This window comes from Paraburkholderia xenovorans, assembly GCF_046030735.1.
GTDB classification, from domain to species: Bacteria; Pseudomonadota; Gammaproteobacteria; order Burkholderiales; family Burkholderiaceae; genus Paraburkholderia; species Paraburkholderia xenovorans_A.
Genome location: NZ_JAQQBV010000036.1, coordinates 1 through 57,462, shown reverse-complemented (window position 1 = coordinate 57,462; position 57,462 = coordinate 1). Strand labels below are relative to the sequence as shown.

At 62.3% G+C, this 57,462-nt stretch carries 53 protein-coding genes (1 of these 53 only partly in view); 33 read left to right on the top strand and 20 right to left on the bottom strand.

Features of this window, described 5'->3' with window-relative positions:
* The 9 genes from PQQ51_RS27880 to lra1 all read left to right on the top strand — a co-directional run.
* Positions 1-1,284 carry the 3' portion of a sugar ABC transporter ATP-binding protein gene (locus tag PQQ51_RS27880; protein ID WP_408500352.1) on the top strand. The gene continues 285 nt to the left of window position 1, outside the view, so the window shows 1,284 of its 1,569 coding nt (coding positions 286-1,569); its start codon lies beyond the left edge, outside the window; it ends in the stop codon at positions 1,282-1,284.
* Complete coding sequence (locus tag PQQ51_RS27875; RefSeq protein WP_408500350.1) at positions 1,277-2,290, top strand: ABC transporter permease; 1,014 nt, start codon at positions 1,277-1,279, stop codon at positions 2,288-2,290. The genes PQQ51_RS27880 and PQQ51_RS27875 overlap by 8 nt, the downstream gene beginning before the upstream one ends.
* Positions 2,287-3,318, top strand: a complete 1,032-nt coding sequence (locus PQQ51_RS27870; RefSeq protein ID WP_408500348.1) for an ABC transporter permease — start codon at positions 2,287-2,289, stop codon at positions 3,316-3,318. The genes PQQ51_RS27875 and PQQ51_RS27870 overlap by 4 nt, the downstream gene beginning before the upstream one ends.
* Complete coding sequence (locus PQQ51_RS27865; protein ID WP_408500347.1) at positions 3,315-4,190, top strand: sugar phosphate isomerase/epimerase family protein; 876 nt, start codon at positions 3,315-3,317, stop codon at positions 4,188-4,190. The genes PQQ51_RS27870 and PQQ51_RS27865 overlap by 4 nt, the downstream gene beginning before the upstream one ends.
* A 143-nt stretch (positions 4,191-4,333) precedes the next feature.
* On the top strand, positions 4,334-4,954 hold the full coding sequence (locus tag PQQ51_RS27860) for a nucleoside/nucleotide kinase family protein (protein ID WP_408500385.1): 621 nt from the start codon (positions 4,334-4,336) through the stop codon (positions 4,952-4,954).
* A 3-nt stretch (positions 4,955-4,957) separates the two neighbouring features.
* A complete protein-coding gene (locus PQQ51_RS27855) occupies positions 4,958-6,001 on the top strand; it encodes a hypothetical protein (RefSeq protein ID WP_408500346.1) in 1,044 nt (347 codons plus the stop codon).
* 186 nt (positions 6,002-6,187) lie between these two features.
* On the top strand, positions 6,188-6,940 hold the full coding sequence (locus PQQ51_RS27850; protein ID WP_408500344.1) for an SDR family NAD(P)-dependent oxidoreductase: 753 nt from the start codon (positions 6,188-6,190) through the stop codon (positions 6,938-6,940).
* Positions 6,941-7,121: 181 nt separating this feature from the next.
* The gene (gene rhmD, locus PQQ51_RS27845; protein ID WP_408500342.1) at positions 7,122-8,300 is read left to right on the top strand and encodes an L-rhamnonate dehydratase; all 1,179 of its coding nucleotides are present in this window, start codon (positions 7,122-7,124) and stop codon (positions 8,298-8,300) included.
* A 41-nt stretch (positions 8,301-8,341) separates the two neighbouring features.
* On the top strand, positions 8,342-9,124 hold the full coding sequence (gene lra1, locus PQQ51_RS27840) for an L-rhamnose 1-dehydrogenase Lra1 (RefSeq protein WP_408500340.1): 783 nt from the start codon (positions 8,342-8,344) through the stop codon (positions 9,122-9,124).
* Positions 9,125-9,152: 28 nt separating this feature from the next.
* On the opposite strand, the gene PQQ51_RS27835 is transcribed toward lra1, so the two are convergent.
* On the bottom strand, positions 9,153-10,145 hold the full coding sequence (locus PQQ51_RS27835; protein WP_408500339.1) for a LysR family transcriptional regulator: 993 nt from the start codon (positions 10,143-10,145) through the stop codon (positions 9,153-9,155).
* Positions 10,146-10,295: 150 nt separating this feature from the next.
* Here PQQ51_RS27835 and rhaM point away from each other — a divergent pair, with 150 nt between their 5' ends.
* The 6 genes from rhaM to rhaS all read left to right on the top strand — a co-directional run bounded on the left by rhaM (position 10,296) and on the right by rhaS (position 16,276).
* Positions 10,296-10,619, top strand: a complete 324-nt coding sequence (gene rhaM / locus PQQ51_RS27830) for an L-rhamnose mutarotase (protein ID WP_408500338.1) — start codon at positions 10,296-10,298, stop codon at positions 10,617-10,619.
* 26 nt (positions 10,620-10,645) lie between these two features.
* Positions 10,646-11,539: an amidohydrolase family protein gene (locus tag PQQ51_RS27825; RefSeq protein WP_408500337.1), complete on the top strand. Its 894-nt coding sequence runs from the start codon at positions 10,646-10,648 to the stop codon at positions 11,537-11,539.
* Positions 11,540-11,578: 39 nt separating this feature from the next.
* A complete protein-coding gene (locus PQQ51_RS27820; protein ID WP_408500336.1) occupies positions 11,579-13,108 on the top strand; it encodes a sugar ABC transporter ATP-binding protein in 1,530 nt (509 codons plus the stop codon).
* Complete coding sequence (locus PQQ51_RS27815) at positions 13,105-14,169, top strand: ABC transporter permease (protein ID WP_408500335.1); 1,065 nt, start codon at positions 13,105-13,107, stop codon at positions 14,167-14,169. Before PQQ51_RS27820 ends, PQQ51_RS27815 begins: the two co-directional genes overlap by 4 nt.
* Positions 14,162-15,190, top strand: a complete 1,029-nt coding sequence (locus PQQ51_RS27810) for an ABC transporter permease (RefSeq protein ID WP_408500334.1) — start codon at positions 14,162-14,164, stop codon at positions 15,188-15,190. The genes PQQ51_RS27815 and PQQ51_RS27810 overlap by 8 nt, the downstream gene beginning before the upstream one ends.
* 78 nt (positions 15,191-15,268) lie before the next feature.
* Positions 15,269-16,276 carry a rhamnose ABC transporter substrate-binding protein gene (gene rhaS / locus PQQ51_RS27805; RefSeq protein ID WP_408500332.1) on the top strand — a complete coding sequence of 336 codons (1,008 nt, stop codon included), beginning with the start codon at positions 15,269-15,271 and terminating at the stop codon, positions 16,274-16,276.
* A gap of 142 nt (positions 16,277-16,418) precedes the next feature.
* Here the strand turns inward: rhaS and PQQ51_RS27800 are convergent, their stop codons facing one another.
* The 4 genes from PQQ51_RS27800 to PQQ51_RS27785 form a co-directional block, all read right to left on the bottom strand.
* Complete coding sequence (locus PQQ51_RS27800) at positions 16,419-17,480, bottom strand: porin (protein ID WP_408500384.1); 1,062 nt, start codon at positions 17,478-17,480, stop codon at positions 16,419-16,421.
* 110 nt (positions 17,481-17,590) lie between these two features.
* Positions 17,591-18,658 (bottom strand): ABC transporter ATP-binding protein, encoded by a 1,068-nt coding sequence (locus PQQ51_RS27795; protein WP_408500330.1) that lies wholly within the window; start codon positions 18,656-18,658, stop codon positions 17,591-17,593.
* A complete protein-coding gene (locus tag PQQ51_RS27790) occupies positions 18,651-20,420 on the bottom strand; it encodes an ABC transporter permease (protein WP_408500328.1) in 1,770 nt (589 codons plus the stop codon). Before PQQ51_RS27790 ends, PQQ51_RS27795 begins: the two co-directional genes overlap by 8 nt.
* A gap of 133 nt (positions 20,421-20,553) precedes the next feature.
* Positions 20,554-21,642 (bottom strand): ABC transporter substrate-binding protein, encoded by a 1,089-nt coding sequence (locus tag PQQ51_RS27785; protein ID WP_408500326.1) that lies wholly within the window; start codon positions 21,640-21,642, stop codon positions 20,554-20,556.
* A 139-nt stretch (positions 21,643-21,781) separates the two neighbouring features.
* Between PQQ51_RS27785 and PQQ51_RS27780 the strand changes: the two genes are divergently transcribed.
* Together PQQ51_RS27780 and PQQ51_RS27775 are read left to right on the top strand one after the other, a co-directional pair.
* A complete protein-coding gene (locus PQQ51_RS27780) occupies positions 21,782-22,453 on the top strand; it encodes a response regulator (protein ID WP_408500324.1) in 672 nt (223 codons plus the stop codon).
* A complete protein-coding gene (locus PQQ51_RS27775) occupies positions 22,450-23,865 on the top strand; it encodes a sensor histidine kinase (protein WP_408500322.1) in 1,416 nt (471 codons plus the stop codon). The genes PQQ51_RS27780 and PQQ51_RS27775 overlap by 4 nt, the downstream gene beginning before the upstream one ends.
* 24 nt (positions 23,866-23,889) lie before the next feature.
* Here the strand turns inward: PQQ51_RS27775 and PQQ51_RS27770 are convergent, their stop codons facing one another.
* The 5 genes from PQQ51_RS27770 to PQQ51_RS27750 all read right to left on the bottom strand — a co-directional run bounded on the left by PQQ51_RS27770 (position 23,890) and on the right by PQQ51_RS27750 (position 31,283).
* On the bottom strand, positions 23,890-25,047 hold the full coding sequence (locus tag PQQ51_RS27770) for a CmpA/NrtA family ABC transporter substrate-binding protein (RefSeq protein ID WP_408500321.1): 1,158 nt from the start codon (positions 25,045-25,047) through the stop codon (positions 23,890-23,892).
* Positions 25,048-25,057: 10 nt separating this feature from the next.
* The gene (locus tag PQQ51_RS27765; protein WP_408500320.1) at positions 25,058-25,639 is read right to left on the bottom strand and encodes an ANTAR domain-containing response regulator; all 582 of its coding nucleotides are present in this window, start codon (positions 25,637-25,639) and stop codon (positions 25,058-25,060) included.
* 167 nt (positions 25,640-25,806) lie between these two features.
* Positions 25,807-27,534 carry a tetratricopeptide repeat protein gene (locus tag PQQ51_RS27760; RefSeq protein WP_408500319.1) on the bottom strand — a complete coding sequence of 576 codons (1,728 nt, stop codon included), beginning with the start codon at positions 27,532-27,534 and terminating at the stop codon, positions 25,807-25,809.
* 65 nt (positions 27,535-27,599) lie between these two features.
* Positions 27,600-29,756 (bottom strand): S8 family serine peptidase, encoded by a 2,157-nt coding sequence (locus tag PQQ51_RS27755; RefSeq protein ID WP_408500318.1) that lies wholly within the window; start codon positions 29,754-29,756, stop codon positions 27,600-27,602.
* Positions 29,757-29,990: 234 nt separating this feature from the next.
* Complete coding sequence (locus PQQ51_RS27750; protein WP_408500317.1) at positions 29,991-31,283, bottom strand: cyanate transporter; 1,293 nt, start codon at positions 31,281-31,283, stop codon at positions 29,991-29,993.
* A gap of 225 nt (positions 31,284-31,508) precedes the next feature.
* Between PQQ51_RS27750 and PQQ51_RS27745 the strand changes: the two genes are divergently transcribed.
* Positions 31,509-32,261, top strand: a complete 753-nt coding sequence (locus tag PQQ51_RS27745; protein ID WP_408500315.1) for a GntR family transcriptional regulator — start codon at positions 31,509-31,511, stop codon at positions 32,259-32,261.
* Between the two features lie 277 nt (positions 32,262-32,538).
* Here PQQ51_RS27745 and infA read toward each other — a convergent pair whose 3' ends face one another.
* The 3 genes from infA to PQQ51_RS27730 form a co-directional block, all read right to left on the bottom strand.
* On the bottom strand, positions 32,539-32,811 hold the full coding sequence (gene infA / locus PQQ51_RS27740) for a translation initiation factor IF-1 (protein WP_012427521.1): 273 nt from the start codon (positions 32,809-32,811) through the stop codon (positions 32,539-32,541).
* 155 nt (positions 32,812-32,966) lie between these two features.
* The gene (locus PQQ51_RS27735; RefSeq protein ID WP_408500313.1) at positions 32,967-33,248 is read right to left on the bottom strand and encodes a hypothetical protein; all 282 of its coding nucleotides are present in this window, start codon (positions 33,246-33,248) and stop codon (positions 32,967-32,969) included.
* Between the two features lie 537 nt (positions 33,249-33,785).
* Positions 33,786-34,004 carry a hypothetical protein gene (locus PQQ51_RS27730; RefSeq protein WP_408500311.1) on the bottom strand — a complete coding sequence of 73 codons (219 nt, stop codon included), beginning with the start codon at positions 34,002-34,004 and terminating at the stop codon, positions 33,786-33,788.
* A 417-nt stretch (positions 34,005-34,421) separates the two neighbouring features.
* Here PQQ51_RS27730 and PQQ51_RS27725 point away from each other — a divergent pair, with 417 nt between their 5' ends.
* Genes PQQ51_RS27725 through PQQ51_RS27715 form a run of 3 tightly spaced genes read left to right on the top strand, consistent with a single transcriptional unit; the run spans position 34,422 to position 35,551 of the window.
* A complete protein-coding gene (locus PQQ51_RS27725) occupies positions 34,422-35,066 on the top strand; it encodes a helix-turn-helix transcriptional regulator (protein ID WP_408500309.1) in 645 nt (214 codons plus the stop codon).
* Between the two features lie 59 nt (positions 35,067-35,125).
* Complete coding sequence (locus PQQ51_RS27720; protein ID WP_408500307.1) at positions 35,126-35,320, top strand: DUF1653 domain-containing protein; 195 nt, start codon at positions 35,126-35,128, stop codon at positions 35,318-35,320.
* A 36-nt stretch (positions 35,321-35,356) separates the two neighbouring features.
* A complete protein-coding gene (locus PQQ51_RS27715) occupies positions 35,357-35,551 on the top strand; it encodes a YqaE/Pmp3 family membrane protein (RefSeq protein ID WP_408500306.1) in 195 nt (64 codons plus the stop codon).
* Between the two features lie 86 nt (positions 35,552-35,637).
* Here PQQ51_RS27715 and PQQ51_RS27710 read toward each other — a convergent pair whose 3' ends face one another.
* Positions 35,638-35,946, bottom strand: coding sequence for a 2Fe-2S iron-sulfur cluster-binding protein (locus tag PQQ51_RS27710; RefSeq protein WP_408500305.1), 309 nt, complete (start codon positions 35,944-35,946; stop codon positions 35,638-35,640).
* Between the two features lie 104 nt (positions 35,947-36,050).
* Positions 36,051-38,057, bottom strand: a complete 2,007-nt coding sequence (locus PQQ51_RS27705; protein ID WP_408500304.1) for a sigma-54-dependent Fis family transcriptional regulator — start codon at positions 38,055-38,057, stop codon at positions 36,051-36,053.
* Between the two features lie 368 nt (positions 38,058-38,425).
* On the opposite strand from PQQ51_RS27705, the gene PQQ51_RS27700 reads away from it, so the two are divergent.
* Entirely contained in the window at positions 38,426-38,716 is a 291-nt protein-coding gene (locus tag PQQ51_RS27700) for a DUF1488 family protein (RefSeq protein ID WP_408500382.1), read from the top strand.
* A gap of 56 nt (positions 38,717-38,772) precedes the next feature.
* Here the strand turns inward: PQQ51_RS27700 and PQQ51_RS27695 are convergent, their stop codons facing one another.
* From PQQ51_RS27695 to PQQ51_RS27675, 5 genes are all read right to left on the bottom strand, one after another.
* The gene (locus PQQ51_RS27695) at positions 38,773-40,074 is read right to left on the bottom strand and encodes an NCS2 family permease (RefSeq protein ID WP_408500303.1); all 1,302 of its coding nucleotides are present in this window, start codon (positions 40,072-40,074) and stop codon (positions 38,773-38,775) included.
* 341 nt (positions 40,075-40,415) lie between these two features.
* Positions 40,416-40,685: a DUF4148 domain-containing protein gene (locus PQQ51_RS27690; RefSeq protein ID WP_408500301.1), complete on the bottom strand. Its 270-nt coding sequence runs from the start codon at positions 40,683-40,685 to the stop codon at positions 40,416-40,418.
* Positions 40,686-40,804: 119 nt separating this feature from the next.
* Positions 40,805-41,578 carry a slipin family protein gene (locus PQQ51_RS27685; protein WP_408500300.1) on the bottom strand — a complete coding sequence of 258 codons (774 nt, stop codon included), beginning with the start codon at positions 41,576-41,578 and terminating at the stop codon, positions 40,805-40,807.
* Positions 41,575-43,161, bottom strand: a complete 1,587-nt coding sequence (locus tag PQQ51_RS27680) for an NfeD family protein (RefSeq protein ID WP_408500299.1) — start codon at positions 43,159-43,161, stop codon at positions 41,575-41,577. Before PQQ51_RS27680 ends, PQQ51_RS27685 begins: the two co-directional genes overlap by 4 nt.
* A gap of 102 nt (positions 43,162-43,263) precedes the next feature.
* Complete coding sequence (locus PQQ51_RS27675) at positions 43,264-44,301, bottom strand: AraC family transcriptional regulator (RefSeq protein ID WP_408500298.1); 1,038 nt, start codon at positions 44,299-44,301, stop codon at positions 43,264-43,266.
* A 329-nt stretch (positions 44,302-44,630) separates the two neighbouring features.
* Here PQQ51_RS27675 and PQQ51_RS27670 point away from each other — a divergent pair, with 329 nt between their 5' ends.
* From PQQ51_RS27670 to PQQ51_RS27620, 11 genes are all read left to right on the top strand, one after another.
* Complete coding sequence (locus tag PQQ51_RS27670; protein WP_408500297.1) at positions 44,631-45,764, top strand: acyl-CoA dehydrogenase; 1,134 nt, start codon at positions 44,631-44,633, stop codon at positions 45,762-45,764.
* 126 nt (positions 45,765-45,890) lie between these two features.
* A complete protein-coding gene (locus PQQ51_RS27665; protein ID WP_408500296.1) occupies positions 45,891-47,582 on the top strand; it encodes an AMP-binding protein in 1,692 nt (563 codons plus the stop codon).
* Between the two features lie 70 nt (positions 47,583-47,652).
* A complete protein-coding gene (locus PQQ51_RS27660; RefSeq protein WP_408500295.1) occupies positions 47,653-49,155 on the top strand; it encodes a CoA-acylating methylmalonate-semialdehyde dehydrogenase in 1,503 nt (500 codons plus the stop codon).
* A gap of 29 nt (positions 49,156-49,184) precedes the next feature.
* Positions 49,185-50,105: a 3-hydroxyisobutyrate dehydrogenase gene (mmsB, locus tag PQQ51_RS27655; protein WP_408500294.1), complete on the top strand. Its 921-nt coding sequence runs from the start codon at positions 49,185-49,187 to the stop codon at positions 50,103-50,105.
* Positions 50,105-50,923, top strand: a complete 819-nt coding sequence (locus tag PQQ51_RS27650; RefSeq protein WP_408500293.1) for an enoyl-CoA hydratase — start codon at positions 50,105-50,107, stop codon at positions 50,921-50,923. Before mmsB ends, PQQ51_RS27650 begins: the two co-directional genes overlap by 1 nt.
* The gene (locus PQQ51_RS27645) at positions 50,920-52,068 is read left to right on the top strand and encodes an enoyl-CoA hydratase/isomerase family protein (RefSeq protein WP_408500291.1); all 1,149 of its coding nucleotides are present in this window, start codon (positions 50,920-50,922) and stop codon (positions 52,066-52,068) included. The genes PQQ51_RS27650 and PQQ51_RS27645 overlap by 4 nt, the downstream gene beginning before the upstream one ends.
* 124 nt (positions 52,069-52,192) lie before the next feature.
* On the top strand, positions 52,193-52,480 hold the full coding sequence (locus tag PQQ51_RS27640; RefSeq protein ID WP_408500289.1) for a hypothetical protein: 288 nt from the start codon (positions 52,193-52,195) through the stop codon (positions 52,478-52,480).
* Between the two features lie 114 nt (positions 52,481-52,594).
* Positions 52,595-52,837: a CsbD family protein gene (locus PQQ51_RS27635; RefSeq protein WP_408500287.1), complete on the top strand. Its 243-nt coding sequence runs from the start codon at positions 52,595-52,597 to the stop codon at positions 52,835-52,837.
* 137 nt (positions 52,838-52,974) lie between these two features.
* A complete protein-coding gene (locus PQQ51_RS27630) occupies positions 52,975-54,054 on the top strand; it encodes an AI-2E family transporter (protein ID WP_408500285.1) in 1,080 nt (359 codons plus the stop codon).
* 507 nt (positions 54,055-54,561) lie between these two features.
* Positions 54,562-56,061, top strand: a complete 1,500-nt coding sequence (locus tag PQQ51_RS27625; RefSeq protein WP_408500283.1) for an O-linked N-acetylglucosamine transferase family protein — start codon at positions 54,562-54,564, stop codon at positions 56,059-56,061.
* A 330-nt stretch (positions 56,062-56,391) separates the two neighbouring features.
* On the top strand, positions 56,392-57,462 hold a 1,071-nt coding region (locus tag PQQ51_RS27620; protein WP_408500281.1), incomplete at its 3' end, for an ESPR-type extended signal peptide-containing protein.

Below are 57,462 nucleotides of genomic sequence, written 5' to 3'. Positions count from 1 at the left end.
ATCGAAGGTCTCGATCCGGCCCGAGCCCGCGACCTCGGCATCCAGGTCATCTGGCAGGATCTCGCGCTTTTTCCTGAAATGACCGTCGCGGAGAACATCGCTTTCGAGCAGAACCTGGGGGCGCGTCCGCGCATCGTCAGCTACGCGAAGATGAAGGAAGCCGCACGCCGGATTCTCGAGCGGCTCGGCGTGTCGATCGATCTGAGCCGTTCTGTTCGCTCGCTGTCCATCGCGCAGCGCCAGGTCGTGGCAATCGCGAGAGCGCTGGTGCGCGATGCCCGGCTGGTCTTTATGGACGAGCCGACCGCGTCGCTCAGTCATGCCGAAACGGAAGCGCTGTTGACCATCGTCCGGCGGCTTTCGGCGGATGGTATTGCCGTGGTGTTCGTCAGTCACCGGCTTGCTGAAGTGTTGAACGTCTGCACCCGTGTGACCGTTTTCCGCGATGGGCAGTATGTGGGCACCTTTCCCACTGAAGGGATGACGCAAACCCGTCTCACGGAATTGATGACGGGCCGCACGTTCGACTATGAAGTACGCACCACCGATCTGACGAAAGCGCCAGTCGTGCTGGAAGTGCAGGGCTTGTCGCGAAGCCGCCAGTACCATGATGTGTCGTTCGACGTGCGGCGCGGCGAAATACTCGGCGTCACAGGACGCCTCGGCGCCGGACGTACGGAAGTTGCGTTGTCGCTATTCGGAATGACGCGGCCCGATGCGGGCTCGATCCGGCTCGACGGAAAAGCGCTGTCGCTGCGTACGAATCGCGACGCGATCCGCGCCGGCATCGCGTACGTATCGGAAGACCGGCTCCAGCTCGGACTCGTCCAGCCGCAATCGATCGGAGACAACACAGTCGCGGCCGTGTTGGATCACCTTCTGGACGGCACGCACCTGATCGCCGCGAGAAAGCGCAATGCGCTGATTCACGACTGGATTCAACAACTGGCCGTGAAGATCGGCAAACCGGACGACGCGGTCTCGACACTGTCCGGCGGCAACCAGCAGCGGATCGTGCTCGCGAAGTGGCTGGCAACGAACCCGAAGCTGCTGATCCTGGATTCGCCCACCGTGGGCGTCGATGTGGGTGCCCGTGCCGGCATCTTCGCGATCATTCACAAGCTTGCCGCCGAGGGCATGGCCATCTTGCTGATATCGGACGAAATTCCGGAAGTCTATTTCAACGCCGACCGGATTCTGCATATGCGCGACGGCCGCATGGTTAAAGAGTACGTGCCGGGAACCACAACGATGGAACAGATCGAGCGAGACGTCCATGCCTGATTTTCGCAAACTCGGAATCGGTTCGATCGAGGCGTTGCTGATTCTCGTCATCGCCATCATGGTGATCGGCCTCAGCCTTTCGACCTCGACCTTTCTCACGCTGCCCAACCTGTTCGATCTGCTCAACCAGAGCTCCGTCAACATCATCTTCGCGGTGGGATTGCTGGTCGTGCTGATTGCCGGCGGCATCGATATCTCGTTCGCTGTTGGTGCGTCAGTGGTCCAGTACCTCACCGCGTTGACCGTGATGCGGCTCGGCGGCGGCAACTGGGCGCTCGGTTTCATCGTGTCCGCATTGTTCGGATTCCTGCTGGGTTCCATCAACGCGACGATCATCTACCGATTCCGTATCGTTTCGATCGTGGTGACGATCGCCACGTTCAACGTGTTCTTCGGCGGCCTGATGTTTCTCACGGGCGGCGTGTCGATCTACGATCTGCCGGACTGGTGGACCGACCGGGTCTCGATCGTCAATTTCAGCACCGCGAGCGGCAATGCGAATCTCGCTTTGCCCGTGGCTGTGATGGTGGTCATGGTTGTCGCGACGTGGTTTTTGCTACGACGCACGACAACCGGCCGGCAGCTCTATGCGATGGGCGACAACCCCGAAGCGGCGCGACGCGTCGGGGTCGACATCGGGGCGATGCATTACATCGCGTTCGGCTGGCTCGGGATGATGGCCGGGATTGCCGGACTCATGCAGGCTCATTACGTGCAGGAAGTCGTGCCGAACGCGTTTTACGGGCGCGAACTGGATGTGCTCGCCGCGGTGGTGCTCGGCGGAGCGAGACTGGGCGGCGGACGCGGCACGATTCTCGGCGCGATCCTCGGCATCCTCCTGACCGCGATCACCGCGAACGGCCTGAACCTGCTCGGCATCTCGCCGTACGCGTTCAAGATGATTATCGGCGCCATCATCCTCGTCGCCATTACGTTGTCGAGCGGTGGGTTCGCCAAACTCGTCGGCACGCGATTCACGTCACGCAGCGTAAAGGCCTCGTCATGAAAACGTCCTCATCACCCCGCACGGCCGCGTCGTTCATCGCGCCGGATGTTGCCGGCCTGCTCGGATTTCTCGTGCTGGTCATCGCCGTGCTGAGCTTCGCGTCCGACCAGTTCTTCTCGGCGAGTACATTCGTGTCGGTCGCTTTCCAGTTGCCGGAACTCGGGTTCTTTACGCTGGCCATGCTGATGCCGCTGATTTCCGGCGGCTTCAATCTCTCGGTGACGTTCACCGCGAACATGTCGGGTCTGGCGATGGCGTGGGTGCTTCGTCATTACGGCGGGGCGGATGCCGGCGCGTTGGCCGTGATCCTCGGCATTGCAGCCGCATTGGCCACCGGTGCCGCGGCCGGATGGGTGATGGGTGCCGTGATTGCCCGGACCGGGGCAAGCCCGATCCTCGTGTCTTTGTCGATGATGATCTTCTTGCGCGGACTCGGGGAGTTCCTCACGCGTGGCGGCGACATCTCCGGGTTCCCGCCGTTCGTGCGCGAAATGGGCAACGGCGTTTTTCTCGGCATACCGATTCCGCTCCTGATCTTTCTCGGTTGCGCGTTGCTGTGGCACGTTGTCATGACGCGTTCGCGCCTCGGTTTCGCCACGCGGATGATCGGCTCGAATCTTGAAGCCACGCGGTACTCCGGCATCGCGACGACACGCGCCGTCACGCGGATTTACATGCTGTCGGGGCTGATGTGCGGCGTCGCCGGCGTGGTGATGGCGGCCCAGTTCAATTCGGTTCGCGTGGGACACGGCGAGGCATTCCTGCTGATCTCGGTACTGGCGTGCTTTCTCGGCCGCGTCGATCCGTTCGGCGGTTTTGGTCGCGTGGTGCCCGTCGTGATTGCACTCGTGATTCTGCAAGTCATTGCTTCCGGCCTCAATCTGCTCGGCGCCAACCAGCATCTGGCGACTGCGTTGTGGGGCGTCTTCCTGCTTGCTGTGATGCTGTTCCGCTGGGCATGGGCGAACGGCATGTCGAAAACTTTGGTCCGCAGGCGCGTGACCGCATCTAAAGGAGTGACACAATGAACAAACTTGGCGTACACGCACTGGTCTGGGCTGGCGACCTGACACCCGAATCGACGCGCAAGGTTTTGAGCCAGACCAAAGCGGCCGGTTTCGATCTGGCCGAGCTGTCCCTGCATGGTCCGAAGATCATGGATCTGGCTTATACGCGCGATTTGTTGCAGGAACTCGAACTGGACATCGGTTGCTCGCGTGGTCTTACGTTCGATGCGGACGTGTCCAGCGACGACGCAGCGACAGTTGCCCGCGGCGTATCGTTGCTCGAAGAAGGTATCAGTATCACGGCGGAGCTGGGCGGCAGTTACTTCGGCGGCATTCTGTATGGTGCGATGGGGAAATACAACGCGCCTGTTACGCCGCAAGGCCGCCGTAACGCGGTCGACTCGCTCAAGCGCATTGCCGACTTCGCGTTGAAAAAGAACGTGACGCTAGGGCTTGAAGTCGTCAATCGCTACGAGAGCAATCTGCTGAATACCGCATCGCAAGCACTTGCGATGATCGACGAAGTGGGCGCGCCCAATGTGGTCGTTCACCTCGATACGTATCACATGAACATTGAGGAATCCGATTTTATGCAGCCGGTTCTTCAATGTGGTGATCGTCTCGGTTACGTTCATATTGGCGAAAGCAATCGCGGATATCTCGGCTCCGGAACCATCGACTTCGCGCAGTTCTTCCATGCACTCGCGATGATCGACTACAAGGGCATCGTGACGTTTGAGAGTTTCTCGTCGACGGTCGTCAACGAGCAATTGTCCAATGCGCTGGCAATCTGGCGCAACCTGTGGGACGACGGGATGGATCTCGCGACGCATGCGCGCGGGTTTATCGCGGGCGGCATCAACGCTGCCGCTAAAGCCAGGGCGCACCACTGAACAACGTTTGTCGTATGGAGTCGGGTGGCGTCGCCTCGAATGTGTCGTGATTCCCCGGCACGTGTTGTCGATTCCGGCTTCGGCGAGCGAGTGAGATGCGCTCGTCGAATGCCGATTTACCTCGAAGGCTTGGGCTTATGTCGATGATCGAAGACCGTTATCTCAGTCGCTTGCGCCATTTGATTGAGGATGGCCGGCGCTGTATTCTCGGCCTGGTTGGCGCTCCGGGCGCAGGCAAATCAACGCTCGCGCAAACCATTCACGAGGCTTTCCCCGGACGGACAGTCGTTGTGCCGATGGACGGGTTTCATCTTGCGAATGTCGAACTCGCCCGTCTTGGTCGCGCGTCCCGCAAAGGTGCGGAAGATACCTTCGACAGCGCGGGTTATGTTGCGCTTCTGAAGCGTTTGCGTGAGCAGCGTCCCGACGAAACGATCTACGCCCCCACGTTCCGGCGGGAAATTGAAGAGCCTGTTGCCGGCGCCATTCCGGTGGCGCCGGATATGCCGCTCGTCATCACCGAGGGGAATTACCTGCTTTTAGATCACGGTCATTGGAAAACCGCGCGACCGTTGCTCGACGAAGTCTGGTACGTCAATGTCGACCCTGCGCTGCGACGGCAGCGTCTCGTTTCCCGGCATATCAGTTTCGGCCGGGACCAGGCCGCGGCGGAACAGTGGGTTGAACAGACCGACGAGGTGAACGCGCGGCTGGTCGATGCAACCAGCGCGCGTGCCGATATTCAATTCCAATGGTCGGAGTAACGAATGTCAAACGCTGATCTTGTGGGAAGCGAGTGGGTTTCTGTTTCGACGTGGGATGACTGCACGATGGAATCGATCGAGCGTTGGACATTGCGATGGCCACACGGTGAGGCGGAAGTTCAGGCGCTCGGCGGCATGCTCGCGCCGGTGCGATTCGAACTGGGCGGCGGACGCAGCATCTCCCCGCTGCAAGTCGCTCCGTGGGAAGACGATCCGCATTTGCCTGGGATCATGCGTGCATTGCGCGGCGAATGGCCCTGCCTGCCGTTTGGAATGGTCGAAGCTCCTTTGTGCCTGCCGCCTGATTTCCGTTTGCGCGACGCGGACGATAGCTGGGTCCACGGGTATGGTGCGAACCATATGTGGGAGTGGGTGGAGCAAAGCGAGCACATGCTCAAGCTTCAGATCGAGTATCCACCCGGCAGCGAGATTGAACGGCTCGAGCGCACCATCTCGGTTCAGCCTGACGCGCCTGCGTTGATCGTCTCACTCACCGTTCATGCACGTCGCGATACGATTCTGCCGTTCGCTCTTCATCCGACGTTTGCCGTTCCGAGTGGTGGCGTTGAAATCCTCGCCTGTGCGTTCGACGCCATTCACAGCTATCCCGTTGCGCAAGAGGCGGGCGTTTCGCGAATTCTGCCGAATCGCACTATCTCGTCTCTGAAGGAAATTCCGGCCACGTACGGGATGATGGATGCAACCTGTCTGCCATTGCCCAGAGCGACCGAAGAGTTGGTGCAAATCGCGGGATGCAAGCCGCCGTTTGTGTTGCGTTATCCGGAACAGCAGGCCGATGTGTTTCTTGATTGGGATGCCGAAGACCTTCCGGATGCGTTGCTTTGGATCAGTAATGGCGGGCGTACTCACGAACCCTGGTCGGGTCGGCATTTTGCTGTTGGCGTCGAGCCGACCCATAGTTTTTTTGACCTTGGGCGGGTGGTGATTCCACCTGCGGATCATCCGCTTGCTGATCGGGCTGGGTTGGTTTTTAGGGTGGGTAGGCCGAGGACTATTACTTACCGTCTTTCTGCTCGGGAGGTTTGACGGCTGGACAGTGGGGTAGCGGGGCAGCGGGGCAGCATAGCCCCCGATCCACTTTTGTTATCACCCCCTCCAATACTCGGATTGTTAGCGCATCGCCTCGCTCGTATATTGGCTGAACCCAAAGCGGTACAGCGGACATACAACAACTGAAAGGCACGCAGCGACGCGTGTCACAGGAGCACAGCGATGAACAGAATCGATCTGGAGGGGCGCGTCGTCGCCATTACCGGCGGTGCGCGCGGTATCGGCTACGCGGTCGCGCAGCGGGCGTTGAGCTCAGGCGCTTCGGTCGCGCTCTGGGACATCGATGCCGAGCGGCTAGCCCGCAGCGAGCGCGAACTCAGCGAACTCGGCAAGGTCTCGGCGGTCACGGTCGAACTGACGCAGGAAGCGTCGGTCGAACACGCGGTGCAGCAAACGGTCGTCGCTCATGGCGCGATCGACGTGTTGATCAACTGCGCGGGCATCACCGGCGGCAACGGTACAACCTGGGAGCTGGAACCCGAAGTATGGCGCCGCGTGATCGACGTCAATCTGATCGGGCCGTATCTCACCTGCCGCGCGGTCGTACCGCAGATGCTCAAGCAGGGCTACGGCCGGATCGTGAATATCTCGTCGGTGGCCGGCAAGGAAGGCAACCCGAACGCGTCGCACTACAGCGCGTCCAAAGCGGGCCTCATCGGCCTCACTAAATCCCTCGGCAAGGAACTCGCGACGAAGAACATCCTCGTCAACGCAGTGACGCCCGCCGCGGCCAAAACCGAAATCTTCGACTCGATGTCGCAGCAGCACATCGACTACATGCTTTCGAAAATCCCGATGAATCGTTTCCTGCTTCCTGAAGAAGCCGCGTCGCTGATCCTGTGGCTTTCATCGGAAGACTGCGCGTTCAGCACGGGCGCGGTGTTCGATCTGTCCGGTGGCCGCGCGACCTACTGAGCGATACGCTCGCAATACGGGTTTGTCGAACGCGGCATTCGCATTCAGTGCGGGCGTGTTTTTCGTCGGCTATGCATTGTTCGAAGTACCGATCAATCTGTTGCTGCACCGCGCCCGCCAGGGGCCCCGTGCTCCCTGCATGTCAGATGCACCCACGACGCACCAACAACGGAGTCCCTTCATGTCCATGCCCACCATCCGGCACGTGCGTGCCTTCATCGTTCGCGGCGGCGGCGCGGATTATCACGACCAACCCGGTGGACACTGGATCGACGATCATATTGCCACGCCGATGGCGCGCTATCCCGAGTATCGCCAAAGCCGCCAGTCGTTCGGGATCAACGTGCTCGGCACCCTGGTGGTCGAGATCGAGGCGAGCGACGGCACCGTCGGCTTCGCGGTCACTACGGGCGGCGAGATCGGCGCGTTCATCGTCGAAAAACATCTCGCGCGTTTTCTCGAAGGACAACTCGTCACCGATATCGAGAAGATGTGGGATCAGATGTACTTCTCGACGTTGTATTACGGCCGCAAGGGTGTAGTGCTCAATACGATCTCGGGCGTCGATCTCGCCCTGTGGGATCTGCTCGCGAAGGTTCGTAAAGAACCGGTGTACCAGCTATTGGGCGGACCGGTGCGCGACGAACTCGTGTTCTACGCGACGGGCGCGCGTCCGGACCTCGCGAAGGAAATGGGTTTCATCGGCGGCAAGCTGCCGTTGCAGCATGGTCCCGCAGAAGGCGAAGCGGGCCTCAAGCAGAATCTGGACAAGCTCGCCGATATGCGCAGCCGCGTCGGCGACGACTTCTGGCTGGTGTACGACTGCTGGATGAGTCTCGATGTCCCGTACGCCACACGGCTCGCACAAGCGGCGCACGAGTATGGGCTGAAATGGATCGAAGAATGTCTGCCGCCTGACGACTACTGGGGTTACGCCGAACTGCGCCGCAACGTGCCGCGCGGCATGATGGTGTCGACCGGCGAACACGAAGCGACACGTTGGGGCTTTCGCATGCTGCTGGAGATGCAGTGCTGCGATCTGATCCAGCCGGACGTCGGCTGGTGCGGCGGCATCACGGAGTTGATCAAGATTTCGGCGCTGGCGGATGCGCACAATGTGATGGTGGTGCCGCACGGGTCATCGGTGTATAGCTATCACTTCGTCGTCACGCGGCACAACTCGCCATTCGCCGAGTTTCTGATGATGGCGCCGAAAGCGGACGAAGTCGTGCCGATGTTCACGCCGCTGCTGCTCGATGAACCCGTGCCGGTGAACGGCCGCATGAAAGTGCCGGATACGCCGGGTTTCGGCGTGCAACTGAATCCGGAGTGCAAGCTGGAACGGCCGTACCCACGTTGACAATCTGAATCGCTGAAACCTGACGCTACGAGGAGAATGACGTGCTGCTCAAGGACAAGGTCGTGATCGTCACAGGCGGTTCGCGTGGCATCGGTCGCGCGATAGCCGTTGCATGCGCCGCCGAAGGCGCGAATGTGGCGATCAACTACTGGGGCGATAACGACGCATCATACGGGCGCCGTTCCGCCGTCGAAGAAGTGGTCGGCGAAATCGAGGCTTTGGGGCGGCGCGTGATCGCGATCGAGGGCAACGTCGCCGCGCGCGAAACCGGTCAGGAACTCGTGCGCCGCACGGTCGAAGCGTTCGGCAAGGTCGACGTGCTGGCGAGCAACGCGGGAATCTGTCCGTTCCATGCGTTTCTCGACATGCCGCCGGAAGTGTTGGAATCGACGGTGGCAGTGAATCTGAACGGCGCGTTCTATGTGACGCAAGCCGCCGCGCAACAGATGAAAACGCAGGGCACGGGCGGCGCGATCGTCGCGACCAGTTCGATCAGCGCGCTGGTGGGCGGCGGCATGCAGACGCATTACACGCCGACCAAAGCGGGCGTGCATTCGCTGATGCAATCGTGCGCGGTCGCGTTGGGTCCGTATGGGATTCGCTGCAATTCCGTGATGCCCGGCACGATCGCAACGGACCTGAACGCCGAAGATCTCGCGGATGAAGCGAAGAAAGCCTACTTCGAAAAGCGCATCCCGCTTGGCAGATTAGGGCGCCCGGAAGACGTCGCCGATTGCGTGACGTTTCTCGCGTCCGACCGTGCGCGCTATGTGACCGGCGCGGCGTTGCTGGTGGACGGCGGTCTGTTCGTCAATTTGCAATAACACGCTGCAATAACACGCGATGCCGACTTCAATCCACCGGTGCGGACGCGGGTTCGGGTGTCGCAGCCAGCGTATCGTCGCGTGCGAGCTTGCGCGAGAAGCCGCGCAACAGTTCGATGAAACGCAGCGCGGGTTCGGCGAGCGGTTCTTCCTTGCGCGTCAGAATGCCGAAGCCCGCGAGGCTCTTGCCGATTTCGAGCGGCAACGCGACCAGCAGCTTGCCGCGCACATGATCGCGCACGACCGATTCGGGCAGCATCGCCACTGCGTCGTAGTTTTCGAGCAATTGCAGCGTCGCGAAGATCGACGCGCATTCGGTCAGATTCACCGGCGTGGCAAGTCCCGCGCGCGCGAGTTCTTCTTCGAACAGCACGCGCGCCGGGCTGGTGACCGGTTGCGCGACCCAGGGCCAGTCGATCAGTTCGCGCAGCGTGATGTGTGCGCGCTGCGCGAGCGGATGCACCGAGCGCACCACCAGCAGCAACGTCTCGCGAGCGAGCGGTTCGAAGCTGAAATCGTTGTGTTGCAGCGGACTGGTCAGGCGGCCGAGCGCGAGATCGACTTCGCGGCGGTGCAGCAGTTGCACGACCTGGTCGCTGGTTTCGCCGAGTATGCGCACGTTGAGCAACGGGCTTTCGGTTTTCAGCGTGGCCACTGCCATCGCGAGCAGATCGGGTGCGGCGCCCATGATCGCGCCGACGGTCAGCTGTCCGTGTCCGCCACGGCGTTTGACGTCGAGGTCTTCGGCAAAGCGGGTGAGTTCGGCGAGTGCGCGCCGCGCGTAAGCCAGTGTGACCACGCCGAGCGGCGTGGGCGTCATCCCGCGCGCGTTGCGCTCGAACAGCAGGAAGCCGAACGCTTCTTCGATATCGCCGAGCATGCGGCTCGCGCTCGGCTGCGCGACGTTGACCGCTTCGGCGGCCTGATGGAGATTGCGCGTGTCGTCGAGCGCGACGAGCAACGCGAGGTGTTTGAACTTGAGCCGATTGACGAGGGCGATGGCGGCTGAGTGTTGGCTCATGGGTCCAGTGCAATCCGGTGCGATTCGGTTTGTGGATCGCCCAATCCCAACAACGGATTGAGTTGCTATCGACGCAGGAATTATAGTCGCTACAGACGCGAGGCCGGCCATGCCGGGAAAAGCGTCCGAAAACGACGGGAGACAGGCGCAATGGAAACAATCGCTTTCCGCATGGTGCTCAACCCCGGCATGCGCGAGGAGTACGAACGACGCCACGCGCACATCTGGCCCGAGCTGGTTGATGCGTTGCACAACGCCGGTGTGCGCGACTATCGGATCTTCTTCGACGCGGATTCGAATTACCTCTTCGCGATTCTGACTCGCAGCACGAATCATCGGATGAACGAGTTACCGGAACTCGACGTCATGCGCAAATGGTGGGATTACATGGCCGACATCATGCAAACGGCGCCTGACCATACGCCGTTGCAACAGCCGCTCGAACCGGTCTTTCATCTGAATTCACTGAGCTGAGTTTCACCGGACGGAGGCAAGCCGCTATGCAGGTTGTCGATTCGCATATCCATCTGTGGGACCTGAACACGCACCGTTATCCGTGGCTGGAGAATCCGGGCGTGTCGTTCGTGGGCGACGCGCGCGAATTGAAGCACGACTACCTGCTCGACGATCTGCTACGCGAGGCGGGCGACATCGAGGTGGTCAAGCTGGTGCATGTGGAGGCGAATCACGATCCGGCGGATCCGGTCGAAGAAACGCGCTGGCTGCAATCGATCGCGGATCGTCCCGAGTCGCGCGGCATGCCGAATGCGATTGTCGCGGCAGTAGATCTGTCTGCGCCGAATGCGCCGGCGTTGCTCGAAGCGCATGCGGCATTCGTGAATACGCGCGGCATCCGCCAGATCCTGAACGTGCACGACGACAAACTATTCGATTACGTGGGCCGTCATTTCATGCGCGAGCCGCAATGGCGTGAGCATTTTGCGTTGTTGCGCCGCTATGACATGTCGTTCGATCTGCAACTATATCCATCGCAGATGGAGGAGGCCGCCGCGTTGGCGCGCGCGCATGACGACACGCTGTTGATCGTGAACCATGCGGGCATGTTCGTCGACCGCCATAGCGTGGCCGGTTATCGCGCATGGCGTGACGGCATGCGTCTGCTCGCGGCCTGCAGCAACGTGGCGGTGAAGATCAGCGGGCTCGCGATGTTCGACCATCGGTGGACGGTGGAAAGCCTGCGGCCCTATGTGCTCGAAACGATCGACACGTTCGGTGTGGAGCGCGCGATGTTCGCATCGAATTTTCCGGTCGATCGCCTGTTCGGTTCGTATACGGATTGGTGGCGCGCGTATGCGTCGATTGTCGAAGGTGCGAGCGATGCCGAGCGGCATGCGCTGTTTCGCGGTAACGCCGAGCGCCTGTATCGGATCTGAGCACGCCGGCTCGAAAGCAAATAAGAAGGAGACAACGTAGTGCAGCCACCGACATCCGCCGCGCCGAGACTCGAACTGCGGCACGCGAGCAAATCATTCGGCCGGGTCCGTGCGCTTTCCGACGGCGATCTCGCGCTATGGCCAGGCGAGGTCCATGCGCTGCTCGGAGAAAACGGCGCGGGCAAATCGACGCTCGTGAAAATACTCGCCGGTGTGCATCAGCCGGATAGCGGCGAACTGTTGGTGGACGGCGTGGCGCGCCGTTTCGCGACACCCGCCGAAGCGCGCGACGCCGGCCTCGCGGTGATCTATCAGGAACCGACGCTGTTCTTCGATCTGTCGATAGCCGAGAACATTTTCATGGGACGGCAGCCGGTGGATCGCATCGGCCGCATTCAATATGACGCGATGCGCCGCGAGGTGGATGGCCTGCTCGCGTCGCTGGGTGTGGACTTGCGCGCGGATCAACTGGTGCGCGGTTTGTCGATTGCCGATCAGCAGGTGATCGAAATCGCGAAGGCGTTGTCGTTGAACGCTAACGTGCTGATCATGGACGAACCCACTGCGGCGTTGTCGCTGCCTGAGGTGGAGCGGCTCTTTGCAATCGTGCGCAAACTGCGCGAGCGCGACGTGGCGATTCTGTTCATCACGCACCGGCTCGATGAAGTCTTCACGCTCACGCAACGCGTGACGATCATGCGTGACGGCGCGAAAGTGTTCGACGGACTCACCGCCGATCTCAGCACCGAGGCAATCGTCGCGAAGATGGTCGGCCGCGATCTGGAAACGTTCTATCCGAAGGCGGATCGCCCGCCTGGCGAAGTGCGTCTGTCGGTACGCGATCTGACGCGAGTCGGCGTTTTCAAAGGTATTTCGTTCGACGTCCGCGCCGGTGAGATCGTTGCGTTGGCGGGACTGGTCGGCGCGGGGCGCAGCGAAGTTGCGCGGGCAATCTTCGGTATCGATCCGCTCGACTCCGGCGAAATCTGGATCGCCGGCAAGCGCCTCGCTGCGGGCCGGCCCGCAGCGGCGGTGCGCGCGGGTCTCGCGCTGGTGCCGGAAGACCGGCGGCAACAGGGGCTGGCGCTCGAACTGAGCATTGCCCGCAATGCGTCGATGACGGTGCTCGGCCGGCTCGTCAGGCACGGGCTGATCTCCACGCGCAGCGAGACGCAACTGGCGAATCATTGGGGCACGCGTTTGCGTCTGAAAGCGGGTGACCCGAATGCGCCGGTCGGCACGCTGTCGGGCGGCAATCAGCAAAAGGTCGTACTCGGCAAATGGCTCGCTACCGGCCCGAAAGTGCTGATCATCGACGAACCCACGCGCGGTATCGACGTCGGCGCCAAAGCCGAGGTGTATGGCGCGCTTGCCGAACTGGTCAGCGAAGGCATGGCCGTGCTGATGATTTCGAGCGAGCTGCCCGAAGTACTGGGCATGGCCGACCGCATTCTGGTGATGCACGAGGGACGTATCAGCGCGGATATAGCGCGCGCGGATGCCGACGAAGAGCGCATCATGGCCGCCGCGCTCGGCCAACCGATTCCACCGTTGGGGCGGGCCGCATGATGCGCCATTCATCCACTCATCCGGCGCCGGCGCCGGTGCAGGCGCCCGTGCCCAAACGTTCCGCCAGCGCGCCGGGCGCGTTTGTCGCGGGCATTGCGAAGAGTCGCGAAACGACGTTGTTTGTCGTGTTGATCCTGCTGGTTGTCGGCACCGGGCTTGCGAAGCCGCAGTTCCTGAACTTGCAGAATCTGCGCGACGTATTGCTCAACGTGTCGATCATCAGTTTGCTGACGGCGGGCATGACGGTCGTGATCCTGATGCGGCATATCGATCTGTCGGTGGGATCGACGGTCGGTATCAGCGCGTATGCGGTCGGCAGTCTGTACGTGGCGTTTCCCCATATGCCAGTGGTCGTCGCACTCGCAGCGGGGCTCGCGATCGGCCTCGTGGCGGGAGGCATCAACGCATTGCTGGTTGCGGTGGGGCGCGTGCCGTCACTGGTGGCAACGCTGTCCACGCTCTACATTTTCCGCGGTGCGGATTACGCATGGGTGCATGGCGGCCAGATCAACGCGACCAGTCTGCCCGATGCTTACTCGCGTCTCGCGACTGGCACCTTGCTCGGCATACCGAATCTCGCGTTGATCGCGGTGGTCGTGCTGGTGGGCCTGGGCATCTATCTGAAGCAGTTTCGCGGCGGCCGCGAACACTATGCGATCGGCTCGAATCCGGAAGCGGCGCGCCTCGCCGGCGTGAACGTCGAGCGGCGCGTGATGTCGGGCTTTCTGCTATCCGGTGCGATTGCCGGGTTCGCCGGCGCGTTGTGGCTCGCGCGTTTCGGCACCGTCGACGCGAGCACCGCGAAGGGCATCGAATTGCAGGTGGTGGCGGCTGCCGTGGTGGGCAGCGTCGCGATTACCGGCGGCGTCGGCACGATACTCGGCGCGACGCTCGGCGCGCTCGTGCTCGGCGTGATCAGCATCGCGCTGGTCGTGCTGCACGTGTCGCCGTTCTGGGAGCAGGCAATCGAAGGCGCGCTGATCGTCGCGGCGATTACCGCCGATACCTTGCTGGCCCGCTCCGTCGCCAAACGCATGATGAGGAAACGCGATCATGGCTAAACCCGATTCCGCGCTGCTCACGCGCAAACGCGAAACGCCGCTGCAATGGGAAGTATTGCTGGTGATCGTGCTGATCGTTTCGCTGGTACTCGGACGCGTGCTGTCGCCCGTCTTTCTGACCGGTGCGAACGTGAGCAACATATTGGCCGATCTGACCGAGATCGCCTTGATGGCGCTGCCGATGACGTTGATCATCGTCGCGGCGGAAATCGATCTTTCGGTCGCGTCCGTGCTCGGCGCTTCGAGTGCATTGATGGGCGTGTTGTGGCATATGGGCTTGCCGATGCCGGTGGTGATCGTGCTGGTGCTGATCGCCGGCGCGCTGGCGGGTTTGCTGAACGGGCTCGTGATCGTCAAGCTCAATCTGCCTTCGCTTGCCGTCACGATCGGCACGCTCGCGCTGTTTCGCGGACTCGCGTACGTGCTGCTCGGCGACCAGGCGGTCGCGGATTTTCCGCCGGCTTATACGGCGTTCGGCATGGATACGGTCGGCGCGAGCTTCATTCCGTTGCCGTTCGCGATCGTGATTGTCGGCGCGGTGTTGTTTACGGTGCTGCTGCAAGCCACCGCGTTCGGCCGCAGCCTCTATGCGATCGGCGCGAATCCCACCGCAGCGGCGTTCTCGGGCATCGAGGTCGCGAAGATCCGGCTGCGTCTATTCGTGTTGTCCGGTTTGATGAGCGCGCTGGCGGGCGTGGTGTACACGCTGCGCTTCACCAGCGCGCGCGGCGACAACGGCGAAGGCTTCGAATTGTCGGTGATCGCGGCGGTGCTGTTCGGCGGCGTGAGCATTTTTGGCGGACGCGGGTCGATGATCGGCGTGTTGTTGTCGTTGCTGATCATCGGCGTGCTGAAAAACGCGTTGACGCTCGACGATGTGTCGAGCGAAACGCTGACCATCGTCACCGGCGTGTTGCTGCTCGCGTCGGTGCTGATTCCGAATCTGGTCGCGCGCTGGCGCGCGGCGCGCGACCGGCGGTTCATCGCGAAGTCGGCCGCCTCGTCCACCGTTTCGTCATAACCCTGATTCAACAAGTGATCCACCCAAAACCAATAACCCGGACCGTATTGCGTCCGACAACAAGGCAGGAGACGCTCCATGTTCAAACCTCTACGTCACACCGGCACCGCTGCGCTTTGCGTTGCATTGCTTGCGATCAGTTGCGCGGCGGGCGCGGCCGGTCTCAAGAGCGGCCTGAAAATCGCGTTCGTGCCCAAGCAGATCAACAACCCGTATGAAGTGATCGCCGACGACGGCGGGATGGCCGCGATCAAGGAATTCGGCGGCGTGGGCAAGGTCGTGGGGCCGTCGGATGCGGGCGCTTCGTCGCAAGTGCAGTACATCAACACGTTGATCACGCAACGGCAGGACGCGATCGTGATCGCCGCGAACGACGCCAATGCGGTCGTGCCGTATCTGAAGAAAGCGATGTCGCAAGGGATCAAGGTCGTGACGTTCGACTCCGACACTGCGCCTGACGGACGGCAACTGTTCGTGAACCAGGCGAACGCGGAGGGTATCGGCCGCGGCCAGATTCAACTCGTGTCCAGGCTGATGGGCGGCGAGGGCGAATTCGCGGTGTTGTCGGCCACGCCCAACGCGACCAATCAGAACACCTGGATCAAGTGGATGCAGGAGGAGTTGAAAAAACCCGAGTATTCGAAGATCAAACTCGTCAAGATCGCCTACGGCAACGACGACGATCAGAAATCGTTCGTCGAAACGCAGGGCTTGTTGCAGGCGTATCCGAACCTGAAGGCGATCGTTTCGCCGACAACGGTGGGGATTGCCGCGGCGGCACGTTATATCTCGTCGTCGTCGAGCAAGGGCAAGGTGGCGGTGACCGGCCTCGGCACGCCGAACCAGATGCGCGCGTTCGTGAAGAACGGCACGGTGAAGGCGTTCCAGTTGTGGGACCCGAACCAGCTCGGCTATCTGGCGGGTTATGCAGCCGCCGCGCTGTCGTCCGGAACGATCACGGGTAAGGAAGGCGAATCGTTCGACGCAGGCAAACTCGGCAAACGCACGATCGGACCGCAAGGCGAAATCATTCTCGGACCGCCGACCACGTTCGACTCGAGCAATATCGACAACTTCAATTTCTAACCCGCGTTCAACGTTGCGCGGTTAGCGCGGCGTTGCCGTAGAAAACGAGGCGCGCTGGAGGATCGGCCCCGGCGCGCGTCGTGTCGTTTTCGTGCTTCGTCAATGCGTCGGTAAATGCGCAATAAACGCGTCAATAAACGCGTCAGAAGCGGTGCTGGATACCCGCTGTAACCCCGGCCTGCGTATCCGCTGCGCCGGTCAGATCGCGCGACAGGCTGACCGCATTGTCGTGTTTCGCCATCGCATAGCCGCCCGCGACATACAGCACGGTGCGCTTGGACAGCGCGTACTGGGCGCGCAGCGAGACCAGCGTCGGATCGGCATCGCTCGCGTCCTTGATGTCCTGATGATAGACGGCCGCGAACAGCGAGAAGTACGGTGTCACTTCGTATTGACCGCCGAGCCAGTACATGTCGCTGCGCAGCGTCGGCGCGGCCGTGTGGAAGGTACGCCGATAGTTGCGATAGCCGGCCATCGCTTTGACCGTGCCGAAGTCGTAGCTCAAACCCGCGTGAATGCCTTGAATGTAGTTCGTGGTGTCCGCGGGCGTGACGCTGTCGTTGGCGCCGTTCTGGCGGTCGAACGTTACGACTGCCGCGAACGGACCGGCTTCGTAGCCGAGACCGAAGTCGTACTTGGAACTCGATTTCATGCTGCCGGGTACATTGCCGAAGCCGTACATCGCGCCGAATTTGAAGCCCGAGAACGTGCCGTCGTAACGCACCGCGTTGGCCGAGCGCGAGAAGAGGCCGTCTTTGCGACCGCCGGTTGCGGTGGACGAAGTCGCCCATGAGTAGTTCGGCGCGTAACCCATCGGGTCGAACTGGATCATGTAGTCGTACGTGGTGGTGAAAGTGCGCCCGAGCGTGATTTGCCCGAAGCGGTTCTTCAGGCCGATGGTCGCGCGGCGGTCGAAGATCGCACCGGGGCCGTCGTCGAACTGACCATTCGCCACGTTGATGCCGCTCTCCAACTGGAAGATCGCCTTGAGGCCGCCGCCCAGGTCCTCGACGCCGCGCAGACCCCAGCGCGAGGTGTTCTTGCCGCCGGACACGAGCCGCGTGGCGCCGCCGTCCTTGCTCGCGTGATTCACATATTCCACACCCGCGTCGACGATGCCGTACAACGTCACGCTCGATTGTGCGTGCGCCGTCGCGGCAAAGCCGGCGAGTCCAGTGAATCCGGCGATCCCGACGATTCCCATGCAGGTTGCGCCGAGGGTCGCCTTCCTGTTGCTCCACTTCATCAAAAGTCTCCTGTGGTTGATTTTTGTTTGCTTCGATTGCGGCAGTACTACGAATCGAGCGGCGTGCTTCAGCTCGCCTGAGCGAACGCCCAGCAGTCGTTGGCGGGGAATTCGATCCAATGCCGGCCGGCTGCGCGCGGCACGGCGCCGAACGCGCGCAGACGCAGTTCGCCGCAATGGAACAGGTATTCCCAGCGGTCGCCGAGATACATCGACGTGACGAGTTCGGCTTCGAGGCGGTTCGCGCCGGGACCGTCGGCGACCTGCACGCGTTCGAGGCGAATCACGGCCTGCGCGTTCTGACCGGCCACCAGCGTTTCGCGCGCTTGCGCCTGCAGTTGCCAGCCGTCGCCGGCGAGCGTTACGCGTTGGCCTTCCACCGCCGCGACGCGCGCGTCGATCCGGTTATTGCTGCCCATGAATTCAGCGGTGTAGAGCGAGCGGGGCGCACCGTAGAGTTCGGCGGGCGTGCCTTCCTGCTCGATGCGGCCGTTGCGCAACAGCAGGATGCGGTCGGACATCGCCATCGCCTCGGTCTGGTCGTGCGTGACGCACAACGCGGACAAACCCAGCGACACGATCAGTTCGCGCAACCACGCGCGCGCTTCTTCGCGCAGCTTGGCATCGAGATTCGACAGCGGTTCGTCGAGCAGAATCACGGGCGGGTTGTAGACCAGGGCGCGCGCTATCGCTACGCGTTGTTGTTGTCCGCCGGAAAGCTGGTACGGATAGCGCGCGGCGAGTTGGCCGAGCCCGAGTTGATCGAGCGCTGCCTGTACGCGCTTTTTCTGCTCGGCGCCCGATACGCGCCGCAGCTTCAATCCGTAGCCGACGTTCTCCGCGACGGTGCGATGCGGCCACAGCGCATAGGACTGGAACACCAGACCGAGCGAACGCTGCTCGACCGGCAGGTCGACGCGCGCGGCGCCGTCGTAAAACGCGTTGCCGTCCAGTTCGATCCGGCCGGAGGACGGCTGTTCGAGACCCGCGACCGCGCGCAGCAACGTGGTCTTGCCGCTGCCGGATGCACCGAGCAGGCACACCACTTCGCCGGGATTCAGTTCGAACGACACGCCCTTCAGAATCGGGTTGTCGCCATAGCTGAGAAAGAGGTTGTCGACCGAGAGCTTATCCATGCAATTTCACTCCGAAGCGCATGGCCACGGCGAGTCCGGCGCCGACCATCGCGATGTTGATGACAGAAAGCGCCGCGACCTGATCGACCGCGCCGGTCGCCCACAGCGACACCAGCAGCGCGCCGATTACTTCCGTGCCGGGCGAGAGCAGATAAACGGCAGTCGAGTATTCGCGCTCGAAGATCATGAAGATCAGCAACCACGCCGCGAGCAGTCCAAAGCGCACGAGCGGCAGCGTCACGTCGAGGCTCACGCGGGCGCGCGTGGCGCCCACGCTGCGGCCGGCTTCCTCGAGTTCCGGGCCGACCTGCAAAAGCGCGCTTTGGATCAGACGCATCCCGTACGCGAGCCACACGACCGTGTACGCGATCCAGATGCTCCACATGGAGTTCTTCAGCTCTTTCAGGCCCGGCACGAAGAGGAAGATCCACAGGAACGCGAGACCGGCAAGCAGGCCCGGCACCGCGCGCGGCAGCAGCACGAGATAGTCGAGCAGGCGCGTGGCCCAGTCGTTGCGCCGATGTCCGGCGAAGGCGACCAGCGAGTAGAACCCCACCGCCAGCGCACCGCCTATCACGCCGATCCCGAGCGTGTTCAGAATCGCGCGGACCAGGTTGTCCTGTTCGAGCAGTTCGGTGAAGTTGGCGAGCGTCAGCATCTCCGCGAGATTCACGCCTTCGCCCCAGTTGGTGACGAACGCGCGCAGCGTGATGCCGGAGAGCGGGACGACCACCGTGAGCAGCAACCACAGCGCGACGATCGCGAGCGCAACCCAGCGCCATGCGCCGAGCGGCAGCACGGTCTGGCGACCCGCTTTGCCCTTTACCGTGACGAAGCGGTTGGCGCGCTTCAGCAGATGGCGTTGCAGCAGCACCAGCGGGAACGTGATCGCGATGATGCACACCGCGACCGCGGCCATCAGGTGATACGAGGGCACGCCGAGCTTGTTGGTGAGCTTGTACAGATAGGTGGCGAGCACGAGATGGCCTTCAGGGTCGCCGAGCACCAGCGGCAATCCGAACACCTCGAAGCCGAGAAAGAACACCAGCACGCCGGCGAACAGCAACGCGGGCAGCGTCATCGGCAGGCTGACGTCGAGTGCGACGCGGAACGGGCGGGCGCCGGCCACGCGTGCCGCTTCTTCGACGTCCGAGCCGAGGTTGCGCAGCGCGGCCGACGAATACAGATACACGTGCGGCACATGCGTGAGACCGACGATCACCGTGATCGCGAAGACGGAATACACGGTCCACGGCGCTTCGCCTGTGCCGAACAGCTCTTTCCACCACACCGAGTAGAAGCCGACCGGGCCGGCCGCGACGACGTAGCCGAATGCGAGCACCATCGGCGAGACGAACACCGGCGTGAGCAGCATCGGTTCGAGCCAGCGGCGGCCGGGAAGGTCGGTACGAACCATCAGGAATGCCAGGATCCCGCCGAGCGGAATCGAGATGAACAGCATCCCGCTCGCGATGATGAAAGAATTTTTCAGCGCGGACCAGAAGTCCGGATCGCTAAAAATGAATTCGAAGCCGGCAAGGCCTAGCGTGCGTTTCGCGTCGAAGAACGGTGCGCTCAGCACGCTCTGGAACAGGATGAAGCCGAGCGGCAGTGCGACCGCCACGGTCAAGACCGCGACGACGAGCCAGCGCAGCAGGCCCGCGAACGGCTGCAGCGCACTGACCGGCAGTGCGCCGATCGGGCCGTCGTCGGGCGCGGGCAGTGAAGCCGCGCGGCGCGCGGTTGCGCTAGTTGAGAGCATGAGTGTCCCCCTGCGGCCGGTGGGCCGCATATCGACAGGTATTCAGGAGAGAGACGGGCGCCCGCGTTGCAGCGCGGACGCCGCCCGGATCAGCGAAGGTTCAGCAAAGGTTCAGCGCGAGATCAGCGCGAGATCAGCGTTTGATCGACTGTTGCCATTGCTTGAGGAATTCGAGCCGCTTGGACTGGTCGAGATAGACCAGCAGACCCGAGCCGATCGGAATCGGTTTGAGCGAATCGCCGAGCTGTTTGGTGAGACCCGCCATCGACGTTTCACCGTCGACGTCCGAGCGGATCGAGAACAGGCTGGCCTGGTTCGCGAGTAAAGTCTGACCGCGTTGCGACAGCAGATAATCGACCCACAGTTTCGCGGCGTTCGGGTTTTGCGCTTTCTTCGAAATCGTCACGAGGCGGCTCACCACCAGCGTGTAGTCCTTCGGGTACACGTAGCCGATCGACGGGTCTTTCTTCGCTTTGGTCAGCGCGTACGAACCGAGAATGTTGTAGCCGATCAGATTTTCGCCCGACGAAATGCGCTCCATCATCGCGCCCGTGCTGGATTGCAGCTTCGGGTTCGTGGCGCCCATCGCCTTGACCAGATCCCACGTGACTTGCGGATTGACGCGTGCGTCCTGGGTCAGATAGTTGAAACCGACGCCGGACTTTTCGATGTCGTAGGTCGTGACCTTGCCCTTGAACTGATCCGGTTTGGACTGCAGCAACTTGATCAGATCGGCGCGGGTTTGCGGCACTTCGCCGGCCGCCACGAGCCGCTTGTTGTAGACGATCGCGAGCGGTTCGTACGTGGTGCCGTACGCCTGCTTCTGGTACTGCGCCCATTGCGGCAAATGCTTCGCTTCGGGCGATTCATAGGACGCCATCAAACCGTCGTTGACAAGCTTGACCTGCAAGTCCATTGCCGAGCTCCACAGCACGTCGGCGCTCGTGCTGCTGGCCGCGTTTTCGCTGATGTAGCGGTTGTACAACTCGGTGCTGTTCATGTCGTTGTACTCGACCTTGATGCCGTACAGGCTTTCAAAGTCCTTGATGAGCGGGCGCACCAGAGCCGTGTCCGTGACGGAGTACACGATCAGCTTGCCTTCCTTTTTAGCGCTGTCCAGCGTGGCCTGATAGTCGCCGGGGTAACCGGCCGGGAAGGCCGACCATGCTGGGTTTGCCGCGAATGCGAGGGCTGCGGCCAGATACTTAATAGCGGTCTTCAAGTCTTCCTCCAGAAAAACATTGTGTTTGTTGTGTGTAGGCGAATGGTAAGAGATGGCCGCTTTCTGAACGCTTTCATTTTGCGAAAGAAATGCGTCACAATGGCTGGATTCGCCTCATGGATTTCCCTGGATTCCACTCATGCGTGTGCTGCTCGTCGAAGACAATCCCATCCTTTCCCGCTCGCTGACGGACGCGCTCGCCAGCGCGAAACTCACTGTCGATTGCATGCACGACGGCGAATCGGCCGACCACGTTTTGCGCACGCAGGACTACGCGCTGGTGATCCTCGACATCGGTTTGCCGAAGCTCGACGGGCTGGAAGTGCTGCGCCGTTTGCGGGCGCGGCGCAACACGGTGCCGGTGCTGATCCTGACCGCGCACGGTTCGGTGGAAGAGCGCGTGCGTGGGCTCGATCTCGGCGCCGACGACTACCTCGCGAAGCCATTCGTGCTGACCGAGCTGGAAGCGCGAGCGCGCGCGCTGATCCGCCGCAGCCACGGCCATGAAGCGTTGCGCGCGCAGTGCGGCACGCTTGCTTACGACAGCGTCGACCGCGGCTTCACGCTCAACGGCGAGCCGCTCGCGCTGACCCCGCGCGAGCGTTCGGTGCTGGAAGTGCTGATCCTGCGCAACGGCCGCGCGATCAACAAGGACACGCTGTCGGAGAAAATTTTCGGGCTCGACGAATCGGTGAATGCCGATGCGATCGAAATCTACGTGCACCGCTTGCGCAAGAAGCTCGAACACAGTTCGGTGGGCATCGTCACGTTGCGTGGGCTCGGTTATCTGCTGGAAGCCAAGTCCGCATGACGCGGCCGAATCTGCGCGTGCGGGTCGCGCTGTGGCTGTTGCTGCCGCTGCTTGCGCTGCTCGCTTTCGATGCGTGGCTCACCTATCAGCGCGCGATGAACGCGGCGCACATTGCTTTCGATCGCACGCTGGAGTTTTCGCTGCGCTCGATACGCGACGGCATCCGCTTGCGCGACGGCCAGATCGAGGTCGATCTGCCGTATCTGGCGCTCGAGATGTTCGAGTCGAACGGCGGCGGGAATATCTACTATCAGATTCGCGAGGAAGGCGGCCGTATCGTCACCGGTTATCCGGACATGCCGCGCGAACAAAAGCCGCCCGTCGAGCCCTATAGCGTGCAGTTTTACAACGACGTGTTCCGCGGCCAGCCGCTGCGTGTCGCGATGCTCAGGTTGCCGGTTCATGACGTGCCGGGCGCGCAAACCCGTGTGGTGATCGTACGGGTCGGTGAAACGATCGAGCAGCGTCAGGCACTTGCACGCGAGATTCTGACCGGCTCGTTGCAGCAGGAATGCCTGCTGGTCGTGCTGGTGCTCGGCATCGTATGGCTCGGGGTGGCGCGAGGGCTGCGGCCGTTGAACCGTTTGTCCGCGAAAGTCGCCGCGCGCGCGGAGGACGATCCGACTCCGCTCGATATCCGCGGCTTGCCGAGCGAAGTCGCGCCGCTCGTCGATTCGATCAATCAGTACATCGGGCGCACGCAATTGATGCAGTCGTCGCGCCGACGTTTTTTCACCGACGCCGCGCATCAGCTGAAAACCCCGCTTGCGATCATTCAGGCCGAGTCCGAACTGGCGTTGCGCGATACCGACGACACCGGGCAAAACGCCGTCGGCAACCGGCGGCAAGGCGTGCATCTGCGACGCCTGAATCGCGCGGTGCAGCAGGCGGTGCGCATCGTGCAGCAGTTGTTGTCGTTGTCGAGGCTCGATGCCGACGGCTATGCGGTCCGGCACACCGCGTTGCCGCTTCACAAGGTTGCGCGCAGCGTGACGCTCGACTGGTCGCCGGTGGCGCGGTCACGAGGTATCGATCTCGGCTTCGAACAGGATGCGCGCGTCGACGTGATCGGCCAGGCCGATCTGCTGGCGGAACTGGTCGGCAATCTGATCGACAACGCGATCCGCTATGCCGGCGACGGCGCGGTGATCACCGTGCGCGTGGCGTGCGAAGCGGGGCAGCCGCTGTTGCAGGTGATCGACAACGGTCCGGGCATCGCCGCCGCGGAGCGCGAGGCCGTGTTCGAGCGCTTCTATCGCAGTGAAGCGACGCAGGCGATCGAAGGCAGTGGGCTCGGGTTGTCGATCGTCAGGGAAATCGCTCGCGTGCACCGCGCGCTGATCGCATTGAGCGATGCGCCCGGCGGCGGCCTGGTGGTCAGTGTGCTGTTTCCGGACAGCGCGGCGCAGTAACACGCCGGGTGCCTGCCGGCGCGCCTACGCGCGGATGGCAAAGCCCTTCGCATACGCTTCAGACGGCCACACCGCGCCGTCGATCAGCACCTGCTGCGTCTCCTTGTCCGGCACCGCAACGCCGATCCGCGCAGCCGCCTCGCGATACAACTGCGTCTGGTTGATGTTCGCCGCGAGATTCGCGTAATCCGCGCGCGCGTCGATCATTCCCCAACGCTCGAACTGCGTGAGAAACCACGCACCGTCGGACGCGAACGGGTAGTTCACCGCGCCGTTGTCGAAGAATCGCACTGGGGCGCCGCGCGGCGCGGACGCTGCGATCGGGTTGCCGAGGCGCGCGGCGATCAGCGCTTCATCGATACCGATGAATTCGGGCCGCGCCAGCCAGCGTGCAATCTCTTCGCGATGCCCCGCGCCGTCGAGCCAGCGGCACGCCTCCAGCATCGTTTGCACCAACGCTCGCGCGGTATTCGGATGCGCGCTCACAAAGTCGCGTCGGCACGCGAGCACTTTCTCCGGATGGTCGGGCCACACTTCGCTTGTGTAGGCAATCGTGCGGCCGACGCGTTGCGCTTCGGCCATCGCGTTCCAGGGTTCGCCGACACACAGGCCGTCGAGTTTGTCGTCGGCGAGCGCGGCGACCATTTGCGGCGGCGGAATCGCCACGCTGTCGATGTCGCGTAACGGATGCACGTGTTGCGACGCTAGCCAGTAGTACAGCCACATCGCGTGCGTGCCGGTCGGGAAGGTCTGCGCGAATACCGGTTTGCGGCCGAGTGTGGCCAGCGCTTCGGGCAAGCTGCGGTGCTCGGCCAGCGCGTCGGCGAGACGGTTCGACAGCGTGATCGCCTGGCCGTTGCGGTTCAGCACCATCAGCACGGCCATATCCGTTTGCGGACCGCCGAGCCCGAGTTGCACGCCGTAGACCATTCCGTACAGCGCATGCGCGGCGTCGAGATCGCCGGACAGCAGCTTGTCGCGCACGGCGGCCCATGAAGGCTGGCGGATCAGTTCGAGCGTCAATCCATGTGCGTGGCCGAATTCGAGCAGCTTCGCGGCGACGAGCGGCGCGGCGTCCGAGAGCGACACGAAGCCGAGCCGCAGATGCGTTTTCTCGAGTGGTCCTGGCGAGGACGGCGAGGGTGGGGACGTAGACGACGTAGGCGACGTAGGCAAGTTCATGAGCGGCGCTTCATTTGAGCGAGTCGGCAGACGCTGACGCAACGACAGCGCGCGCGACCTCGGCGAGTTTGACGCCCTGGTTCATCGCGCGCTTGCGCAGATTGGCGTAGGCGGCGTGCTCGGTAAGCTTCAATTGATCCATCAACAGGCGCTTGGCCCGGTCGATCAGCTTGCGTTCGGCGAGTTCGTTTTCGACTTGCGCGAGGCGTTCGCGCAATTGCGATTCCTGCGCGAAGCGCGCGAGCGCAACTTCGAGGATCGGCGCGAGCCGCTCCTTCGCGAGGCCTTCGACCAGATACGCGGTGACGCCCGCGCCGACCGCGTCGCGGATCAGTTGCTGGTTCGTGTCGTGGCTGAACATCAGCACCGGGCGGGGCGCGGTGGCGTTCATCACCGCGAGTTGTTCGAGCGTGTCGCGCGACGGCGATTCGGTATCGATGATGATCACATCGGGCCGCTCGCTTTCGACGACGCGATGCAGCGCTTGCGGCGTCGCGGTGTCGGCGAGCATGTCGTAGCCGAGCCGCGCGAGGGCATCGCGCAGATCGCCTATCGGCTTGTCGGTGTCGGTGACTAGAAGAACGCGCAGCATGGGGGGTAGTGTGAACGGCTTTGGCGAATCTTAACGCAATGGCTGTGCCAATAGCGGCGTGGCGTCGATCGGAGCGACGGAATTGCGCATTGGGTGATACGCCGATGCACTCGCGTGGGGCGTGTCGCGGTTGTGCACCGAAGCGGAGCATGAACCGTGCGGCGAGTTCATGCGTCGCGCCATTCGAGCAGCGCATGCCGGACCTTGTCGATTACGTCGTCCCATACGCCCAGTTTGGACTGACGGAAGACGCGCATCGACGGATACCATGGGGTGTCTGTGTGCGTGTGGTCGCGCTTGTGGCCGCGCTTGTGCTCGCTAAACCAGCGCCATTCGGTATAGGCAGGCACGAGCACCCAGACAGGGTGTCCCGCTGCGCCGGCGAGGTGCGCCACCGACGTGTCGACCGTGATCAGCAGATCGAGCGCTGGAAGTATCGCGAGCGTGTCGGCGAAGTCGTCGATCGCGGGGCCTAGCGTGTGCAAGTCATAATCGCCGCCGTTCGCGAAAGGTTCGCCGTCACGTTCCCGCTCGCCTTTTTGCAGCGCGTACCACGTGATACCGCTGATCGCGAGCAGCGGTCGCAACGCATCCAGCGCGACGGAGCGGAAACGGTCGAGCGCGTGTGCCGGATTACCTGCCCACACCAGACCGACGCGACGGTTTCGCGTCCGCTTACCGCGTGCCGCGAGTGCATCGATGCAGGTTTGCCAGTACCGCCTCCTGTCCGGCCTCGCGGTTAGATACGGGATGGTGACGGCCGGAAGCATCGCGATTCGAAGCTTCATATGTTCCGGCATCCTTAACATGTGGCACCAGAAATCGTAAGGGCCAGGCGGCAACGAGACGAATACGTCATGCACGTCCGACATAGTGCGTGCGAGACTCGCGATCGGCTCGCTGACCAGCACGTCGACCGTCGCTCCTTGGCGATGCAACCATTCGACAAAGCGGAGCGCCTGAATTTCGTCGCCACGCCCTTGTTCGCCGACGAGCAGGAATCGGCTCCCCGCAACAGACTCGCCGCGCCACTGCGGAAAAGCGGGGCGCATCCGCTCGTTTGCCGTGCCCGGCAGCGCGTAGAACCATCGGTATTGTTTCCAGCCCGCTTCGAAATCACCGAGCGCGAGCAGCACACCGGCAAGGTGGAATTGCAGGTAGGCGTTATCCGGCATCAACTGTGCCGCGGCCACGCTGTGCGGCAGGCTTTCCGCAGTTTTGCCGAGAATGCTGAGTGCTCGCGCCGCGTTGTGATGCAGGAGCGGGTGGTGCGGAGCGAGGGCAAGGCCCTGCCGCGCGACACTCAGCGCTTCGTTGAAGCAGTCGTGCGTGTTGAGGACGAACGCAAGTGATTTGAGCGCTTCGGCGTCGTCGGCGAAACGTGTTCTGATCTGTTCGATGCGTGTTTCAAGCTGGTTTGTGCGATGGGTTTTCGCCAATGCTGCGACCAGGTCGAGATCATCCAGGACGCTCACGCTACCGTTCATTGTCGATGCGCGCAGCCACCAGTCGGCGGCTTCGTCCAGCTTGCCGAGTTCTGTATGGATGCGAGCCAACGCGCGTGCCGCGTGATGCAAACCGGGATCGATGGCGACCGCTTGCGTGTAGTGCGCGATCGCATCGACAGGCCGGCCCGCCAGCCGCAGACAATCGGCCATGTTCCGATGCAGGCTGGCAGTGTCGCCCGACAGAGCGAGCGCGCGACGGTACATCGTTTCAGCCTTCGCCAGCTCGCCCGCTGAAGCCGCCAACAAGCCCGCGTGTTCCCACATTTGCGCGCGTTCGGGCGCGGCGCTCAACGCCTGCTCCAGATAATCGCGTGCGCGATCCATCTCGCCTGTGTGAACGCAAGCAAGCGCCAGGCGATGCAGTGCATGCGCGTCGGCGGGCTTCATTGGCGGATCGTGGGGGGCAAAGTAGCCCCGGTGCCGAAGCGCCGGGGCATCGAGGGGCGGAGGATTTACTCGAGACCGTAGTAGGTCGCGACCGCCAGAATGGATGCGTCGTTGATCGACGTATTCGCATTCACCATCACGTAGTAGGTGCCGGCCGGAACCGGACCGGCCACCGCGCAGGTCGCCGCCTTGCCTGCCGACATCGCGGCCGTGCAGTCCGGACTGACCATCGACGCCGTAAAGGCCTTCAGATACAGCGTCGCACTATCGGCTGATGCGCTCGGCGAAAGCGTGAACGCGAGGCTCTTCATGCCTGCCGGGACGAACCGGCTTTTCACGCCCGGCGGCACGGTCACCGAGAAGTACAGCTTGCCGGACGCCTGCAACGGAAAACGCACGCCGTAAGGGCTATTCGTGATGTCGGTGACGAGCAGCGGCGCCACGTCGACGCGCCGGGTCAGCCGGTTCGTCACACCGTTGATGTCCGTCACGGTCAACGTGACCTCGTAGGTGCCCGGTTGCTCGTAATCGATCTCGGGATTCACGGAGCGAGTGAACGTTTGGTCCGCGCCGCCGGTGCCGAAATTCCACGCCCACGACCTGATCGCCGCACCTCTCGCGGTGGAGAGATCCGTGCACGACACGTGCATCAGGTCGACGCTTTGTGAACAGGTGAAGTTCGCCGCCGCTGGAATCTTGCCGGAGCGGGCCGCCACGACTGCCGCGTTCGCATCGAGAATGCCTGCGCCGATCGCCTGGTCCGGTTTGCCGTTCGGGAACGGCTGCGCGCTTTGCGTGAGCACGGTCCGCAATTCCGCCGGCGAGAGCGGCCTCGGCGCGACCGACTGGATCAGCGCAATCACGCCGCTTACCATCGGCGCCGCCATCGACGTACCCGACATGAACGCATAGCTTTCGGTGCCCTGCGTCGCGTTTCCGGTGTTGTACGTCGACCAGATCGAATCGCCGGGCGCGGCGATATCCACCGTCGGTCCGAAGTTCGACTCGACGTACCTCAGCCCCAGGCGATTGCTCGCGCCGACGCTGATCACGTTGCGGCAATTGGCCGGCGAAAAGTTGGTCGCGCTGTAGCTGTTGTTGCCGGCTGCCGCGACGACTGCGGCGCCTTGTGCCGTCGCGTAGTCGATCGCGTGCTGCAACGTGGTCTCGCACGCACCGCCGCCGCCGAGACTGACATTGACGACTCTCGCGGGGTACGGATTGTTCGGCACACCCGCGATGCTGCCGCCCGCGGACCACATGATGCCGTCGGCGATATCGGAGGTGTAGCCAGTTCCGCACGCGTTCATCACTCGCACCGGGACGATTTTCGCGGCCGGCGCGACGCCGGCGATGCCGGTGCCGTTGTTGGTCAGCGCGGCCGCGATGCCCGCGACGTGCGTGCCGTGCCATTGAACCTGGCACTTCTCCGTCGTGATGCCCGGATTGGTGCCGTTGCCGCCGCGGTTGCCGGACGTGAAGTCGTAGCCTGGCAGATAGTTGCTGTTGAGATCGCTGTGGCTCGTCACGCCGTTATCGACCACTGCGATCACTTGCCCCGCGCCGGTGGCAGTGTCCCACGCGCCTTCTGCCCGGATGCCTGCTGTCGCGGTGCCCGCTTTCTGGTTCGACGTGAGACCCCATTGCCTGACGTATTCCGGATCGTTCGGCACCATCGTGGTGGACATTTCGCGGTCCACTTCGATGTATTCGACGTTCGGGTCCGAAGCGATCGCGCGCATGAACGCCTTTGCGTCGCTGCCGTCCAGTTTGCGCGCGGTGGTGACGACGTCGGCGCCGACGCCCATCCGCCGCAGATGACGCGCTCTCGCCGGGAACGCATTCGCGAGACGGTCGAGTCGCGATTGCACGGCGGAGCTTGCGCCGCCTTCCGCAGTGCCGGTCTTGTACTTGATGATGAAGCGCTCATTGGACGCATCGTCCGCCACGCCGCTCGTGTTCATTTTCAGCGCCAGTTGCAGCGGAACGGTAGTCGATGCCGCCGCCGATGCCGCGCTCGACTCGAGCGAGGTCACGCTTGCCGACGGTGTGTCGCCGCCGCTACCGCTGTTGGCGCCGCAAGCCGCGAGCGCGAGAGATACGGACAGCCAGCCCGCGCATACCAGCACGCGGCGCCATTTCACTGTCGAGCGCAATACTCCGCTGCTCGCGACGAATTCGCCTGAGCGGTCCTGCCTGTTATTACGTGTTGCTTCGCGCATGTTTCCTGTATCTCGTACGACATACCTGATTGCCCCTGTTTTATTAAGATGCCTAACTAAATGACGGTCGACAGCAAATTTGATAAGTTGCTACGCGTTGCCGATCGCCGGCCCTCTGTGCCTTGGTTATATTTGCGAAAGAGAGGGCTGGATCAGGATAATAAATAGCCGGAGAAGGCTAAACAATGGGCGAACTTCTGTATGTTTGTAGGAAAGGTTGCGAAGCGTGTAGGACTAGTGGCAGGTTCGTGTGGAAGCGCTTGATTCGACACGGTTATTGGCGGCGAGCCAGCGCAGATAGCTACCCGGCGAAAACAGCAAAGTTACGAGAAGCATGATGCCGACGCTGACGGCCAGCATGATCCAGGCGGCTTCGAAGCTGCCGCTCCAGCCGCGTACGATACCGGCCACGACCGGTGCGATTGCGGCCACGACAAACCCGACGCCTTGCGTGAAAGCGACGAGTTTTCCGGCGACAGCCGAATGCGCGGAATGATCCATCGCCGTGACGAGAGTCAGCGAGAAGGTGCCGCCAAGCCCGGCGCCCGCCACGCCGACCCACAGCAGCGGCGCGGCATCCGGGCACAAGATCAGGCCCAGCAAGCCCGCCAGTTGCGCGGACAAACCGAGCAGCAACCACGGCCGGCGATCGCGGAACGGCGCGGCGGCGAGCGGCAAAAGCAGCGCGGCGGCGGCCTGGAAAACCGTCATCGAAGCGAGCAGCGATCCGCTGTCCGCCACGCTTACGCCATGCTGTTGGTAAAACGCCGGCAACCACGCAACGAGACTCGTATAGCCGCCGTTGACGATCCCGAAGTACAGCCCCAGCGTCCACGCTCGCCGCTTGCGCCATAACGAAGGGGATGCCACGGCGTAGGCCGTTGCCGGCTGGGCCGGCGCGTCATTGGAGGTGCGGTTCAGTCCCAGCCAGCAGAACAGGGCGGCGATCGCGGGCAGCGCCCACACGGCGAGCGCGGCGTGCCACGAATCGAACGCTGACCCGACCATCGGACTCAGGCGTGCGCCCAAGCCGCCGCCGCCCATGATCGACGCCGAGAAAACCCCCATCGCCAGCGGCACGCGCGCGTGGAAACGCTGCTTCAGCACCGCGGGCAGCAGCGCCTGGATCGCCGCGACGCCCACGCCGGCTAGCGTTGCCGTCATCAGCAACGCAACGCCGCTGGCGGCGACCCAGCGGGCCGCGCAAGCGAGCGCGATCGCCAGCAGTCCCAGCGCCACACCCCGCGTTTCGCCGACCCAGCGCGCCAGCGCGGCGGCGCCGAACGCGCCGATGCCCATCGCGACGACCGGCAGACTGGTCAGCAGCGAAGCGCTATAAAAGCTCAGGCCGGTGGCGGTGCGGATCGTCGTCATGAGCGGGCTGATGGACGTGAGCAAAGGCCGCAGGTTGATGCCGATCACGACGATCGCGGTGAGCCAGACCAGGTCTTGCCGCGTGAACGCACGGGATGCTGCGTCGGCAGTTGGGTGGCGAGTGGTGGAAGAGGTGCGGTAGGGCGAATTCACGATGAACCTTGACGGGAAGCGGGGCGGTAGCGCGTTTCGATCGCGCCGGAGCGGGCGAAGATCGTGTCCACGCTATTTTGGTTGACCATAATAACTTAAAATGGTTAACCATTTTTGTGATGTCCGGTATCGGAGTTCGACAACGCTCGATGGCGGCGGGCGTAAGCCGTCGCTACAATGCCGGGCGAATCTCCTGTTCTACGCGTTCTTTCCGGTCTCCAATTCATGGTTTCACGCTCTCCCAGGTTGGCGTCTGCCGACACCGCAACGCCCGCGCCGAACAACGTCGATGCCGAATCGGGCAGCGTCGAAGAGCGCATTTACGCGACGATCACTGCCGCGCTGCTGCAAGGCCGGCTGCGGCCGGGCGCGCAACTGGTCGAGCGCGACCTCGCCGCGGCGTTCGGCTGCACGCGCGGCGCATTGCGCAAGGTGCTCGCGCGCCTGGGCTTCGAGGGCAAACTGACGCTCGAGACGAATCGCGGTGCGTTCGTGCCGTCGCCGTCTGAACAGGATGTGCGCCAGGTGTATCTGGCGCGACAGATCGTCGAGGCGGGAATCGTCGCGACGTTGTGCGGAAATGTGAGTGCAGCCCACAAGCGGCGCTTGCGCGCGCATGTGCGCAGTGAGGAAAAGGCTTCGCGCGCGGGTACGCTGGACGAATCGGTGCGGCTCGCCGGCCAGTTTCACGTGCTGTTGACCGAGTTGGCCGGCGGCACCGAACTACTTGGGCTGGTCGGGCAACTGGTCGCGAAGACCGAGTTGTACAAGGCGCTCTATGACCCGTCGAAAGGTTCTACCTGCTCCGCCGACGAGCATCTGCAGATCATGGAGTCGCTCGAGGCGGGCGATCTGCCTGCGGCGCTCGCGGCGATGCGTGAGCACTTGTCGGAACTGGAGGAGCGGGTGGTCGAACAGATGCACAAAGGCACCGCAGCAGAGGATCTCGGTGCGGTTTTTGGGGTGCAGGTGAAGTAGAGGCAGCGAAGGCGCTGGCGCGCAAAGCGCCGCCAGGCAAGACAAGCTGCCTTCACAATGACAACGGCGATAACAACGTGACAACAGCGACCCGCGAAGCAATCGTTGTCGCAGCTTATGTGACGCCACAGCGCGCCGCTCGGACCCGAGTCGAGGAATCAGGTCAAAGAAGGCGCGCGAAGGGCTTCGCGAAACAACTCACTGCAATCAATCGCGCGACCGCCGACCCGGAAGCGGCTCGACAAACGGTCAATGCGCGATCAACGCGCCGCCGGCATCAACGACGGCGGAATTGCGTATTGCGTGCGCCGCCGCCACCGGTGGCGCGCTCGTCTTTGTGACGGAAATTGATCCGGCCTTTGGTCAGATCGTAAACCGACAGTTCCAGTGTCACGCGGTCGCCCGCGAGAATACGGATGTGGTTCTTGCGCATGCGTCCGGACGCGTAAGCGCCAACCACGACGCCGTTGTCGAGCGTCACGCGGTAACGGCTGTCCGGAAGTACTTCGTCGACGATACCGTCAAGTTCAAGCAGTTCTTCTTTCGCCATGCATCACTCCTGGTCGATGGGATTTAGGTTTTGCCGGGCCGCCGGACTGACCGGCGAAACGGCTTCAGATACGGTTGACAGCGGGTTTTCAGGCCTGCTGTGTTGCGGCAACAGCCAGATTCAGCGATTGACCGCCGATTCGCTGATAGTACCGCTCAAAGATCGGCGACGGACTGGCCGTCTACGCGGCCGTCGATCAACTGTTCGGCGTGGGCCATGCACGCGATGCGCGCCTTGCCGGTGCCGTCGAACGGAAACAGATACTGCAGGCGGAACACGCGCCCGTCGGCTGCCGGATTGGCGCCCACGCGACAGATGCGCACCGAAGCGTCATAGCCTGCGTCCGGGTTACGAGCCGTTTGACCGTCCGCTGGGCGGCGCGGATAGACGAGCGGATGAATTTCGTAACCCTTGTACGTCTTGACAACTGAATTCATGAAGCACTTGTCCTGTATTACGTGGCCGGTATGTCACGCGTGTTACGCGCGGCACGACAGGCCCGGCAGCGCAGCACCCTGGGGCGCGCCGCCATGGAAAAAGGTTGGCACAGGCCCAGTAGCAAGGGCTTGAGCGCGGCCGCGCACAATCGCGGATTCGATGGAGAAGAAACACGCTGATGTCGCGCGGACATCGGGCGCGTAAATGAACCCCTCAGCTGCACAACTCGCGACGGCGAATGCATGCGGCGCATTGCCTGAGTGACGGGATCGCCGACAAGCGACGGTCGAACAGTCGGGGGTGGTGCGGAGATGCCGATTTGAGACTGTCTGGTGCTGCCGATGCTACGAATGCGGAATACAGCTATTCCAATATGATGCACTAAATGGGGCTAATTGGATAGCAAAAAGTTCCGTCCATAGGCAAACCGCCCAACCGGTGGGGGTTTGGGCGCAAAGGTCCGGCCCCGTGCGGCGTGCCGGAGAACGGCTGGGACGCTGTGAATCGAAGGCGAACAGGATCGACGCGAACAGCAATCAGCGCGAGGTTTCAGCAACGCGCTTCTGCAATTCGCGCGCCGCGGCGAGCGGAATGCGCGCGTCGTCCCACTTGGCCAGCCATTCGACTTCCTTCGACGTAAAAATCTGCCCGTAATTGCGCAACGAGTATTGCAGCGAATCGATGATGTGATTGCGGATGATTTCCGGCGTGCCTTCGTCATCGAGCACGGCGCGAAACGCTTCGAGCGTGGCCATCTGTTGCTCCGTGAAATAGTGAATTCTTTTATCGCACGAAAAAAAATCCATCGCCAAGCAGACAAAAATCGCCGTGTGCGGATGCAACAACTTCGAGGCTTGCGAAGAAGCGCAGGCAGGCTGAATGTAAGGCGTTGCGCACGATGTGGCCTCGCAGCAAACAACAGCAAACCGGCAGCAACCGGCAGCCAACCGGCTACGAATCAGCTACCAATCAACCGCAAACCGGCTTCGCGCCGCCACGGTGCGGATCGCGGTCGCCGAGGTGGGGCCGGGTGGCTACAATGGCGACTCGTCGCGTGAGGCTGCGTCGGTCGATTCGTCCTCGAGCGGGTGTGCGCGTCGATTTCGTTGCGTGCTTTTTTATGCTGCGTGCACGCTGCAGCGCTGCATCCTTTTGAAACCTGCGATTTTCCAATGCGCAACACAAACGCCTCTGCCGTAAAAGACCTGCTGCTGGATCGCTACGCCCATGTCGCGGACGGCATCGCGGCGCTGTTCTATCCATGCGCCGAAGTGGTGATTCACGACCTGCGCGATCAGACCATCGCGTATCTGGTGAACAATCTGTCGAAGCTCGAAGTAGGCGGCCCCTCGGTGCTCGACGAAGTCCATTACGCGGCGCGCGGCCGGACCATCGGCCCGTACGAGAAGGTCAACTGGGACGGCCGGCGCATGCGCTGCGTGAGCAACATCCTGTTCGACGACGACGGCAAGCCGGCCGGCATGCTGTGCATCAACTTCAATATCGCCGTGTTCGAAGATGTCCGCTCGACGCTCGATCTGTTCATCAAAGGCGGCTCGCTCACGGATGCACCCGCGGAAGAACTGTTTCGCGACGACTGGCAGGACCGCATCAATACGTTCCTGCATACGTGGTTGCGCGAGCGGCAGATCGGCATCAATGCGCTCACACGCGAGCACAAGCGGGAAATCGTCGAGGCGCTGCACGCGCAGGGCGCGTTCCGCGGCCGCAGTTCCGCGAACTACGTGGCCGCCGTGCTGACGATGGGGCGTGCAACCGTCTACAAGATTCTGAAGCAGATGAAAGAGGGTGGCTGACGGCCGGGCCGTCGCGCTGTCCACGAAACGCTGCGCTTTTCAACGCAAGGAGGATGCGAATGGTGCGCTACCGGCACTACAAGGGCGGGATTTACGAACTGGTTTGCGAAGCGACGCTCGAGTCCGATCCGAAGGTCACGATGATCGTTTACAAAGCGGCCAATGGTACGATCTGGACCCGTCCGGCTTCGGTGTTTTTCGAGCTGGTCGAAGTGGACGGAGAGAAAGTGCCGCGCTTCGCGCCGATCAATTGAGCGGCGTCGATATTCACCGAACATCAGGAAATCCGAATGCGTTTATTGCTTGCCATCCTTTTGCCGTGGTTCCAGTTTTTCACGATCGGCCGCCCGTTCGCTGGGATCATCTGTCTGATCCTGCAGATCACGCTGATCGGCTGGATTCCGGCTGCCATCTGGTCGGTGTACGCGTTGAGCCAATACAACACCGATAAGAAAATCGCCCGTGCGATGGGTAATGCGCGTTGAGGCGCGTTAAGCCGAGTTAAGGCCCGTTGCGGTTCACGTTGTCGTTCGTGCTGCCTGCAACGTGCGGGCGGCACGGCCGGCACGATTCAGCGCGGCGCCCGAAGCGCGGCATCCGGCACGTCGATCACGACATCGGTTTCCGCGACCGCCACGCACGGCAGGATATAACCCTCCGCTTTTTCTTCCCGACTGAGTCCTGGCCATTCGATCGTGTAGCGCACGCGGCCGGCCGTCATCTTGCAGAGGCACGTGCGGCAAGTGCCGTTGCGGCACGAACGCGGCAGATGCAGGTTCGCAAAGCCGGCGGCTTCGAGAATCGTCAGCGAATCGGGTGCTTCGAAGGTCTCGCCGAGCGGCTCGACGCGAACGAGCGGCGGACGGTTTGAGTCGGACATCGTGTGAAAGGCTGAACAGCAGCGAGTGGCGGATTTGCGCCACACTTTACACGGTGTCGGGCGCCGGCATGGTTATCGCGGACGCCACGCACGTTGCCGCAACTTCAATGCGTGTTGCCGCGCCTCAAATACCGATACACCGTATTGCGCGCCAGCCCCAACTCGCGTGCCGCGGCCGACACGTTGCCGTCGAGCCGCGCGAGCGTTTGCGCGATCAACGTGGTTTGCCAGTCTTCCATCCGGGCGGGGACGGCGGCTTGCTCCGGCGCCGTGGACCCAAGACTGCTGTCCGTTCCGCCATTGCGTAGCATTGAACCCGACGAACCCGCGCGATCGCCACGCCCCACGTGGTCCGCATCCCCAGCCGTCACGCAGTCCTGCAGAAAATCCTCGGGCAGATCTTCGAGTTCGATCTGCTCTTCACCTTCGGCCATGATGCTCGCGGTACGCAGCACATTCGCAAGCTGCCGCAAATTGCCGGGCCAGCGGCATTGCGCAAAACGCGCGAGCACCGCGTCGGACACGCGCCGCGGCAAGCGCTCGCCATCGCGCTGCAAGGCCAGCATGCGCGTGACGAGCTCCGCAAGATCGCTCCGGTCGCGCAATGCCGGCAAGGTCACGACGAGCCCATTGATCCGGTAATACAGATCTTCGCGGAAGCTGCCGTCTTCGATCATCGCGCGCAGGTCGCGGTGGGTCGCGCAGACGATTCGCAGATCCACCGGAATCGCCCGCGTGCCGCCGAGCGGCACGACGGTGCGCTCCTGCAGCACGCGCATCAGGCGCACTTGCTGCGCGAGCGGCATGTCGCCGATTTCGTCGAGAAACAGCGTGCCGCCGTCGGCCTGCACGATCTTGCCGACGCTGCCGCGTTTCTTCGCGCCGGTGAACGCGCCGTCTTCGTAGCCGAACAGCTCGGCTTCGATCAGCGTATCCGGCAACGACGCGCAATTCAGCGCGACAAAAGGCGCGCCGCGTCGCGGTGAATCGTGATGGATCGCGCGCGCGAGCCACTCCTTGCCGGTGCCGGTTTTGCCGAGCACCAGCATGGGAATATCGCGTCCACGCAGTTTGGCGACGCGGCGCAGGATCGCGGCGACCTGTGCGTCGCCGGTGTCGAGCGTTTCGAGCGTCGCGACGGGCGGTGCTTCGCACGTTTGAGCCGATGCGCGTCGTGCGCCCGAATCCGCCGCGCGCGACAAACCGGCGAAGCCGTCATACGGCGCGACGATGCGCGGCGCCGCATACTCGCCGCGCGCGACCACGCGCACGCCGCTAGGCAGCGTCAGCAGAATGTTTTCGCCTGGCGCGCGAGTGGCTTGCTGCACGATCTGCGCAAACGTGACGCCGAACAGCGCATCGAACGATTGCCGTTGCAGATCGATGAGCGGCTGGCCGAATTGAAACAGCCCGCTGCGATTGGCCGACAGAAAAGTCCCGTCCGGCGCGAACGCCGCGAGTCCTTCGAACAGCGTGCCGATGAATTCCGCGCGCGCGTGAAAGTGAACCCGGATCGCATCGGCGAACTGGTTGGAGAACAGATGGTTTTCGATCATCTGCGCGGACATTCTGACGAGCGCGAGTGTGTGCTTATGAAAGCCGCGCGTGTCGCCGCTCACGTCGAGTGCGCCGACGGTGCGCCCGAACGGATCGACGATCGGCGCGCACGAACAGGTGAGGATGCGGTTGACATGCAGAAAATGCTGGCCCGCATGCACGACGGTAGGTTGCCCTTCCACCAGCGCGGTGCCGACCGCGTTGGTGCCGCGATCCGCTTCGGCCCACGAAACGCCCGGACATAACGCGACGCGATTGGCTTTGGCGACGAAGTCGCTGTCGCCGAGGCTATGCAGGATCACGCCGCGGCTGTCGGTCAGGAGCACCATGCTTTGCGTATCGACGATCTGCGCATGGAGCGATTCCATGACGGGCAACGCATGCCTATACAGCGACTGATTCCGGTCGACGAGTTCGCGCAGCGCGCTGCGCGGCAACGGCTGGAAGTCCGGCGTTTCCGACTGCCGCAAACCGACTTCGAGCGACCGTGCATGAGCTTGCGCGAGAACATCAGGCCGGCCGATGTCGGCCGCCGAGGCAGAACGATGAACCAAGGCATGTCTCCGGTTATACGGACATGGCAGGTACGTTGCCGGCCATTGTCGTTGCGCAGCGCAACATGCGCGCGGCGTCCGAACTCCGATAGTACAGGACGGGCACGCAATGGCGTAAATACGGGAAACTGCGGGCGGAAATCGTCGGAGCGGTACAAATCGACGCACTCAAAAAGGAAAACTTGCGCCCCGGCCGAACTCGTCTAAAGTGAATCAAATCACCTCCGCGCGGCGCGAATCTCGCAATGCCGCACAGTCAGGAGGTCGAAGAGCCCGCGCCGGTCGGCACCCGTCAAGGAGGGAAGCACGCCAGAAGCGCGATCCACCGCAGCCAGCATGAGCAGCACCCAACCTTTAGGCAGACTCCCATGCAGATCCAATTCCCGAACGAAACTCCTGAATATTCAGGTCGCGAACTAACCTTGGCGTTCCCGGCAATGGTGGATGGGGAGAGGGTCGAGTGCATGATCACGGCGGAGGCGCTCGAAGACCACTTCGGGGCCGCGTCGCCGCGCCTCGAAGACATGGTCGGCGCATTCGACGCGCACCGGGCGCGGATCGAGGCCGCCACGCGTCGCCTGCTGTCTGAAACGCGGGCACAGTGCCTCGTGCTGCGCAGCGGTTACGTGCGTTTCTACGAAGCCAACTGGCGCAATTGAAATCGGCTGAAGTCGGGCGTTAGCGCATCGACAACAGCCGAGTTGCAGGTCGCGCGTTATTCGCTGCCGAGATAAAAATAACGGAACAGGAAAATCGCCGCGATCACCCACACCACCAGTTTCACCTTGCGCGCCTGGCCGGTCAGCAGCTTGAGGCCCGCATACGAAATGAAGCCGAATGCGACGCCGTTGGCGATCGAGTAAGTGAACGGCATCAGCAGCGCGGTCAGCGCGGCCGGTACGACTTCGGTGGCGTCGTCCCACGGCAGATCGAGCATTTCGCGCAGCATCAGGCACGACACGTAAAGCAGCGCCGGCGCGGTCGCATAACCCGGCACCACGCCTGCCAGCGGCGCGAAAAACAGCGCGGCGAGGAACAGCACGGCTACCGTGATCGCCGTGACGCCAGTGCGGCCGCCGGCCTGCACGCCCGACGCGCTTTCGATATACGCGGTGGTGGACGAGGTGCCGAGCATCGAACCGGCCAGGATCGCCGTGCTGTCGGCGAGCAACGCGCGGTTCAGCCGGTGCATTTTTCCTTCGACCAGCAGCCCGGCGCGATTGGCCACGCCCATCAGCGTGCCGGTCGCGTCGAACAGTTCGACGAGGAAGAACACGAGGATCACGTTCAGCACGCCGCTCGACAGCGCACCGCGAATATCGAGCTGGAACAGCGTCGGCGAGATCGACGGCGGCACGGAGACGATGCCGTGGAACTGATTGCCGCCGAAGAAAAAGCTCAACACCGTCACGCCGACGATACCGATCAGAATCGCGCCGCGCACGCGCAGAAAGTCCAGCGTGACGATCGCGAAGAAGCCGATCACCGCGAGAATCACGTGCGGGTTGTGCAGGTCGCCGAGCGTGACCAGCGTGGCCGGGCTGCCGACCACCACGCCGGCGGTTTTGAGCGAAATGATCGCGAGAAACAGGCCGATGCCGCCGGTAATCGCAATGCGGATCGAATGCGGAATTCCATTGACGATCACCTCGCGCACCCGGAACAGCGTGACGATCAGGAACAGGCAGCCGGAGATGAACACCGCGCCGAGCGCGGCCTGCCACGTGAAGCCCATGCCTTTCACGACCGTGTACGCGAAGTACGCGTTCAGCCCCATGCCGGGCGCGAGCGCGATCGGGTAGTTCGCGTACAGGCCCATGATCAGCGAGGCCAGCGCGGCCACGATGCAGGTGGCGACGAACACCGCGTCTTTCGGCATGCCGGCGTCGCCGAGAATCGCCGGATTGACGAAGATGATGTAGGCCATCGTCAGGAAAGTGGTCAGCCCAGCGAGCACTTCGGTGCGCAGGTTGGTGCCGGCGGCTTCGAAGCCGAAGTAGCGTTTGATGGAGTCCATGAGGCGCGTCTCTCGTCGTTTCAGAATGCGTTCGGTTTGTTGTGGTCGAGGCGGTAATGCATAGCGGGCACGCGTGCCACGGCCGGGAAAAGGCGCGGCGTCAGCGAGGCTACCGGCGGATTGTAATCATGATCGGTCGACGCAAGCCGGATTGCGTGGGTGAAACGCGACGGGTGGTCGAAGGGGCGAGATGATACCTTGCCGGCGCGTACGGAAGCGCGGTAAGCGGATTGAGCGGGGAGAGTGGACTTGGCGGTACGCCGGCAAGCAGGGCCGACGTGGCCCACGACCGTGGCGGTCGCGGGCGCGGGCGGCCTTCCATACCGTGGGACCAGCGGCGCTTATTGCGTGACGGTTGCGCCCGATTCCTGCGCGCGGCGTGCAGCGACAATGCGGCCGGCGCGTTGCGCGTTGCCCGGATAGTCGACCCAGTCGAGCGGATCGTAGCCGGCTGCGCGCCATGCGACGAGATCGGCTTTCACTTCGGCACGCGTTTTCGGCGCTGAAGCATCCGCCGCGTTGTACGGCCGCGCGGCGCTTTGCGCGAAGGCGGTGCTCATGCAAACGGCGGCGAGCAGCGCGCCCAATCCGGCTTGAGAAACGCATTTCATGGCAGGCTCCTGTAGTGCGGGTAAACGCGACCCGCGGATTCTAGTTTCAGCACGGTTTGTCGGTAAAGCGATTAAAGGCAATTCATCGTTGCGTTGAATGAGCCGGGGGTGTCTTGCGGTTATGGATGCGACGGCTTGCTGAAGCGCTCGAGCACGGCGCTCAGCAGATCGATCGGCAACGGGAACACGATCGTCGAGTTCTTGTCGGCGGCGATCGTCGTGAGGGTTTGCAGATAGCGCAACTGCATCGCCTGCGGCTGCTTCGACAGCGTTTGTGCAGCCTCCAGCAGATGCTGCGACGCCTGCAATTCGCCTTCCGCGTGAATCACCTTCGCGCGCCGTTCGCGTTCGGCTTCCGCCTGGCGTGCAATCGCGCGGATCATCGTTTCGTTGATGTCCACATGCTTGATTTCCACGATCGACACCTTGATGCCCCATGCGTCGGTTTGCGCATCGAGCACGCGCTGGATGTCCGCGTTCAGTTGCTCGCGCGCGGCCAGCAGGTCGTCGAGATCGTGTTTGCCGAGCACCGCGCGCAGCGTGGTTTGCGACAACTGGCTGGTCGCTTCGAAATAGCGCGCCACCTGAATCACCGCCTTCTCCGGATCGACGACGCGGAAATACACCACCGCGTTGACCTTCACCGACACGTTGTCGCGTGTGATCACGTCTTGCGGCGGCACGTCGAATACGACGGTGCGCAAGTCTATCCGCACGGCCTGCTGCACGACCGGGATGATCAGCACGAGCCCCGGCCCTTTGACCTTCCAGAAGCGCCCGAGCATGAACACCACGCCGCGTTCGTACTCGCGAAAAATCCGTATCGATGAAGCAATCAGCGCGGCCACCAGCAGAATCAGAATGCTGCTGAAGCCGAATGTGAAACCGATCATGAGCGTTCTCCTTGTTGTAGTCCTTCGATGGGCACCACGCTCAGCGTCAGTCCGCGCCGCGCGGTGACGCGCACCGCGTGACCGGCCGCGACCGGGGCCGTGCTGGACACCCGCCAGCGTTCGCCATGCACCTGGGCCCAGCCGGCCGGCGCGGCGGATGCCGTTGCGCCGGCCGTGCCCGCAGTCGTTGCGTCGTTGTCCGGCAGCAGGCCGCCGTCGAGCACCACGCCGATGCTGCCGATCAGCGCTTCCGCGCCGCTCACCACCGGTCGACGGCCCGCGCGCAATGCGAGTCGCGACACGCCCAGCACGAACACCACACTGAACACGACGACTGCCGCGATCAGCGGTAGCGGAATGCCGTAGCCGGGCACGTCGGTATCGATCAACATCAGCGCGCCGATCACGAACGCGACCACGCCGCCGAAACCGAGCGAACCGAAGGTCGGCAGAAACGCCTCGCCGATCAGGAACGCGATGCCGAGAAAGATCAGGCCGAGGCCGACGTAATTGACCGGCAGCATCTGCATTGCAAAGAGCCCGACCAGCAGACTGATTGCGCCGACCACGCCCGGCAGCACGAAGCCCGGATTAGCGAATTCGAAGAACAGCCCGTACATGCCGATCATCAGCAGGATGAGCGCCACGTTCGGATCGGTGATGACGGCAAGAAACTGGCTGCGCCAGTCGGGCTCGAGCGTGACGAGCGCAGCGCCGGACGTGTTCAGCGTGACGTTGCCCCGGCTGGTGACGAACGTGCGGCCGTCGAGCTGGCGCAGCAGGTCGGGAACGTCGCGCGCGTTCAGATCGACCACGTGTTGCGCGAGCGCGTCGGCGGCCGACAGGCTGACCGCTTCGCGTACCGCGCGCTCGGCCCAGTCGGCGTTGCGCCCGCGCATTTGCGCGAGGCCGCGGATGTAGGCGGCGGCGTCGTGAACCTGCTTGCGTAGTTCGGTGGACTGAGTATCGAGCGGAAGTGCGGAGCCTGTGGCGGCAGGCGAGTTCGGTTGCTTGCCGGCGCCACTGCCGCCGCCACCGAGCCCCGGCAGACCGGGGGTGCCTCCGTCGGCCGGCGGTTCGGCGCCGCCCATACCCATCTGGATCGGCGTCGCGGCGCCGAGATTGGTGCCCGGGGCCATCGCGGCGATATGGCTCGCGTAGACGATATAGGTGCCGGCGCTCGCGGCCCGAGCGCCGCTCGGCGCGATAAACGTCGCGACCGGCGCGGGCGACGCGAGAATCGCTTTGATGATCTGCCGCATCGACGTATCGAGGCCGCCCGGCGTATCGAGCTGTAATACCGCGAGTTGCGCGTGGTCGTCGGCTGCGCGTTGCAGGCTGCGCACGATAAAGTCGGCGCTGGCGGGTCCGATCGCACCGTTCACCGGAATCACCACGACACTACCGGGCGCCGCGGCTGAAGCGGCCCGCAACGGCGACGCACTTTCGCACAATGCGAAGCCGCAGGCCAACAGCATCCCGAGCGCGGCGATGCCGCGCATCAACCGGCCCAAGACTGCTCTGCGGATACGCGAAGCACGTGGACCAGACTGCCGGAACGGGAGACGTGGATACGTGCTCATCGCTGACGGCTGCCGCGCCATTTCGAACGGTATCGACGGTAATCGACAACGCTCGACTCGCGCGGGCCGCAACCTCAAAAAGGCTGGCCTGATCCTTACAGCTTAGTCCGATTCCACGCGGCGCGTGAGACCGGCGCGCGCCTGCCGGTAATCGGTCGGCCGCATGCCGGTCCATTTGCGAAACGCGCGGTGAAACGCGCTCGGTTCGGCGAAGCCGACGGCGCTCGCGATGTCGGCGATCGTCCGATCGGTGTCCTGCAACTCGCCGATCGCGATATCGCGCCGCAGATCGTCCTTGATCGATTGATACGTATAGCCTTCCTGCTTCAGCCGCCGTCGCATGGTCGCCTCGGCGACGTTCAAACGCGCGGCCATCTGGTCGGCGCCGGGCCATGCGGCCATCGGCAGCGTGCGCAGCGCTTTGCGCACCCGTGCGGCCAGCGAGCCGGGATTGCGGTATTTGACGATGAAGCTGCCCGGCGCGTCGCGCAGGAACGGCTTGACCGACTTGGTCGTCTGGATCACCGGCAGTTCGAGAAAATCCGGCGACAGATCGACGTAGGAGTCGGGCTGATCGAATGTCATGTGGTCGCAGAACATCAGCCGGTATTCGTGCGCGGCGGGCGGCTCGGCGCAGCGAAAGCGTGCTTCGAAGAGCGGAATGCGCCGCCCGACCAGCCAGCACAACAGCCCGTAGACGAGGATGAACCACGTGGCGTACGCGAACATCGCCGGCGCCCGCGTGCCTTCTCGCTCGACGAACCGAAGCCGTACGCGCTGCGGGTCCGTTTCGATGCGCACGCTGAGATCGTCCAGCACGAGCCGCATGAAACGCACCGCGCGGACGAGCGCCTGGCCGCCGTTGCGGGCGGTCAGCGCCGTTTGCGTCATCGCAATGAAGCTGCCGCTTTTCATGCGATGCGAGTCCTGGCCGAAGAATTCGTCGTCGAGCGCGCGGGCGATGCCGGCCCACAGCGCGCCGTATTGCGCGGACGACACGCGGCTTTTCGGCGACGCCAGCAGCGGCGCGGCGATGCCCGCAGCTTCGGCGAGCGGTCGCGCATCGAAGCCGCTTGCCCGGGCCAGCGCCAGGGTTTCCTCGACCAGACTGACGGAGACCGTGCCTTTATCGTTTCTCATGAGTGAGTGATGCTCTGCGTTGCTCTGTTTACCCTGACTTTGCTGCGTGTCGACGCACATGCGCCGGCTTGTCCGAAGCAGCAATGCTGGTAAAGGCGCTCAACATTTTGCTTGATATGCGGCGCAATGCCGCTGGAAACGCGGCCCCGGCTGCCCTCGCATCGTACCAGTATGGCAAATGCGCTCAACCAGAATGATCGGGCTGAGCATCGAAGCTTTCCGGCGGCTTGCCTACACTGGAATACACGGATCGCGCGCGGCGCGCGTTCATCGGCGTTCAGGAAAGCCAACGCCCGCCGCCGGTACACGCATTTGACAGGACCCAGCTCATGGACAGTTTCTACACTGAAGAACAGCGGATGATCCGCGATGCCGCCCGCGATTTCGCGCTCGAGCGCCTCGCGCCCCACGCGGGCCAATGGGACCGCGACGCCAGACTCCCCGACGAAGTCGTCACACAGATGGGCGAGCTCGGTTTTCTCGGCATGATCGTGCCGGCCGAATTGGGCGGCTCATATACCGACTACGTGGCTTATGCGCTTGCGATCGAAGAAATCGCCGCTGGTTGCGCGTCGTGCGCGACGTTGATGAGCGTGCACAACTCGGTGGGCTGCGGTCCGATCCTCAAGTTCGGCACCGACGCGCAGAAAGACCGCTATCTGCGCGATCTCGCCGCTGGCAAGCGTATCGGCGCATTTTGTCTGACTGAGCCGCAGGCCGGCTCCGAGGCGAACAATCTGCGCACGCGGGCGGTGCTGCGCGACGGCCAGTGGATTCTCAACGGCAGCAAGCAGTTCGTGACCAACGGTTCGCGCGCGGACCTCGCGATCGTGTTCGCCGTCACCGATCCGGCGCTCGGCAAACGCGGCATCTCGGCGTTCATCGTGCCGACCGATACGCCGGGCTTCAATGTGGGCAAGCCGGAACACAAGCTCGGCATTCGCGCGTCGGACACCTGTCCGATTTCGCTCGAAGACTGCGCGGTGCCGCAAGACAATCTGCTCGGCGAACCCGGCGAAGGCTTGCGCATCGCGTTGTCGAATCTCGAGGGCGGGCGTATCGGAATTGCCGCGCAGGCGCTCGGCATTGCGCGGGCAGCGTTCGACGCCGCGCGTCTCTATGCCAACGAACGCGTGCAGTTCGGCAAGGCGCTGAAGGACCATCAGAGCATCGCGAACATGCTCGCCGATATGACCACCCGGCTCAATGCCGCGCGTCTGCTCGTTCATCACGCGGCGCGGCTGCGCTCGGAAGGCTTGCCGTGTCTGTCGGAAGCATCGCAAGCCAAACTGTTCGCGTCGGAACTGGCCGAGGAGATCTGCTCGAACGCGATCCAGATCCACGGTGGCTACGGCTATCTCGAGGACTATGCGGTCGAACGCCATTATCGCGACGCCCGTATCACGCAGATTTACGAAGGCACGAGCGAAGTGCAAAGGATGGTGATCGCGCGCAATATCTGAGGGAATACACCGGCGATTCGGGCGCAAGATGTCCCGCTGGTAACGCAAAAAACAGAGCCGCCACGGCACGGGATTGGAATCAGTGCTTTGCACCCACGCCGATCGACGTGCCACAAGGAGACGACGATGACTGCAGCGAAGGGCTTTCTGGACGCGCGTGAACTGTTGTTCCGCCATCGCACGGACTACGAGCGTGCATACAGCGAATTCAAATGGCCGACGCTCGGCCAGTTCAACTGGGCGCTCGATTACTTCGACGTGATCGCGCGCGACAACCCCAACCCGGCGCTGTGGATCGTCGACGACCCGGCAAGCGACGGCCTGCGTTTGTCCTATGCGCAAATGTCCGAGCGCTCGTCGCGCGTCGCGAACTTCCTGCGTGCGCAAGGGGTGGGCCGCGGCGACCGTCTGTTGTTGATGCTGCCGAATCGCGTCGAACTGTGGGACGTGATGCTCGCCGCGATGAAGCTCGGTGCAATCGTGCTCCCCGCCACCACCCAGCTTTCCGCCGACGACGTGCGCGATCGCGTGCAGATCGGCGGCGCGAAGTTCGTCGTAGTGGATAGCGCGGAGACCGCCAAGTTCGACACGCTCGACGTGCCGCTCACGAAATTGTCGGCCGGCGCGCCGCGCGATGGCTGGCTCGATCTCGCAGCCGCCTACGCAGCATCGCCGCAATTCACGCCCGATGGCGTGACGCAAGCGTCCGATCCGATGCTGTTGTACTTCACGTCGGGCACGACCTCGAAGCCGAAGCTGGTCGAACATACGCATCAAAGCTATCCGGTCGGCCATTTGTCGACGATGTACTGGATCGGCCTGCAACCCAACGACATTCACTGGAACATCAGCTCGCCGGGCTGGGCGAAGCACGCATGGAGCTGCTTCTTCGCGCCGTGGAATGCCGAGGCCTGCGTGTTCGTGTTCAACTTTCCGCGCTTCGTGCCGAAGGACACGCTCGACGTGCTGGTGCGTTTCAACGTGACCACGCTGTGTGCGCCGCCTACCGTCTGGCGCATGCTCGTGCAGGAGCATTTGACGGATTATCCAGTGAAGCTGCGCGAGATCGTCGGCGCGGGCGAGCCGCTCAATCCGGAGATCATCGAACGCGTAAAGCACGCGTGGGGCATCACGATCCGCGACGGCTTCGGCCAGACCGAAACCACCTGCCAGATCGGCAATTCGCCGGGACAAGCGGTGGTCGCGGGGTCGATGGGCCGGCCGCTGCCGGGCTACCGGATCGAACTGCTCGACGCCGACGATCAGCCCGTCGCCGAAGGTGAAATCTCGCTGCCTCTGGACGAGCGCCCGCTCGGTTTGATGACCGGCTACGCGAACAATGCCAACGCTACCGCGCAGGCGATGCGCAACGGCTTCTACCGGACATCCGATGTCGCGCTGCGACGTGACGACGGCTATTACGTCTACGTCGGCCGCGCGGACGACGTGTTCAAATCGTCCGACTACCGGCTCAGTCCGTTCGAACTCGAAAGCGTGCTGATCGAGCACGAGGCGATCGGCGAGGCAGCGGTGGTGCCGAGTGCGGACGCGTTGCGTTTGTCCGTGCCCAAGGCGTTCGTCACCGTGCGGCAAGGTTACGAAGCGGGCCCCGAACTCGCGCGCGCGGTGTTCGCGTTCTCGCGCGAAAAGCTCGCACCGTACAAGCGGATTCGCCGTTTGCAATTCAGCGAACTGCCGAAAACCATCTCCGGAAAGATTCGCCGCGTCGAATTGCGGCGTCGCGAAATGGAGCGCGCGGCCGAGCCCGCACGCCTGCCCGACGAGTACTGGGAAGAAGACTTCCCGGACCTGCGTTGATGCTTTTCATTGTCCGTCGTTTCCCCATTACTGCGCGGCCGCCGCGCGGCCACTGCACAGGAGTTCCAGCATGAGCCAGATCGCTAACGTGAAGCTGTTGATCAACGGCGAGTTCGTCGAATCGAAAACCACTGAATGGCGCGATATCGTCAATCCGGCTACGCAGGAAGTGTTGGCGCGCGTGCCGTTTGCCACCGTCGCCGAAGTCAATGAGGCCATTCGCAGCGCGCACGCGGCCTTCAAAACGTGGAAGGACACGCCGATCGGCGCGCGCATGCGGATCATGTTGAAGTACCAGGCGCTGATTCGCGAGCACTCGCCGCGTATCGCGAAGACCCTGAGCGCCGAGCAGGGCAAGACGATTCCCGATGCCGAAGGCGATATTTTCCGCGGCCTCGAAGTGGTCGAGCATGCGTGTTCGATCGGCACCTTGCAGCAAGGCGAATTCGCGGAAAACGTGGCGGGCGGCGTGGACACTTACACGCTGCGTCAGCCGATCGGCGTTTGCGCGGGCATCACGCCGTTCAACTTCCCCGCGATGATTCCGCTGTGGATGTTCCCGATGGCGCTCGTCTGCGGCAATACGTTCGTGCTGAAGCCTTCGGAGCAGGACCCGATGTCGACGATGCAACTCGTCGAACTCGCGCTCGAAGCGGGCGTGCCGAAGGGCGTGCTGAACGTCGTGCACGGCGGCAAGGAGGTGGTCGACGCGCTGTGTACGCATGAACTGGTGAGGGCGATTTCGTTCGTCGGATCGACGGCGGTCGGCACGCATGTGTATCGGCTCGGCAGCGAACACGGCAAGCGTGTGCAATCGATGATGGGCGCGAAAAATCACGCGGTGGTATTGCCCGATGCGAATCGCGAACAGACGTTGAACGCGCTGGCGGGCGCCGGGTTTGGCGCTGCGGGGCAGCGCTGCATGGCGACTTCGGTGGTGGTGCTGGTGGGCGCGGCGCAGCAGTGGCTGCCCGACCTGGTCGCGAAGGCGAAGACGCTGAAGGTGAACGCGGGCAGTGAACCGAATACCGACATCGGACCGGTGGTGTCGCGCGCGGCGCAGCAACGCATTCTCGGGCTGATCGAATCCGGCGTGAAGCAGGGCGCGACGCTTGCGCTCGACGGCCGCGGCGTGAAGGTGCCGGGCTACGAGCAAGGCAATTTCATCGGCCCGACGGTGTTCGCCGATGTGACCACGGAAATGGATATCTACCGTCAGGAGATTTTCGGCCCGGTGCTCGTCGTGCTGAACGCGGCCACGCTCGACGACGCGATCGCGCTCGTCAATGCCAATCCGTTCGGCAACGGCGTAGGTCTGTTCACGCAGAGCGGCGCGGCGGCGCGCAAATTCCAGAGCGAAATCGACGTCGGCCAGGTGGGCATCAATATTCCGATTCCGGTGCCGGTGCCGTTCTTCAGCTTCACCGGCTCGCGCGGCTCGAAGCTCGGCGACCTCGGTCCGTACGGTAAGCAGGTCGTGCAGTTCTATACGCAGACGAAGACCGTTACCGCACGCTGGTTCGACGACGACACGGTCAACGACGGTGTGAATACGACGATCAGCCTGCGCTGAGTGTTTCACGGGCTTGCATGGGAGACATCATGAAAATTGGCTTTATCGGACTCGGCAACATGGGCGCGCCGATGGCGCACAACCTGCTCAAGGCAGGCCACGAGGTCAACGTATTCGACCTCAACCAGCAAGCCGTGCAAGCGCTGGTGGAGGCCGGCGCGAAGGCGGCCGGCTCGCCGAAAGCGGCGGTGACCGGCGTGCAATGCGTGATCACGATGTTGCCGGCCGCGGCGCACGTGCGCAGCGTGCTCACTGCCGACGACGGCGTGCTGGCCGGCATTGCCAAAGGCGTCGCGATCATCGATTCGAGCACGATCGACCCGGCGAGCGTGAAGGCCTTCGCCGAACTCGCCGGGCAACACGGCAACACTTTTGTCGATGCGCCGGTTTCCGGGGGCACCGGCGGCGCGGCGGCGGGCACGCTGACCTTCATGGTCGGCGGCAGCGCGGCGGCTTACGAGCAGGTGAAACCGGTGCTGTCGGCGATGGGCAAGAACATCGTGCATTGCGGCGATACCGGCACGGGCCAGGTCGCGAAAATCTGCAACAACCTCGTGCTCGGCATCACGATGGCGGGCGTTGCCGAAGCGATGTCGCTCGGCGAAGCGCTCGGCATCGATACGAAGGTGCTCGGCGGCATCATCAATACGTCGACGGGCCGTTGCTGGAGTTCCGATACGTATAACCCGATGCCCGGCGTGATCGAGACCGCGCCGTCGTCGCGTGCTTATACGGGCGGCTTCGGCACCGATCTGATGCTCAAGGACCTGGGCCTTGCCACCGACGCCGCGAAATTCGCGCGTCAACCGGTCTATCTCGGCGCATTGGCGCAACAGCTTTATCAAACGATGAGCACGAAAGGCGCGGGACGGCTGGACTTTTCAGCGGTAATCAAACTGTATCGCCAGAATCCGGACGACCCGAAAGACGCGAAAAACGGAGCCGCGTGATGATCGAACTCGACTATCAGCATGACGGCGCCGTTGCGCTACTGACGCTCAAGCGGCCGCCCGCGAACGCTTTTACGCCCGAGGGCTTGCTGCAATTGCAGCAGACCGTCGAGCGGCTGAACGGTGAAGCCCGCGTGCGCGCGATCGTCGTGACCGGCGACGGCCCGAAGTTTTTCAGCGCGGGCGCCGACCTGAACACCTTCGCCGACGGCAATCGCGAAGTTGCCCGCACTGCGGCGACGCGCTTCGGCGCGGCCTTTGAAACGTTGCAGAACGCCCGACCTGTGGTGATCGCCGCGATCAACGGTTATGCGATGGGCGGCGGCCTGGAATGCGCGCTGGCGTGCGACATCCGCATCGCCGAACAGCATGCGCAGATGGCGTTGCCCGAAACGGCGGTCGGTCTGCTGCCATGTGGATGCGGCACGCAGACGCTGCCTTGGCTCGTCGGCGAAGGCTGGGCGAAGCGGATGATCCTGACCGGCGAACGGGTGGACGCGGCTACCGCGTTGCGGATCGGTCTGGTCGAGGAAGTGGTGGACAAGGGCGCCGCGCGCGAGGCCGCGCTGACGATGGCCGCGCGCGTTGCGAACCTGAGTCCGCAGGCGGTCGGCTTCAGCAAGGCGCTGATCCATCAGGGCCGCAATGGCGTGCCGCGCGCTGCGGCGTTGGCGGTGGAGCGCGAGCGCTTCGTCGATCTGTTCGACGGCGCGGATCAGCGCGAAGGTGTGAATGCGTTCCTCGAAAAGCGCACGCCGCGCTGGCAGTCGGCGCAATCGGTGCAATCGGTGCAATCGGCGCAGGAGTCCGAACGATGAGCGCGTTGCAGAGCGCGGCGCTCGACACAAGCGAGGAAGCGGAGCGCGAGATCCTGTTTCGCGTCGTCAATCGTGTCGCGATCATCACGCTGAACCGGCCCGCGGCGCTGAACGCGTTGTCTCACGCAATGGTGCGTGAGCTGACCGTGCTGGTCGAACATTGCCGCACCGATGACGGCATTGTCGCGCTGGTGCTGAAGGGCGCGGGTACCAAGGGCTTTTGCGCGGGCGGCGACGTGCGCGAAGTGCAGCGGCTCGCGAAGCGCGGCGATAGCCGCTGGCTTGCATTCTTCGTCGACGAATACCGGCTCGATTTTGCGCTGCAACGGTTTCCGAAGCCCGTGATCGCGTTGCTCGACGGCATCGCGATGGGCGGCGGGATGGGCCTCGGCCAGGCGGCGCGGTTGCGCATTGTCACCGAGCGCAGCAAGATCGCGATGCCGGAGACGCGCATCGGTTTCCTGCCGGACGTCGGCGCAACGCGTTTCCTGAACGTGATGCCTGCCGAACTCGCGTTGTATGTGGGGATGACCGGCGTGACTTTGTCGGGTGCCGATGCTCTGCGTTTGCAACTCGCCGATCTGTGCGTGCCGGCTGAATGGCTCGCCACGTTCGAAGAGCGCCTGCAACGCATGCCGCATGACGGCGATCTGATGGCCGCGTTGCGCGGCGTCTTCGAGCCGCCATGCAACATCGTGCCGCATGCGGCGCTTCAGCCGTTCACGCAACTGATCATGCGCCATTTCGACCGGCGTTCGAGCGTCGAGCGAACGGTCGCGACGTTGCGGCACGATCTCGAGCGCGAGCCGCCGCGCGAAATCAGGCAATGGCTGCAATCCTCCTACGATGCGCTGTTCACGCACTCGCCCACCATGCTGTACGTGACGCGCGAAGCGCTGTTGCGCGGCCGGCAAATGACGCTCGCCGAGTGCTTCCGGATGGAACTCGGCATCGTCACGCGCGTGATCGAGGAAGGCGATTTCTGCGAGGGCGTAAGAGCCCATCTGATCGACAAGGACCGCAAAGCCCGCTGGGCGCCCGCGACGCTGGCCGAAGTGCGCAGTGAACGCGTCAGGCATTTTCTGGCCTCGCCGTGGAAGCGGGAGGCGCATCCGCTAGCGGGTTTGGGCGCGGAAGAGGGCTGAGTCGGCGGTTGAAGAAATCACGTCACAGCGCTGCTTCGCGCTGATCCCGCACGACGCCTGCGATTGACGAAGCCCCGAGAAGCGCTTCGAGAAGACCTTCAATGCGAATCCCGCACCGGCAGTGATGTGCCGCCTCAGCGATCAACGCTACATCACATTCAATCAGGGTTTTCCGGAGATGACCGGCTACGTGCGCGAGGACGTGATCGCTCGCGCGGTCTACGAACTCGACGTGTTCGATGCTCGTCAACGTGCACCGCGCGAACGCGCCCGATGCCGGCAGCCGTCTCGTGGACTTCTTTCCGATGCAGTGCAGCAGGTCGGGAACGGATCGTGCTGGTCGAATCTGCTTGGGGCCGTCCGGGAAAATGCACTGGCACGATCTGGTGCATTCGCCGCTGTTTTACAATAGGCTCTCGACGCTCTGGTGTGCGAAGTAATGGGATTTAAACGGAAGGCGCCGGCTGCGGCCGGTGCTTGTGTAATTACGGCTGGACACTCAACGCTGCTCAAGGAGAACAACACGATGAACTCAAACCAGTTCGAAGGTACCGTCAAGGATGCAGCAGGGAAGGTGCAGGATGCGGTGGGCGGCTTGACCGGCGACGCCGGCTTGCAGGCCGAAGGCAAGGCGCGCCAACTGGCCGGCAAGGCGCAGGCGACCTACGGCGACAGCGTCGATCACGTCGCCGAGGCCGCGCGCAACAATCCTCTCGGCGCGCTGCTGATCGCGGTCGGCGTCGGGTTTCTGCTGGGCAAGCTGCTGTAAATGTGCGGATGCGCCGGCGGCGGGCGTATCGGCCTGCCGCGTTCCGGCGTTCGTTTTAGCCCGGCGGGCGCCTTAGTTGTCCGAAGTTCCCGGCGTGTTCGATGCGCCGGATCTCATCGTCTGTTCGAGGAATGTTCATGCTGGGATTCGATGTTTCTACCGCCAGGAAAGTCTGGACCGCGTTTCTGATCGCGCTGCTGTTCTTCGTCATTTACATCGCGTCGTCCACTGTGCTGGTGGTCGTGTTCGCGGTCTTTTTCAGCTATCTGATTTACCCGATGGTCGAGCTGGTCGAACGCGTGCGGCCGCGTCGCGTGCCGCAGGTGGCGTCGATTGCGCTGGTCTTTATTGTGGTGGTCGCAGTGATCGCGGTGGTGGGCTCGCTGTTCGGTGTGCAATTGCAGGATCAGGCGACACATCTGTTCCAGCAATTGCCGGAGTTGATGAAGTCCGACGTGCCGAACCGTTTTCCGCTGCCGCATTTTCTCGAGCCCTTGCGCGAGCGGATCGTCGATTTCGTGCGCAGCCAGATCGAGAGCGGCTCCGACAAAGCCGTGCCGATGGCGCGCAGTGTCGGGCTCGGCGTGGTGCACGCCGCCAGCAATCTGATCTACCTCGTGCTGATTCCGATTTTGAGCTTTCTGCTGATCAACGAAGGGCCGCAGATGCGCGACGCGTTCCTCGCGTTGCTGACGAACCGGCATCGCGTGTTGTGGGCGCAGATCGTCACCGATCTGAACGTGCTGCTGTCGAAGTACGTGCGGGCGTTGCTGTTTCTGTCGCTTGCTACTTTGATCTGTTATGGCGTCGCGTTTTCGTTGCTCGGCGTGCCGTATGCATTTTTACTGGCGGTCACTGCGGGCTTGCTGGAGTTCGTGCCGTTCGTCGGGCCGCTCGGCGCGGTCGCGATTACGCTCGTGGTGGCGATTTTCAGTGGGTACTCGCATCTGTTGGCGCTGGTGATTTTTATCGCGTGCTACCGGTTGTTCCAGGACTACGTGCTCAATCCTTATCTGATGAGCGAAGGGGTGGAGGTGAGTCCGTTTCTGGTGATTGTTGGGCTTCTGGCTGGCGATCAACTTGGTGGGGTTGCGGGGATTTTTCTGGCGGTGCCGGGGATTGCGATGCTGAAAATCGTTATCGGGAGGGCCAGGGATTTTTATGCTTCGTCGCGGAGTGAGGGGGAGGTGGCGCGGCGGGCGTTGACGGGGGAGTAAGAGTCAAACAGGTCGTCGCGCGGCGCACCGCTTTATCAAGCGATGCGCCGCTATTCTATTGAGCAGCCTGAGTCCGCGAGATGAACTAGTCGGTCGCTCTCCACTGCACTGCGCCGTCCGATGGAGCACATGCGATATTTCCCTGATCTCCAGAATTCGCAAGATGCCGTTTATATACGGACGCATTAGCGCTTGACGCTCCGGCTATCGAAAAAGTCCCGGTATATTTTTCCATTTATATTCCCATCAAGTATCAATCGTCCTGCCTGTTGGGACGGTGTGATCTATTTATCTCCGTTGTTATGGAGCGGTTCTTATCAATTTTTATAGGTTTTAAAATTTATTATAAAGTATTGTGCGGTCTGCGATTGATTTCGAACTGGTGATTTGATCGAGAAGAATCGCAAAATTTATATTCGTCAAATTTTGTGACCATACTTCTATCTGCGTGAATTTTTCTGCTCATCGCGAAAAAATCGAAGATTGAAATAAAAGCCAAGCCCATTTATGTTTCCAGAATTATCGAGCTACCTGGATGTACGCCTTTCAGGTAGGAATAAAAATGCTGTCGATCCAGAGCGCGTGCTTGAGTTGGGCACCTTTGTTGCGGATATGCCCGACAGAAACAAACTGCTAGTCTGGATGTTGCGCGATCTCCTCGAAAGTTCAATGACGGCGGAGTTGCAGCAATTGGCGGAGCATGTTCTGAAATGCGGCTTACCGGATGACGCGGAGCTTTTATTTGTACTTGGTCTCGCTTTTGAGCGCTGCGAGCGAAATCAGGATGGACTTGATTGCATCGAGAAAGCAATTCAACTGGACTCCAGCGTGGCGATGTATCACAACAACGCTGGTGTGTTTTACGAAAGGCTCGGTCAATATGAATTCGCTAAGGCCGCTTATGCCCGGGCAATGACCTTGAACCCCGGGGACGCACTGCATGCCATAAACCTGGGTAAATTGTGTATCAACCGGCTGAATTGTTTCGAGGATGGAATACGTAGCTATAACGCCGCATTAGCGTTGAATCTGGAGGATGTTGGGACGATCCGGCGGTTAGCGATGGCCTATTATAAATATGGGTTTGTTGAAAAGGCGATTGCACAGATGAGATTGGCAGTGCGCATCGCTCCAACCAACATAGCGGGAATTTTCTTCAAACTGATACTGCATCTGACGGTGTCGTATGAATCGACCGAGCATTTGCTGAGATCGAGAGAGGCTGTTGTAAAGGAGCTTGATGTCATTCACGATGAGGTGACGACGGCCTTGGCTATGCCCGGTTATGCAGCACAGAGTTTCGAAGAAGATGGCTGGGTAACGCCTTTTCTCCTTGCTTATCATGGAAAGAACGATAAGGAGATCATGCAGCGCTATAGTGCTGAGCTTACCAAGGCGCAATTTGGATTGTCGGAAAGCGATGTGGTTTTATTGTCTCCGCAATCGCTATTCAAATATCTTCCTGAAAACGACGATATCTATGCCGAAATCGCGCTTCGCGTTAATAATGCGAAATTTGTGTTTATTTCAGAAGATGGTCAGAAAGGGAGAAAAGAATTTGTTGATCGGTTAACGACGGTTTTTGAAAGGCGTGGATTGGAGTTTGGTCGGCATATTATTTTTATCCCGAGTCAGGGAAAGGCCGGATTTATGCAGGCTTGTAACATGGCTGATTTGTTTATCGATAACCTATCCTGGTCCGGACACAACACTGTTCTGGATGCACTGCACAGTCGAACCCCTGTAATAACATTGCGGGGGAATGCTATGCGCAAAAATCATGGGGCGGCGATTTTGACTCAGATTGGATTAGGTGATTTTGTGGTTAAGACCCGCGAGGAGTTTGTTGAAAAATGCGTTTCCTTTGCGCGGTCGCCGGTTTATAAGGCGATGTTCGACGGGATTATTGAGGAAGGGTTGAGGCGACTCCTGGATCGGTCGCCTGTTGACGGGTTGGAAGCTTTTATGAGCGAACGGGTTGGGCTGGGGAATGAAAGGTATTTCTGAAATTTTATTGTGAAATTTTTCATTAACCAGTCGTAAGAAACTTATTTTTCCTGTGAGGCCGATCTTGCGGTGTCACGTCGGCAGCAATAAACCAAACGGTGAGCGAGGGAGCATCAGCATCCTTAGCATCACGCTGGGGTCTTCCAAGAATGAGTGCATTTTAATTCGCTCGAAGTACGTGATAATACGGATGATTTTTGAGATTTATTGATTATTATAAATTATTTTTGGCTCGCCGATGTATTTTTCTTGGATGAATAATTGTGTGGGAGGATTTCACATCGAATTATTCATCTTTATTATATATGGAATGGTTATTGGTGGCTTGAAATGAACAAGATATACAGTCTTATCTGGAGTGAAGTGCATGCCTGTTGGGTGGCGGTGGGAGAGCATTGCAGGATGCGCGGAACCGGAAAATCTGGTAGAAAAAATCGAAAAAATCGCGTTGTGTCTGTTGCTTCTGCAGAGATTAACAAAGATTCAAGCGAACAAGTACGAATATTAAGTACATGGGATTCGATTGCAGAGATTGGTGTTCGACCTTTGGTGATAATTCCGTTCGTTTTATTGGGATTCGCTTCGCCGGTTTGGGCAGATGTGGCGGTGCTTTGGTTGCAGGCTACCGGCCCTTATGCAGGGACATTTTTTTATAGAAAAACTGTCTCGGGAGTTCCCGAAGGTAACCCCATCTATGTGGTGCCAAGTGATCGTGCTATTGCTCGCGCCGAATATTGGAATGCGATCGAGTCTATACCAGGTGGTGGTTTTCGCTGTAAAAGTGCGCTCGGCTTGCCGGCAGGCGGTGCCTGTGTTGTGCAGAATGGGTGGGATACCAACGACATTGCCAACCCGGCTCCGGCGCCAACTAATGGTGGGTCGGGAGCGGATAGGGACAGTGGGGCGACAGGCGGAGTGGGGCCGCAGGGGCCGCCGGGGCCGCCGGGGCCGCCGGGGTCGCAGGGACTACCGGGGCCGCAGGGGTTGCCGGGGTCGCAGGGACTACCGGGGCCGCAGGGGTCGCCGGGGCTACCGGGGCCGCAGGGGTCGCCAGGGCTACCGGGGCCGCAGGGGCTACCGGGGCCGCAGGGGCTACCGGGGCCGCAGGGGCCATCAGGTGTAACTGGTCTTGGCTCGACAACGAAAAATGGCTTTGCTGGAGGCACTGAAGCACATTCGATAGACGGCGGGGCATCGGGCAACAACGCCCAGACGAACAATGGTGGCGCGACGGGTAGCAATGCGAAGTCGATAGACGGCGGGGCATCGGGCAATAACGCACAGACGAACAACGGTGGCGCGACAGGCAGTAACGCAAAGTCGGTCGATGGCGGGGCATCAGGTAATAACGCGCAGACGAACAACGGTGGTGCGACGGGTGCCAATGCGAAGTCGATAGAT

Coding starts and splice junctions, on each gene's coding strand:
- PQQ51_RS27865 (WP_408500347.1), top strand. CDS start 3,315: ATGAACAAACTTGGCGTACACGCACTGGTCTGGGCTGGCGACCTGACA.
- PQQ51_RS27825 (WP_408500337.1), top strand. CDS start 10,646: ATGCAGGTTGTCGATTCGCATATCCATCTGTGGGACCTGAACACGCAC.
- PQQ51_RS27850 (WP_408500344.1), top strand. CDS start 6,188: ATGAACAGAATCGATCTGGAGGGGCGCGTCGTCGCCATTACCGGCGGT.
- PQQ51_RS27660 (WP_408500295.1), top strand. CDS start 47,653: ATGAGCCAGATCGCTAACGTGAAGCTGTTGATCAACGGCGAGTTCGTC.
- PQQ51_RS27690 (WP_408500301.1), bottom strand. CDS start 40,685: ATGAAATGCGTTTCTCAAGCCGGATTGGGCGCGCTGCTCGCCGCCGTT.
- PQQ51_RS27625 (WP_408500283.1), top strand. CDS start 54,562: ATGTTTCCAGAATTATCGAGCTACCTGGATGTACGCCTTTCAGGTAGG.
- PQQ51_RS27635 (WP_408500287.1), top strand. CDS start 52,595: ATGAACTCAAACCAGTTCGAAGGTACCGTCAAGGATGCAGCAGGGAAG.
- PQQ51_RS27745 (WP_408500315.1), top strand. CDS start 31,509: ATGGTTTCACGCTCTCCCAGGTTGGCGTCTGCCGACACCGCAACGCCC.
- PQQ51_RS27685 (WP_408500300.1), bottom strand. CDS start 41,578: ATGATCGGTTTCACATTCGGCTTCAGCAGCATTCTGATTCTGCTGGTG.
- PQQ51_RS27695 (WP_408500303.1), bottom strand. CDS start 40,074: ATGGACTCCATCAAACGCTACTTCGGCTTCGAAGCCGCCGGCACCAAC.
- PQQ51_RS27630 (WP_408500285.1), top strand. CDS start 52,975: ATGCTGGGATTCGATGTTTCTACCGCCAGGAAAGTCTGGACCGCGTTT.
- PQQ51_RS27710 (WP_408500305.1), bottom strand. CDS start 35,946: ATGTCCGACTCAAACCGTCCGCCGCTCGTTCGCGTCGAGCCGCTCGGC.
- PQQ51_RS27760 (WP_408500319.1), bottom strand. CDS start 27,534: ATGAAGCCCGCCGACGCGCATGCACTGCATCGCCTGGCGCTTGCTTGC.
- PQQ51_RS27670 (WP_408500297.1), top strand. CDS start 44,631: ATGGACAGTTTCTACACTGAAGAACAGCGGATGATCCGCGATGCCGCC.
- PQQ51_RS27650 (WP_408500293.1), top strand. CDS start 50,105: ATGATCGAACTCGACTATCAGCATGACGGCGCCGTTGCGCTACTGACG.
- PQQ51_RS27765 (WP_408500320.1), bottom strand. CDS start 25,639: ATGCTGCGCGTTCTTCTAGTCACCGACACCGACAAGCCGATAGGCGAT.
- PQQ51_RS27675 (WP_408500298.1), bottom strand. CDS start 44,301: ATGAGAAACGATAAAGGCACGGTCTCCGTCAGTCTGGTCGAGGAAACC.
- PQQ51_RS27780 (WP_408500324.1), top strand. CDS start 21,782: ATGCGTGTGCTGCTCGTCGAAGACAATCCCATCCTTTCCCGCTCGCTG.
- PQQ51_RS27770 (WP_408500321.1), bottom strand. CDS start 25,047: ATGAACTTGCCTACGTCGCCTACGTCGTCTACGTCCCCACCCTCGCCG.
- PQQ51_RS27810 (WP_408500334.1), top strand. CDS start 14,162: ATGGCTAAACCCGATTCCGCGCTGCTCACGCGCAAACGCGAAACGCCG.
- PQQ51_RS27680 (WP_408500299.1), bottom strand. CDS start 43,161: ATGAGCACGTATCCACGTCTCCCGTTCCGGCAGTCTGGTCCACGTGCT.
- PQQ51_RS27875 (WP_408500350.1), top strand. CDS start 1,277: ATGCCTGATTTTCGCAAACTCGGAATCGGTTCGATCGAGGCGTTGCTG.
- PQQ51_RS27730 (WP_408500311.1), bottom strand. CDS start 34,004: ATGGCCACGCTCGAAGCGTTTCGCGCCGTGCTCGATGACGAAGGCACG.
- PQQ51_RS27735 (WP_408500313.1), bottom strand. CDS start 33,248: ATGAATTCAGTTGTCAAGACGTACAAGGGTTACGAAATTCATCCGCTC.
- mmsB (WP_408500294.1), top strand. CDS start 49,185: ATGAAAATTGGCTTTATCGGACTCGGCAACATGGGCGCGCCGATGGCG.
- PQQ51_RS27720 (WP_408500307.1), top strand. CDS start 35,126: ATGGTGCGCTACCGGCACTACAAGGGCGGGATTTACGAACTGGTTTGC.
- PQQ51_RS27700 (WP_408500382.1), top strand. CDS start 38,426: ATGCAGATCCAATTCCCGAACGAAACTCCTGAATATTCAGGTCGCGAA.
- PQQ51_RS27715 (WP_408500306.1), top strand. CDS start 35,357: ATGCGTTTATTGCTTGCCATCCTTTTGCCGTGGTTCCAGTTTTTCACG.
- PQQ51_RS27790 (WP_408500328.1), bottom strand. CDS start 20,420: ATGCTCTCAACTAGCGCAACCGCGCGCCGCGCGGCTTCACTGCCCGCG.
- PQQ51_RS27795 (WP_408500330.1), bottom strand. CDS start 18,658: ATGGATAAGCTCTCGGTCGACAACCTCTTTCTCAGCTATGGCGACAAC.
- rhaM (WP_408500338.1), top strand. CDS start 10,296: ATGGAAACAATCGCTTTCCGCATGGTGCTCAACCCCGGCATGCGCGAG.
- rhmD (WP_408500342.1), top strand. CDS start 7,122: ATGTCCATGCCCACCATCCGGCACGTGCGTGCCTTCATCGTTCGCGGC.
- PQQ51_RS27645 (WP_408500291.1), top strand. CDS start 50,920: ATGAGCGCGTTGCAGAGCGCGGCGCTCGACACAAGCGAGGAAGCGGAG.
- PQQ51_RS27860 (WP_408500385.1), top strand. CDS start 4,334: ATGATCGAAGACCGTTATCTCAGTCGCTTGCGCCATTTGATTGAGGAT.
- PQQ51_RS27870 (WP_408500348.1), top strand. CDS start 2,287: ATGAAAACGTCCTCATCACCCCGCACGGCCGCGTCGTTCATCGCGCCG.
- PQQ51_RS27725 (WP_408500309.1), top strand. CDS start 34,422: ATGCGCAACACAAACGCCTCTGCCGTAAAAGACCTGCTGCTGGATCGC.
- PQQ51_RS27815 (WP_408500335.1), top strand. CDS start 13,105: ATGATGCGCCATTCATCCACTCATCCGGCGCCGGCGCCGGTGCAGGCG.
- PQQ51_RS27835 (WP_408500339.1), bottom strand. CDS start 10,145: ATGAGCCAACACTCAGCCGCCATCGCCCTCGTCAATCGGCTCAAGTTC.
- PQQ51_RS27665 (WP_408500296.1), top strand. CDS start 45,891: ATGACTGCAGCGAAGGGCTTTCTGGACGCGCGTGAACTGTTGTTCCGC.
- PQQ51_RS27755 (WP_408500318.1), bottom strand. CDS start 29,756: ATGCGCGAAGCAACACGTAATAACAGGCAGGACCGCTCAGGCGAATTC.
- PQQ51_RS27640 (WP_408500289.1), top strand. CDS start 52,193: ATGTGCCGCCTCAGCGATCAACGCTACATCACATTCAATCAGGGTTTT.
- PQQ51_RS27775 (WP_408500322.1), top strand. CDS start 22,450: ATGACGCGGCCGAATCTGCGCGTGCGGGTCGCGCTGTGGCTGTTGCTG.
- PQQ51_RS27855 (WP_408500346.1), top strand. CDS start 4,958: ATGTCAAACGCTGATCTTGTGGGAAGCGAGTGGGTTTCTGTTTCGACG.
- PQQ51_RS27800 (WP_408500384.1), bottom strand. CDS start 17,480: ATGGGAATCGTCGGGATCGCCGGATTCACTGGACTCGCCGGCTTTGCC.
- infA (WP_012427521.1), bottom strand. CDS start 32,811: ATGGCGAAAGAAGAACTGCTTGAACTTGACGGTATCGTCGACGAAGTA.
- rhaS (WP_408500332.1), top strand. CDS start 15,269: ATGTTCAAACCTCTACGTCACACCGGCACCGCTGCGCTTTGCGTTGCA.